Source organism: Rhizorhapis sp., from assembly GCF_035276005.1.
Classification (GTDB): domain Bacteria; phylum Pseudomonadota; class Alphaproteobacteria; order Sphingomonadales; family Sphingomonadaceae; genus Rhizorhapis.
The window spans coordinates 1-47,144 of the sequence record NZ_DATEMB010000030.1; the positions used below are offsets into that span (position 1 = coordinate 1).

46 protein-coding genes and 1 pseudogene are annotated in these 47,144 nt (G+C 61.2%); 21 read left to right on the plus strand and 26 right to left on the minus strand.

The window, feature by feature from the left end; all coding sequences use genetic code 11:
• On the minus strand, window positions 1-551 hold a 551-nt coding region (locus tag VJS46_RS07160), incomplete at its 3' end, for a CoA transferase (protein WP_324059020.1).
• 1 nt (window position 552) lies between these two features.
• On the minus strand, window positions 553-1,737 hold the full coding sequence (locus VJS46_RS07165; RefSeq protein ID WP_324059022.1) for an acyl-CoA dehydrogenase: 1,185 nt from the start codon (window positions 1,735-1,737) through the stop codon (window positions 553-555).
• 99 nt (window positions 1,738-1,836) lie between these two features.
• On the opposite strand from VJS46_RS07165, the gene VJS46_RS07170 reads away from it, so the two are divergent.
• Window positions 1,837-2,724, plus strand: coding sequence for a LysR family transcriptional regulator (locus tag VJS46_RS07170; protein WP_324059097.1), 888 nt, complete (start codon window positions 1,837-1,839; stop codon window positions 2,722-2,724).
• A 210-nt stretch (window positions 2,725-2,934) separates the two neighbouring features.
• On the opposite strand, the pseudogene VJS46_RS07175 reads toward VJS46_RS07170, so the two are convergent.
• Window positions 2,935-3,489 (minus strand): annotated as a pseudogene (locus VJS46_RS07175) (cytochrome b); the annotation flags it as partial.
• A 249-nt stretch (window positions 3,490-3,738) separates the two neighbouring features.
• Between VJS46_RS07175 and VJS46_RS07180 the strand changes: the two are divergent.
• A complete protein-coding gene (locus VJS46_RS07180; protein ID WP_324059023.1) occupies window positions 3,739-4,608 on the plus strand; it encodes a 3-hydroxyacyl-CoA dehydrogenase family protein in 870 nt (289 codons plus the stop codon).
• Between the two features lie 113 nt (window positions 4,609-4,721).
• On the opposite strand, the gene VJS46_RS07185 is transcribed toward VJS46_RS07180, so the two are convergent.
• From VJS46_RS07185 to VJS46_RS07205, 5 genes are all read right to left on the minus strand, one after another.
• Window positions 4,722-5,018: a hypothetical protein gene (locus VJS46_RS07185; protein ID WP_324059025.1), complete on the minus strand. Its 297-nt coding sequence runs from the start codon at window positions 5,016-5,018 to the stop codon at window positions 4,722-4,724.
• A 469-nt stretch (window positions 5,019-5,487) separates the two neighbouring features.
• The gene (locus tag VJS46_RS07190) at window positions 5,488-6,546 is read right to left on the minus strand and encodes a nucleotidyltransferase family protein (protein ID WP_324059027.1); all 1,059 of its coding nucleotides are present in this window, start codon (window positions 6,544-6,546) and stop codon (window positions 5,488-5,490) included.
• Complete coding sequence (locus VJS46_RS07195; protein WP_324059029.1) at window positions 6,543-7,406, minus strand: HprK-related kinase A; 864 nt, start codon at window positions 7,404-7,406, stop codon at window positions 6,543-6,545. Before VJS46_RS07195 ends, VJS46_RS07190 begins: the two co-directional genes overlap by 4 nt.
• Window positions 7,403-7,684, minus strand: coding sequence for an HPr-rel-A system PqqD family peptide chaperone (locus VJS46_RS07200; protein WP_324059030.1), 282 nt, complete (start codon window positions 7,682-7,684; stop codon window positions 7,403-7,405). The genes VJS46_RS07195 and VJS46_RS07200 overlap by 4 nt, the downstream gene beginning before the upstream one ends.
• Window positions 7,685-7,687: 3 nt before the next feature.
• Window positions 7,688-8,101, minus strand: coding sequence for a hypothetical protein (locus VJS46_RS07205; protein WP_324059032.1), 414 nt, complete (start codon window positions 8,099-8,101; stop codon window positions 7,688-7,690).
• Between the two features lie 97 nt (window positions 8,102-8,198).
• Here VJS46_RS07205 and VJS46_RS07210 point away from each other — a divergent pair, with 97 nt between their 5' ends.
• The 7 genes from VJS46_RS07210 to phoB all read left to right on the plus strand — a co-directional run bounded on the left by VJS46_RS07210 (window position 8,199) and on the right by phoB (window position 15,585).
• Complete coding sequence (locus VJS46_RS07210; RefSeq protein ID WP_324059034.1) at window positions 8,199-9,458, plus strand: sensor histidine kinase; 1,260 nt, start codon at window positions 8,199-8,201, stop codon at window positions 9,456-9,458.
• A gap of 85 nt (window positions 9,459-9,543) precedes the next feature.
• Window positions 9,544-10,593, plus strand: coding sequence for a substrate-binding domain-containing protein (locus VJS46_RS07215; protein ID WP_414707979.1), 1,050 nt, complete (start codon window positions 9,544-9,546; stop codon window positions 10,591-10,593).
• A gap of 85 nt (window positions 10,594-10,678) precedes the next feature.
• Window positions 10,679-12,058, plus strand: coding sequence for a phosphate ABC transporter permease subunit PstC (pstC, locus tag VJS46_RS07220; protein ID WP_324059037.1), 1,380 nt, complete (start codon window positions 10,679-10,681; stop codon window positions 12,056-12,058).
• On the plus strand, window positions 12,051-13,346 hold the full coding sequence (gene pstA, locus VJS46_RS07225; protein ID WP_324059038.1) for a phosphate ABC transporter permease PstA: 1,296 nt from the start codon (window positions 12,051-12,053) through the stop codon (window positions 13,344-13,346). The genes pstC and pstA overlap by 8 nt, the downstream gene beginning before the upstream one ends.
• 2 nt (window positions 13,347-13,348) lie before the next feature.
• Window positions 13,349-14,146, plus strand: a complete 798-nt coding sequence (pstB, locus tag VJS46_RS07230; protein ID WP_414707977.1) for a phosphate ABC transporter ATP-binding protein PstB — start codon at window positions 13,349-13,351, stop codon at window positions 14,144-14,146.
• 24 nt (window positions 14,147-14,170) lie between these two features.
• Window positions 14,171-14,881: a phosphate signaling complex protein PhoU gene (gene phoU, locus VJS46_RS07235; protein WP_324059040.1), complete on the plus strand. Its 711-nt coding sequence runs from the start codon at window positions 14,171-14,173 to the stop codon at window positions 14,879-14,881.
• 5 nt (window positions 14,882-14,886) lie between these two features.
• Window positions 14,887-15,585: a phosphate regulon transcriptional regulator PhoB gene (gene phoB / locus VJS46_RS07240; protein WP_324059042.1), complete on the plus strand. Its 699-nt coding sequence runs from the start codon at window positions 14,887-14,889 to the stop codon at window positions 15,583-15,585.
• A gap of 236 nt (window positions 15,586-15,821) precedes the next feature.
• On the opposite strand, the gene proC is transcribed toward phoB, so the two are convergent.
• The 6 genes from proC to VJS46_RS07270 form a co-directional block, all read right to left on the minus strand.
• Complete coding sequence (gene proC / locus VJS46_RS07245; protein ID WP_324059044.1) at window positions 15,822-16,643, minus strand: pyrroline-5-carboxylate reductase; 822 nt, start codon at window positions 16,641-16,643, stop codon at window positions 15,822-15,824.
• Window positions 16,644-16,652: 9 nt separating this feature from the next.
• Entirely contained in the window at window positions 16,653-17,156 is a 504-nt protein-coding gene (locus VJS46_RS07250) for a YbjN domain-containing protein (protein ID WP_324059046.1), read from the minus strand.
• Window positions 17,157-17,302: 146 nt separating this feature from the next.
• Window positions 17,303-17,575, minus strand: coding sequence for an accessory factor UbiK family protein (locus tag VJS46_RS07255; protein ID WP_324059048.1), 273 nt, complete (start codon window positions 17,573-17,575; stop codon window positions 17,303-17,305).
• A 33-nt stretch (window positions 17,576-17,608) separates the two neighbouring features.
• A complete protein-coding gene (locus VJS46_RS07260) occupies window positions 17,609-18,157 on the minus strand; it encodes a TspO/MBR family protein (RefSeq protein ID WP_324059050.1) in 549 nt (182 codons plus the stop codon).
• Between the two features lie 245 nt (window positions 18,158-18,402).
• Window positions 18,403-19,149, minus strand: a complete 747-nt coding sequence (locus VJS46_RS07265; protein ID WP_324059051.1) for a TlyA family RNA methyltransferase — start codon at window positions 19,147-19,149, stop codon at window positions 18,403-18,405.
• 3 nt (window positions 19,150-19,152) lie between these two features.
• Window positions 19,153-21,216, minus strand: a complete 2,064-nt coding sequence (locus VJS46_RS07270) for a protein-disulfide reductase DsbD family protein (protein ID WP_324059053.1) — start codon at window positions 21,214-21,216, stop codon at window positions 19,153-19,155.
• An 89-nt stretch (window positions 21,217-21,305) separates the two neighbouring features.
• Between VJS46_RS07270 and VJS46_RS07275 the strand changes: the two genes are divergently transcribed.
• Both VJS46_RS07275 and VJS46_RS07280 read left to right on the plus strand, forming a co-directional pair.
• Window positions 21,306-22,928 (plus strand): alkaline phosphatase family protein, encoded by a 1,623-nt coding sequence (locus VJS46_RS07275; RefSeq protein ID WP_324059101.1) that lies wholly within the window; start codon window positions 21,306-21,308, stop codon window positions 22,926-22,928.
• 106 nt (window positions 22,929-23,034) lie between these two features.
• Window positions 23,035-23,742: a response regulator transcription factor gene (locus tag VJS46_RS07280; protein WP_324059054.1), complete on the plus strand. Its 708-nt coding sequence runs from the start codon at window positions 23,035-23,037 to the stop codon at window positions 23,740-23,742.
• A gap of 177 nt (window positions 23,743-23,919) precedes the next feature.
• Here VJS46_RS07280 and VJS46_RS07285 read toward each other — a convergent pair whose 3' ends face one another.
• The 3 genes from VJS46_RS07285 to petA are packed head-to-tail and all read right to left on the minus strand — an operon-like array spanning window position 23,920 to window position 26,647.
• A complete protein-coding gene (locus tag VJS46_RS07285; RefSeq protein WP_324059056.1) occupies window positions 23,920-24,762 on the minus strand; it encodes a cytochrome c1 in 843 nt (280 codons plus the stop codon).
• Between the two features lie 14 nt (window positions 24,763-24,776).
• Entirely contained in the window at window positions 24,777-26,072 is a 1,296-nt protein-coding gene (locus VJS46_RS07290; protein ID WP_324059058.1) for a cytochrome b/b6, read from the minus strand.
• An 11-nt stretch (window positions 26,073-26,083) separates the two neighbouring features.
• Window positions 26,084-26,647: a ubiquinol-cytochrome c reductase iron-sulfur subunit gene (gene petA / locus VJS46_RS07295; RefSeq protein WP_324059059.1), complete on the minus strand. Its 564-nt coding sequence runs from the start codon at window positions 26,645-26,647 to the stop codon at window positions 26,084-26,086.
• Window positions 26,648-26,837: 190 nt separating this feature from the next.
• On the opposite strand from petA, the gene VJS46_RS07300 reads away from it, so the two are divergent.
• From VJS46_RS07300 to VJS46_RS07310, 3 genes are read left to right on the plus strand one after another with little or no spacing between them, the layout of a single operon-like run.
• The gene (locus VJS46_RS07300; RefSeq protein ID WP_324059061.1) at window positions 26,838-27,296 is read left to right on the plus strand and encodes a tRNA (cytidine(34)-2'-O)-methyltransferase; all 459 of its coding nucleotides are present in this window, start codon (window positions 26,838-26,840) and stop codon (window positions 27,294-27,296) included.
• Window positions 27,293-28,141 carry an oxygen-dependent coproporphyrinogen oxidase gene (hemF, locus tag VJS46_RS07305; protein WP_324059063.1) on the plus strand — a complete coding sequence of 283 codons (849 nt, stop codon included), beginning with the start codon at window positions 27,293-27,295 and terminating at the stop codon, window positions 28,139-28,141. The genes VJS46_RS07300 and hemF overlap by 4 nt, the downstream gene beginning before the upstream one ends.
• Window positions 28,142-28,144: 3 nt before the next feature.
• Window positions 28,145-28,732, plus strand: a complete 588-nt coding sequence (locus VJS46_RS07310; protein ID WP_324059065.1) for a GNAT family N-acetyltransferase — start codon at window positions 28,145-28,147, stop codon at window positions 28,730-28,732.
• A gap of 155 nt (window positions 28,733-28,887) precedes the next feature.
• On the opposite strand, the gene VJS46_RS07315 is transcribed toward VJS46_RS07310, so the two are convergent.
• On the minus strand, window positions 28,888-29,673 hold the full coding sequence (locus tag VJS46_RS07315; RefSeq protein ID WP_324059067.1) for a hypothetical protein: 786 nt from the start codon (window positions 29,671-29,673) through the stop codon (window positions 28,888-28,890).
• Between the two features lie 83 nt (window positions 29,674-29,756).
• Between VJS46_RS07315 and lipB the strand changes: the two genes are divergently transcribed.
• The 4 genes from lipB (at window position 29,757) to VJS46_RS07335 (ending at window position 32,779) form a co-directional block, all read left to right on the plus strand.
• On the plus strand, window positions 29,757-30,419 hold the full coding sequence (gene lipB / locus VJS46_RS07320) for a lipoyl(octanoyl) transferase LipB (RefSeq protein WP_324059069.1): 663 nt from the start codon (window positions 29,757-29,759) through the stop codon (window positions 30,417-30,419).
• 101 nt (window positions 30,420-30,520) lie between these two features.
• Window positions 30,521-30,811: a hypothetical protein gene (locus tag VJS46_RS07325; RefSeq protein ID WP_324059071.1), complete on the plus strand. Its 291-nt coding sequence runs from the start codon at window positions 30,521-30,523 to the stop codon at window positions 30,809-30,811.
• A 162-nt stretch (window positions 30,812-30,973) separates the two neighbouring features.
• The gene (locus VJS46_RS07330) at window positions 30,974-31,684 is read left to right on the plus strand and encodes a hypothetical protein (protein WP_324059073.1); all 711 of its coding nucleotides are present in this window, start codon (window positions 30,974-30,976) and stop codon (window positions 31,682-31,684) included.
• Window positions 31,685-31,951: 267 nt separating this feature from the next.
• Window positions 31,952-32,779, plus strand: a complete 828-nt coding sequence (locus VJS46_RS07335) for a methyltransferase domain-containing protein (RefSeq protein WP_324059074.1) — start codon at window positions 31,952-31,954, stop codon at window positions 32,777-32,779.
• A gap of 71 nt (window positions 32,780-32,850) precedes the next feature.
• On the opposite strand, the gene VJS46_RS07340 is transcribed toward VJS46_RS07335, so the two are convergent.
• Entirely contained in the window at window positions 32,851-33,741 is an 891-nt protein-coding gene (locus tag VJS46_RS07340; RefSeq protein WP_324059077.1) for a prephenate dehydratase, read from the minus strand.
• A gap of 140 nt (window positions 33,742-33,881) precedes the next feature.
• On the opposite strand from VJS46_RS07340, the gene VJS46_RS07345 reads away from it, so the two are divergent.
• On the plus strand, window positions 33,882-34,499 hold the full coding sequence (locus VJS46_RS07345) for a cytochrome c family protein (protein WP_324059079.1): 618 nt from the start codon (window positions 33,882-33,884) through the stop codon (window positions 34,497-34,499).
• 12 nt (window positions 34,500-34,511) lie between these two features.
• Window positions 34,512-35,111: a GNAT family N-acetyltransferase gene (locus VJS46_RS07350; protein ID WP_324059081.1), complete on the plus strand. Its 600-nt coding sequence runs from the start codon at window positions 34,512-34,514 to the stop codon at window positions 35,109-35,111.
• A gap of 175 nt (window positions 35,112-35,286) precedes the next feature.
• Here VJS46_RS07350 and VJS46_RS07355 read toward each other — a convergent pair whose 3' ends face one another.
• The 5 genes from VJS46_RS07355 to VJS46_RS07375 all read right to left on the minus strand — a co-directional run bounded on the left by VJS46_RS07355 (window position 35,287) and on the right by VJS46_RS07375 (window position 41,235).
• Complete coding sequence (locus VJS46_RS07355) at window positions 35,287-36,915, minus strand: ATP-binding protein (RefSeq protein ID WP_324059102.1); 1,629 nt, start codon at window positions 36,913-36,915, stop codon at window positions 35,287-35,289.
• Between the two features lie 146 nt (window positions 36,916-37,061).
• Window positions 37,062-37,793, minus strand: a complete 732-nt coding sequence (locus VJS46_RS07360; RefSeq protein WP_414707980.1) for a TIGR02186 family protein — start codon at window positions 37,791-37,793, stop codon at window positions 37,062-37,064.
• A 26-nt stretch (window positions 37,794-37,819) separates the two neighbouring features.
• Window positions 37,820-38,734: a sulfite exporter TauE/SafE family protein gene (locus VJS46_RS07365; RefSeq protein WP_324059085.1), complete on the minus strand. Its 915-nt coding sequence runs from the start codon at window positions 38,732-38,734 to the stop codon at window positions 37,820-37,822.
• 60 nt (window positions 38,735-38,794) lie between these two features.
• Window positions 38,795-39,844 (minus strand): hypothetical protein, encoded by a 1,050-nt coding sequence (locus tag VJS46_RS07370; protein WP_324059087.1) that lies wholly within the window; start codon window positions 39,842-39,844, stop codon window positions 38,795-38,797.
• Window positions 39,841-41,235 (minus strand): glycosyl transferase family protein, encoded by a 1,395-nt coding sequence (locus VJS46_RS07375; RefSeq protein ID WP_324059089.1) that lies wholly within the window; start codon window positions 41,233-41,235, stop codon window positions 39,841-39,843. Before VJS46_RS07375 ends, VJS46_RS07370 begins: the two co-directional genes overlap by 4 nt.
• A gap of 157 nt (window positions 41,236-41,392) precedes the next feature.
• Here VJS46_RS07375 and nhaA point away from each other — a divergent pair, with 157 nt between their 5' ends.
• The gene (gene nhaA, locus VJS46_RS07380) at window positions 41,393-42,667 is read left to right on the plus strand and encodes a Na+/H+ antiporter NhaA (RefSeq protein ID WP_324059091.1); all 1,275 of its coding nucleotides are present in this window, start codon (window positions 41,393-41,395) and stop codon (window positions 42,665-42,667) included.
• A 14-nt stretch (window positions 42,668-42,681) separates the two neighbouring features.
• On the opposite strand, the gene VJS46_RS07385 is transcribed toward nhaA, so the two are convergent.
• Together VJS46_RS07385 and VJS46_RS07390 are read right to left on the minus strand one after the other, a co-directional pair.
• Window positions 42,682-43,854 carry a DUF445 domain-containing protein gene (locus VJS46_RS07385; RefSeq protein ID WP_414707978.1) on the minus strand — a complete coding sequence of 391 codons (1,173 nt, stop codon included), beginning with the start codon at window positions 43,852-43,854 and terminating at the stop codon, window positions 42,682-42,684.
• 187 nt (window positions 43,855-44,041) lie between these two features.
• The gene (locus VJS46_RS07390; protein ID WP_324059095.1) at window positions 44,042-47,131 is read right to left on the minus strand and encodes an efflux RND transporter permease subunit; all 3,090 of its coding nucleotides are present in this window, start codon (window positions 47,129-47,131) and stop codon (window positions 44,042-44,044) included.
• Window positions 47,132-47,144: the final 13 nt, after the last annotated feature.

Sequence of the window (47,144 nt, forward strand, 5' to 3'; positions counted from 1 at the left end):
CCGATGACGGCATAGAGCCCGGTGAGGATGTCGGCATAGGCGACGCCGATCTTCTGCGGCGGACTGTCGGGTTCTCCCGTCAGGTCCATGATCCCGCTCATCCCCTGGACGATGAAATCATATCCTGCGCGATGGGCGTAAGGACCGTCCTGCCCGAACCCCGTGATCGAGCAATAGACGAGGCCGGGATTGAGCGCGCTCAGCGATGCATAATCCAAACCGAACTTCGCCAGCCCCCCGACCTTGAAATTCTCGATGACGACATCGGCGGACCGCGCCAGCTCCAGCGCCTGCGCCCGTCCGGCTTCGGTCGCGAAGTCGATCACCGCCGATCGCTTACCGCGATTTGCCGCATGGAAATAGGCCGCGTCGCGGCCGCCGTCGGCGTTCTCGACAAATGGCGGACCCCATTTGCGCGTGTCGTCTCCGGCCGGACTTTCGACCTTGACGACTTCGGCGCCGAGATCGGCAAGAATCTGGCCCGCCCATGGGCCCGCCAGAATCCGGGCGAACTCGACCACCCTGATGCCGGCGAGCGGCGGCGCGGCCATCCTAGAATGCCGCCAGACCGGTGATCGCGCGGCCGAGGATGAGCGCGTGAACGTCGTGCGTTCCCTCATAAGTGTTCACCGTTTCGAGATTGACCATGTGGCGGATGACCTGGAACTCTTCGGAGATGCCGTTGCCGCCGTGCATGTCGCGGGCGACGCGGGCGATATCGAGCGCTTTCCCGCAATTGTTGCGCTTGATGAGCGAGATCATCTCCGGGGCGAACGCGCCTTCGTCCATCAAGCGGCCGACGCGCAGGCTCGCCTGCAGGCCCAGGGCGATTTCGGTCGCCATGTCGGCAAGCTTCTTCTGGTAGAGCTGCGTCGCCGCCAGCGGCCGCGAGAACTGCCTGCGGTCGAGGCCATACTGCCGAGCAGCCGCATAGCAGAACTCGGCCGCCCCCATCGCGCCCCAGGATATCCCGTACCGGGCGCGATTGAGGCAACCAAAGGGTCCCTTGAGGCCCTCGACGTTGGGTAGGAGATTCTCCTCGGGCACGAACACGTCGTCCATGTCGATCATGCCGGTGATCGAAGCGCGCAGGCTGATCTTGCCCTCGATCTTGGGCGCCGAGAGTCCTTCCATTCCCTTTTCAAGGATAAATCCGCGAATGGCGCCCCCATGCGCGTCGGATTTGGCCCACACCACGAAAACATCGGCGATTGGCGCGTTCGTGATCCATGTCTTGTTGCCCGAAAGGACGTATCCGCCATCGACCTTGGCGGCTCGCGTTCGCATCCCGCCGGGGTCGGAACCGGCGTCGGGCTCCGTCAGACCGAAACATCCGATCCATTCGCCCCGCGCCAGTCTGGGCAGATATTTCATGCGCTGCTCTTCGGAGCCATAAGCATGGATGGGATACATCACGAGACTGGACTGGACCGACATCATCGAGCGATAGCCCGAGTCCACCCTCTCGACCTCGCGCGCAACGAGACCGTACGCCACATAGGATGCGTCTGCGCCGCCATAGGTCTCGGGAAGGGTAATGCCCAAGAGCCCTTGCTCCCCCATTTCGGCGAAGATCGCGAGATCGGTATGTTCTGTTGCGAATGCCTCGATCACGCGTGGCTGCAAGCGGTCCTGCGCGAAGCTCCGGGCCGCCGCGGCAATCATCCGTTCGTCTTCGGTCAGGAGACCGTCGAGGCCCAATGCGTCTTCCCAATCGTACCGTACCATCTCAGCCATCATGTTCTCCAGTGTCGTGACCGGCGAAGACTATTCCGGTTTTTGATCTCTTAAATGGCATTTATTTGCTGTTTTGATTGCAATATGAGATTAAAGAGGATGCTCGATCCTGATTCCTTGCGCGCCTTCGTCGCCGTTGCCGAACTTGAACATTTCGTGCGGGCGGCCGATCGACTTGGCATTGCCCAATCGGTCGTGAGCAAGCGGCTCAAACGTCTCGAAGACCAGATCGGAACGCGCCTCATAGAGCGCGGCAAGCGGAACAAGGTTGCCCTGACCCGCTCGGGTGAACTCTTCCTTCCCGAAGCACGCAACGGAATTGCGGCGCTTGATCGAACCGAGTGGCTTGGTCGCCAATTCGGCAGAGGAGCTGCCGGCCCGATCAGGATCGGCTATGTATTCTCCGCAATCATGTCGAGCGTGTTGCCGGACCTGATCCGCTTGCTTCGCCGGTGCCTCCCGGAAATTGAAGTGCAGCCGGTTTCGTTTGAAACGCCTGAGCAGATATCCGCCGTACATGAAGGCAAGATCGACATTGGCATCATCAGGCCGAGACCGACTTACCCGGAGGGAGTCTTCGCGCGAACCATCCATGAAGAGGGCGTCGTGGTCGCGCTGGCTCCAGATCATCCCCTGGCCCGACTTCCCGCGCTGCGCGCGCACGATATCGCCGCGCATCGGATAATCGTGCCCCAATTCCATGAGGAGGTTGGCCTGATCGACATCATCCGAGGCATTGCCAAGACTGCTGGATCGCCACTTCCGCCCATCCAGCGAACCTCCGATTTCATCACGGCCGCAGGCCTTGCGGCATCCGGGGTCGGGATAGCGATTGCCCCCAAGTCCCTTGCGAGGTTGGACCTCCAGAACCTTCTCTTTCGCGACATCGTAGACCACGAGGCGCGCTTGGCACTGGTCCTCATTGTGCGTACCGACATCCCGCCCGCGATCGGCGAGGCGCTGTCTTGGCTTCCAACGGCAGACTGACACGGAGGCTATTTCACCGCTGACCGTACTGGACCTGCAGTTGTAACTGGTGGCAGGGCTGGGTTTTGCGTCCCGCCAAGCGCTCCCAACACGACAAACAATCAAACCGGCGATCAGCCAAACCTTCGAGCTGGTCAGGCCGGACATGAACTGAGGGGAATCCGTTTCTGACCCGGATTGATGCCGCACGGCTGCCGGGATTACGTGCGAAAGCACATTGTCCTTGTTAACAAGATAGTGCTTGAAGGCGGCGGCGGCGGCGGCGGAGTGAAGGACGATCAGCGCGAAGAGTCCATAAGTCAGCCAAGCATGGGCGCCGCTCAGATGAAGCGACAGAGTTCGCCGGACTCCCGCCTCTGCTTCTGCGATTGCGCTCGCATAGGGTATTGCGAACTGTCCGAAAAGGAGTGTGGGCGCCTTGAATTCCTTGTCCAATGACTCCGCCCATTCGGTCGAAATATACAACCAGCCCGTCACCGGTATGATGACAAGAAGCAGGTAGAAGGTGGCCTGCGCAACGAAGGCGGTCAGTCGTTCCCAGCCGGGCATGCCGGCGAGCAAGCTGGGCGCCTTGCGTCGGAGTCTGAGCGCAATGCGTGCGAGCGTGATGGCAAAGACCAGCACGCCAAGCGAATTATGGAACTGGAATATCGGGAACGCGGATTTCATCCGCAGAGGGTCACGGATCAATTCCAACATCCACCAACCCGTCCCGATCAATACGATCACGATCAGCGCCGAGATCCAGTGAAAGGCGATGAGCCCGGACGAGTAGCGCTTCGGGGTACCGGAACTACTTCCGGCAACTCCGCATCGATCTGATCTCCGGACATAGCTGTCTCCTGCTTAACGGTGCGGCTATTTCCGCACTCACTATCGCCGTAGATTCGAGGTTGTTTACACGCTGCCTCTTGATGCTATCGTTAGCATAAAATCTGATTCGATCAAGCGCCAGTCGCGCCTAGCGCTCGAATCAGCGGTTCGAATGGGCCGCGCGTTGCATGGAGGGTTCTGGTGCAGGTAATCGGTGTGATTGGGGCCGGACAAATGGGTGCCGGGATTACTCAAGCAGCCGCGCAGCATGGCTATTGCGTGCTGCTGTCGGATCTCGATATCGAACGTGCTGAAGCTGCAAAGGCGACAATTTCCGCCGACTTGCGGCGTCTCGATGAACGCGGAAAGCTTGAGGATGTGTCCGTGCAGGATATCGAAGGCAGGATAACGCCTGTTGCTGGCTACGATGCGTTCCGCGAAGCTTCGCTTGTGATCGAAGCGGCAACGGAGCGCGAAGCCATCAAAGTCTCTATATTCAGGCAGGTGGCACCACTCCTGAGCGATCTGGCAATCCTGGCCTCCAATACGAGCTCAATCCCGATCACCCGTCTTGCCGCACATTCGAGCGATCCCAGTCGCTTCATCGGTCTGCATTTCTTCAACCCGGTCCCGGTCATGGGGCTGGTCGAGATCATTCCTGGAATGACGACAAGCGAGGGCACTGTGGAGAGCGTCGTTCGGTTTGCAAAAACACTGCGGAAACAGCCCATTCTTTCCCAGGACGAACCGGGCTTCATCGTAAACCGCATCCTCCTGCCAATGATCAACGAAGCCGCATTTGTGCTCGGTCAGGGGACCGCCAGTACACCGGATATCGACAAGGCCTGCGTTCTGGGACTCAATCACCCCATGGGCCCGCTGCGATTGGCCGACTTTATCGGGCTCGACACCTGCCTGGAGATCATGCGGGTATTGCAGGAGGCAACGGGTGATCCGAAATATCGCCCGGCGCCGATCTTGATCAAGTTTGTTGGGGCCGGTTGGCTGGGGCAGAAGGTGGGGCGGGGTTTTTATGACTACTCGGGAAGCGTCCCAACTCGCTCGATATAGCTTTCTGGCAATCAGATCTAGGTCGTGCATCGCACCTGAGGAATGCTAATATGGCATAAATTGCCGGCTGATGTTGAAGCGCTGGCTCGATCGACTGGCCTTCGCGCACTCGGTCACCACCGGACGGTGTTGCCATCCCGGTCGAGATATTCGAGGCCCGGCCTGCCGTGCTTCGAGATCAGGACATCGACCACCTTCGGTATGCTCTCCTCGACACTGAACGGCGCCTTCGGGCCGCCGAGATCCGTTCGTATCCAGCCAGGCGCCATTAGCAGCAATGCGCGGCCGTCATCGGCATGGCGGGCGGCATAACTGCGCATGAGTTGGTTCAGCGCGGATTTGCTCGAGCGATAGACCTCATGCCTGCCATTCATGTTGTCGCTGATGCTGCCCTGGGCCGACGATATCACGCCGATCAGGCCTCCCGGCCTGACCTCCCTATCCGTACTCCCGAGATCGTTGTGTCGGCGATGTGGCATCCCCGCATGGATGCCGATCCCGGCAACCGCTGGCTCCGGGATACCGTCATGGAGACCCTGCCGCACCATGGCGACGGATCGCAACGGTTGAAGGTGGTGCGATCGCACTACGTAGCCGTGGCCGCTGACCGTAATATCGGTTACTGTGGGGTCGAGTGTGGGGTTGGAGAACTGGAATTTATTTTATACAGTAATTTCAGTTCACTAATTCAATCTCACGATCCCCTCCCGCTCCGCCAGACCCTGAAAATACCCAGATCAGATCAACGCCGCCTGAGCCCGGTCATTGAGCAACTCATCCGACCTTGTCGATTCCTCCGAGCCGAGAGGCTCGGTTGCGGGGCGCGGCCGTTCGCCTGCCTTGGCGGGGGGCCGTAGATTTTCATTCTCGACCTCCAGATTATGGGGCCGTTCTTTCTTCGCGCGGCTGGAGTCCCGGTCGGCCATCATGCGATGTCCTCTGGCCGGTCAACGTGCGGGACCCTGACTTGATCCACAAATGACGCGCCAGCATGAGCGGCGGCATGCGCAACCAGTGGGAGCGGATGTAGAAAGCAAGCCTTGTAAAAGGCCGCGTTTCCCGCCCCCATTCATCGCGCGCCAGCAGCCGCGCGACATAGGGCCTGTCGGAAAGACGCACGGGCGCGCCGCCGCCGCCGAACAGAAAAGCCGCAAGCCTCTGTCCCCGCGCCAGATGCGGGGCGAGGCCGTGCATTCGGGCCCTTGCCCGCAGCCGCTGCTGGTCACCCTCATATTCCTCCAGCAGGCAGTGGAGGTCCCACAGGTTCCTTAATCCGCCCGCCAGATCGCCGTCCGCCAGCAGGTGCGCCACACAATGCAGCACCCGGTCTTCCGGCGACAATATGAAAAGACCATGCCCAAGAGCCACGCAGTCCCCAATCAGGGCGGCCGCATCGGGACGCTGCCGGGCAGTGAGCGGCAAGATGGTGTGATGCACGTCGATCATGCGATCGCGCTCACGGTGGATCAGCGGGGGCAGCTCATGCATCCAGCGGCGATAATATTGATCGTCATAAGGGTCCGGCTTCACCCATTCCCAGCCCGACGCCAGCAATGCCCGTTCCACGCCGGGAAGGGCCTGGCGCGGCACCAATATGTCGAGGTCGCCGATCGAGCGGCCCACTCCCGCCTTCAGCCCGGCCGCGGCATAGGCCGTGCCCTTGAGCAATATGACAGGGATACCCAATCCGTTGAGGGCCACGCGCGCCCGCTCGGCTTCCCACAAGGCTTGCCGCCGGACAAAGACGGCCTGCTCCCTGGCATCCTTGAGAAGCCGTTCCGCCGCCGAAGGCAGCGGCAGTCCGGCGAGCCGATGGGCCAGCGTTCCGATAAGCTGTTCCGCACGGGCCATGGCGATGAGGGCATTCCACTGCCCGCTGCCCAGCGAAAGCACGGAACCTGGATCGCGCAAGGCTTTGGCGAGGAGGAGAGCGTTCATGCCCCCTCCGCCCAAAGCCGTTCCACCAACTCCACGGCTTGCTTGCCCGATTCATAGTCGATGGCATGTGCGGGCACGCTATCGACAAAGCGGGAAAGCGCGACAAATGCAGCCTCTCCTAGCGCAACATAATTGGTGGAAGCCTGTGTCAGGCGAACGAAAGTTTCGCTCCTGGTCATGGGCCGGACAGCGGCCGCATGGCCGAAGCGGGGAAAGAGCAGCGTGGCGGGAGGGGCGCCCTCCGTCATCCGGCCGATGGCATCTTGGCGGGGCACGAGATGGCGGATGTCGCCCTTGGGCGTGCCGGCAAGCAAGGGTCCGAAGCGGTCCGTTCCCGCTTCACCCTCCAGCACTTTGATGGCGCCGTTTTTGAGCGATATGAGACGGGGAAAGGCAAAAATTTCCCCGCTTTCCAGATCGAGCAGGGCGAATTCGTCTCCCATCAGCCGCCAGCCGCGCTCCCCAAGCATGGCGGCAAGCGTGGACTTGCCTGAGCCCGAGGCTCCGGTCATCACCAGCGCCCGCCCGCCCCGCTCCACACAGGAAGCATGCAGCAACACATGCCGCCGCCAGCCAAGCGCCATTTGGAGGTTCATGCCCATTTCCGCCGCAAGAATTGCCTGCTCCAGCGGGAGCGGAGCCGCATCGGGCAGCATATAATCTCCGCCGATGCGAACGGACGGCCGCAGCCATTTCCGCCACGGCTTTTCGGGCTCAAGCCGGACGGTGAAATCGGCGATCCCGTCGCGGGGCGCGGGATAGGCGGCGTAAAGCCGCTGCAGCTCAAGGATTGGCTCCTTCCAGACCGAACCGATACGGAAGGAAGCAGGACCGATGGCGAGGGAAAGGCTGTACATCACAGCCGCTCCGCAAGGCCCAGCGCCGCCATCTCTTCAAGCCGCGCCTCTATGACCGCAAGCGCCTCCTCGGCTGACCCAAGGTCATAATGGGCCGACAGGCGCTCAAGAACCTCATCGGCGGTCAGGGCGTCACCATTCATCGCCTCAAGAATTTCCGGAACCGGTGAAAGTACAACATGGGTGGTCCCGGACCGCCGCTGATAGACAAGGCGAAGCTCATCCAGTGGCTTTATGATGAGATCGGCCGCCGCCTCCCCCCTATACTGGACCTGCGCCACGGCTCAGCGGGGCATCTGCAGCGATGCGTAGCAGGTAAAGCCGCTATTCCCCGCCTGCAGGCGGCGAATATAGTTCATATAGGCCTGGTTTTGCTCATAGCTGGTGCCGGGAAGCGTTCCGCCGCTCATGGCGGCCTTCACTTCCCCGCCCTTGAAGGGACGGCCGGCGGGTGGAACGGCGCCCGGCGTGTCAGGCGACACAAGCTGACCGTCAGGCGCGATATATTGGCCAGAGCGCGCCAGATCGGGGACTGGAATTTCGCAATTCATCACCGACGCCGCAGACTGAGCCAGTGCGGGACGAATCGATACGATCGCCGAGGTAGCGACCGCGCCAAGCGCAAGCACCTGCCGGCGCGACTGCGCGGCCCTGTCGAGCCCCTGGGGCTGAGGCTGATGTTCGTTCACCTCTTTCATGCCGCTCTTTTGCGCGATTTGCCTTACAGAAGCGTAAATTGGCCTGCGGATTTGCAATTTCATCGCAGCCGCAACGAAAATATTCTAGTTCGATAGTATGAATCGTACGTCCGCCCTTCAGTTCACGGCTGCCCTCTTCATCATATTGATCGGGGCGACGGGATCGCTCATCTTTGGTGGAAGCTGGCAGACCGCACTTATAGCGGTCGTGGCGGGCCTGTTCGCGCTGACGATCATGATCGACCGCCAGCCCTACCCCATGAGCTCGGCCCCACGCGAGCCGCAGCCGCAGCCGGACCTGTTCGATAACCCCGATTTCGATGCAGCGATGGAGGGGATCATTGAGCCGCTGCTGATCGTGGCGAATGAAAAGGTGGTGCGCGCGAACCGGACGGCGCTCCGGCTCCTGGGAAGGCACATTGTGGGGGAGGATGTGCGCATCGCCATCCGTCACCCTGCAGCGGCCGAGCGGCTGACCAATCCGGAGGCGGCCGCGACGGGCGGGTCGATCAGCCTGGTCGGCCTTGGCCAACGGGAACAGCGCTGGGAAATGCGCACCGCGCTGCTTTCCAAGCGGCGAATCATCGTACATCTGATCGACCGCACCGGAAGCCACGCCGCAGAGCGGATGCGCGTCGATTTTGTCGCCAATGCAAGTCATGAACTGCGCACGCCGCTTGCGGCCATATTGGGCTTCATCGAAACGCTCGGCGATCCCAATGCGGGCGGCGACCAGGAATTGCGGGACCGGTTCCTGAAGATCATGTTCGACGAGGCGCGGCGGATGCAGCGGCTGGTGGACGATCTCATGTCGTTGTCGCGCATTGAAGCCGAAAAATATGAGCTCCCCGACAGCCCGGTCGATCTTGGCGATCTGGTAAGGGAGGTCGAACAGATATTTCACGAACGCCATGGCAAGCGGGGCCAGGATGTGACGAGCCGTGTCGAACCCGGCTTGCCCTCCATCAATGGCGACAGCGCCCAGCTTTCCCAATTGCTCCACAATCTGGTCAGCAACTCCGCCAAATATGGACGCCCGGACACGCCGATCACGATCAGTCTGGCGCGGGGTTCGGGATCAATGGTCACCCTATCGGTCAGCGATGAAAGCGAAGGCATTCACCCTGACCATATTCCACGCCTGACCGAGCGCTTTTACCGCGTCGATTCCGGCCGCAGCCGGGCGATGGGAGGAACCGGACTTGGCCTTGCGATCGTCAAGCATATTGTCGAGCGCCATCGCGGCCGGATGGATATCAGCAGCACGCTCGGCAAGGGAACGACGATCTCGATCCACCTGCCGCCCGCCGATCCGAAGGGCGCGGCAGCCGAAACTGATGCATTGTCATCAAACTGAAACTGAACTGTCACATTGCGCCAATGAATCGCTGCTAGCGCGGCTCCGCATTCGAAGGGGCAATAAGCCGGTTTATGGAGGCATGATGATCAAGAATATCGCAATTCTGGCTGTTTCAGCGCTCGCGCTGGCGGCTTGTCAGGATCAGGCTGGGGGCGGCGACGCCGGAGGCGCACGTGACCAGATTCGCGCCGTTGGCTCGTCCACCGTGTTCCCATTCGCGACCGCTGTCGCCGAACAGTTCGTCAACAACAATCCCGGCATGAAGTCGCCGATCATCGAATCGACCGGCACGGGCGCTGGCATCAAGCTGTTTTGCGCGGGCGTGGGTGCTGGCCATCCCGATATTGAAAACGCTTCCCGCCGGATGAAGGCTTCCGAATTCGAAATGTGCCAGAAGAATGGCGTCAAGGATATCGTCGAGGTCCAGGTTGGCATTGACGGCCTTGCCTTTGCCGAATCCAATAAGAGCCCGAAGTTCAAGCTGACGCCCAAGCAGATTTATGAGGCGCTGGCCGCCACCCCCTATGGCAAGGAACAGAAGGCGGAGAAATGGTCCGACGTCGATCCGTCGCTCCCCGCCACGACGATTTCCGTTTTCGGTCCGCCGTCCACGTCCGGCACGCGCGACGCCTTTGCCGAGCTGATCCTCGAAAAGGGCTGCAAGAGCGATCCCGCCATGGAAAAGCTTAAGGACAGCAACGAGGACAAATATAAGGAAGTCTGCACGAAGGTGCGCGAGGACGGCAAATATGTCGATTCGGGCGAGAACGACAATCTGATCGTCCAGAAGCTTGGCGCCAATCCGGACGCAGTCGGCATCTTCGGCTACAGCTTCCTTGAGGAAAATCTGAACAGCCTTCACGGCATTCCGCTGAATGACGTCGAGCCCACCTATCAGAACATCGCTGATGGCAAATATCCGGGTGCGCGCCCTCTCTACATCTATGTGAAGAAGGCCCATGTGACCGCCATTCCGGGTCTCAAGGAATATATGGCCGAGTTCGCCAATGCCTGGGGTCCTGACGGCTATCTGGTAAAGCGCGGCCTGATTGCGGCTCCAGAAGCGGTGCGCAAGACCAATGCCGAGATCGCAAAGAATCTCACCCTTCTCAATGGGGCGGACCTGAAGTAACTGCCGCCCGCCGGTGCGCCTGCCCGCCCATAGGGGCGGGCGCGCCGGACAGAGAAGATCTTATTTGCCTTGGGGGTATTGAGCCGTGAACGGCGCTGCGATCTTGTTGCTGGTTATCGGCCTTGGCGTCATCGCCTGGGTCAGCGCACGTGCGAAGGCCGTCCGCCTCCGCTCCGGGGGAACCCGGCGTCTTCACAGCCTGCCCAACTATCATGGCTGGTATGTGGCGCTGTGGACCACGCTGCCTGCGCTGCTGTTTCTTACGGTCTGGAGCAACGTCTCGCCCGGCCTGGTAACGCAGGCGGTGCTCGACAATCCCGCCGCGACGGAATTGCCGGAAGATGCCTTTTCGCGCGGAGCCATTCTTTCTGAAGCGCGCAATATCGCTATGGGAGAACAGGCCAATGCCTTCAATCCGTTGGCCCAGAAATTCGTGCCGCTCTATGAGGAGGCGCAGTCCCGCTACAGTTCGGCCGGCGTTTTCCTGGCCTTGATGCTCGCTTTTGCGAGCGGCGCCTATGCCTTCACCAGGGTACGCCCGGACTTCCGCGCCCGGACGCGCGTGGAACGGCTTGTCATGCTGTCGCTTCTGCTGGCCTCGCTCATTGCCATTGTGACCACGGTGGGGATCGTTGCCTCCCTGCTGTTCGAATCCGCGCGCTTCTTCAGCATGGTGTCGCCCATCAATTTCCTTTTCGGGGCCAATTGGAGCCCGCAATCGGCGGCAATGGGCTTTGGCCATGAAAACGCTTTTGGCGCTATACCGCTTTTCTGGGGCACCATCTTCATCGGCGCCATCATCGCGATGATCGTTGCCATTCCACTCGGCCTGATGAGCGCCATTTATCTGACCCAATATGCAAGACCCCAGGTCCGCAAATGGATGAAGCCGATCCTGGAGACCCTCGCTGGTGTCCCGACGGTCGTTTACGGCTATTTCGCTGCGCTGACCATGGCTCCGGCGCTGCGCGACCTGGCGGTCGCGATCGGCATCAGCAACGCTTCATCGGAATCCGCTCTCGCGGCCGGTCTGGTGATGGGCGTGATGATCATCCCCTTCGTAAGCTCGATGGCGGACGACAGCATCGCCGCCGTGCCGCAATCGATGCGCGACGGCAGCCTCGCCATGGGGGCGACGACCAGCGAAACGATCAAGCGCGTGCTGATCCCCGCCGCCCTTCCTGGGGTGGTGGGCGGCGTGCTGCTGGCCGTCAGCCGGGCCATCGGCGAGACAATGATCGTGGTGATGGCGGCTGGTCTTGCCGCGAACCTCACCGCCAATCCTTTCGCCAGCGTCACCACCGTCACCACGCAGATCGTGCAGTTGCTGACGGGCGACCAGGAATTTGACAGCCCCAAGACGCTCGCTGCCTTTGCGCTCGGACTGGTGCTGTTCGCCGTGACATTGCTCCTCAACATCGTCGCCTTGCGCGTCGTCAAGAAATACCGGGAGGCCTATGACTGACATGGCATTGAAGAACGCCTCCCTCGGCCTCGTCAGCACCGCCCGCGCGCCGACCGACTGGAAGGCGCAGAGGATGCAGCAGCGCATCCGCAGGCGCTATGCAGCGGAGCGGCGCTTCAAGCTGCTGGGGCTGCTTGCTATTCTGCTTTCCGCTGGCTTTCTCGCCTTCCTGCTCATTACGATGATCGGAAACGGCGCCCGCGGTTTCACGCAGACGACGGTCAACCTGCCCATCGATTTCCGGTCGGCCCCCGTCATGGTGGACCCGGCGATGCTGAAGGACGGCAATGCCGACAGGGTGCTATCGAGCGCAAATCTCCCCGCCGTGGTCGCGCAGGCGGCGGAGGCCGCGCTTGGCCCGGACGCGGAAGATCTCATTTCGCCCAATAGCTGGCTCAGCCTGCGGGAGGCGATCAAGGCGGATCCAACCCTGCTGAACCAGAAGGCGATCATTGCCGTACCCGCCGCCACCGCGATCGATCGGGCCGCGAAGGGCGAGGCAAGTGCGGATGCCGAGGCGGCCTATGCCAGGATGAAGGCACAGGGCATTGTCTCCACCGGTTTCAATAGCGGTTTCCTTACGGAAAGCGATGCGACCGATCCAACCCAGGTCGGCATCTGGGGAGCGCTTAAGGGTTCGCTCCTCACCATGTTCGTGACGCTGGTGCTGAGCTTCCCGATCGGCGTGCTCGCCGCCCTTTATCTCGAGGAATATGCACCCCGGAACCGCTGGACCGACCTGATCGAGGTTTCGATCAACAATCTCGCAGCGGTCCCCTCCATCATCTTCGGACTGCTGGGCCTCGCCATCTTCCTCAACATCATGCACCTGCCCCGCTCTGCAGCTCTGGTGGGCGGCCTGACGCTGGCGCTGATGACCATGCCCGTCATCGTGATTGCAGGGCGCAACGCGATCAAGTCGGTGCCGCCCTCCATCCGCGACGCCGCCCTAGGCATCGGTGCTTCACCAGTGCAAGTCGTGTTCCATCATGTTCTGCCGCTGGCGCTGCCCGGCATCCTGACCGGTACCATCATCGGCATGGCCCGCGCGCTGGGCGAAACCGCGCCGTTGCTCATGATCGGCATGCGCGCCTTTATCGCGACGCCGCCAGGAGGGATCGCTGACCCCGCCACCGTTCTGCCCGTGCAGATCTTCCTCTGGTCCGATGAAGTCAGCAAGGGCTTCGTGGAAAAAACTTCTGCCGCCATCATCGTCCTGCTCATTTTCCTGCTCGCGATGAACGGCCTCGCCATCTATCTCCGCAACAAGTTCGAGAAGCGCTGGTAAACATGACCGCCATGATCCAACCCAAGGAAGCCGCCGTGCTCCAAAACCCGAAGATGACCGCCCGCAATGTGAACGTCTTCTATGGCGAGAAGCAGGCGATCAATAATGTCTCCATCGATGTCGATATGGAGAATGTGACCGCTTTCATCGGTCCTTCGGGCTGCGGGAAGTCGACCTTCCTTCGGACGCTCAATCGCATGAACGACACCGTTGCCAGCGCCCGGGTGGACGGCGAGATCACGCTGGACGGCGAAGACATCTACGCCTCGACCATGGACGTGGTGCAGTTGCGTGCGCGGGTCGGCATGGTATTCCAGAAGCCCAATCCTTTCCCGAAGTCGATCTATGAGAATATCGCTTACGGTCCCAGGATTCACGGCTTGGCCGGGTCAAAGGCAGAGATGGACAGCATCGTCGAACGGTCGCTGCGCCGCGCGGGGTTGTGGGAAGAGGTGAAGGACCGCTTGCACGACAGCGGCACCGCCCTTTCCGGCGGGCAGCAGCAGCGCCTGTGCATCGGCCGCGCAATTGCGGTGGAACCGGAAGTCATCCTGATGGACGAGCCCTGCTCGGCACTTGACCCGATCGCGACCGCCAAGATCGAAGAGCTTATCCATGAACTGCGCGGCAATTACGCGATCGTGATCGTCACCCATAATATGCAGCAGGCTGCACGTGTTTCCCAGCGGACGGCATTCTTCCATTTAGGAACTCTTGTCGAATATGGCGTAACATCCGACATCTTCACCAATCCTCGTCAGGAACGGACGAAGGACTATATCACCGGCCGCTACGGCTGAGGCGGAAGAGAAGGAGCAAAAGATATGGCCCTTGGCAGCGAACATACGCTCAAGGCGTTTGACGAGGATATCGACCGCCTTCGTGGACTGATTTCCGAAATGGGGGGCCGCGCCGAAGCGGCCATCAGCGAGGCGATGACTGCGCTCACCCGCAGGGATCTTGAGTTGGCAGCCCATGTCGTCGAAAATGATCACAAGATCGACGAGCTTGAGGCGGAGATCGAAAAGCTGGTGGTCCAGACCATCGCGCTTCGCGCACCCATGGCGGACGATCTGCGGGAGGTTGTGGCCGCACTGAAGATCGTCGGCGTGGTCGAACGGATCGGCGACTATGCCAAGAATATCGCAAAGCGCGTGCCGCTTGTTGCAGCCGAAGGCAACAGCATCAAGCCGACCACGCTGCTACCCGCCATGGGGCAGGTTGCTGGCGAAATGGTGCACGACGTCCTGAACGCCTTTGCGGCGCGCGATGCCGATCTCGCCACCGCGGTTTGCAGCCGCGACAAGGTGGTTGATGATTTCTACAACAGCATCTTCCGCACGCTCGTCACCTATATGATGGAAAATCCGCGGCATATTTCCGAATCCGCGCACCTGCTCTTCATCGCCAAGAATATCGAGCGCATCGGCGACCATGCGACCAATATCGCCGAAATGGTTTATTTCGCCGCGACGGGACGGCATCCGCCAGAACGCGAACGCGGCGAGCATCCGACCGAACCGCACGGAGAATAAGCGAAATGGCACGTGCCAAGATGCTGCTGGTGGAAGACGACGCCGCACTGGCGGAATTGCTGATCTGGCATTTCAAGAGGGAAGATTTCGAGGTTTCCCATACCGTTGACGGCGAGGAGGCCTTGCTCCTCGCGCAGGAAGACACGCCTGACATCGTGCTGCTCGACTGGATGGTGGAAAGCCTGTCCGGCATCGAGGTATGCCGCCGCCTGCGCCGGATGACGGCGACCGCGAATGTGCCCATCATCATGCTGACCGCGCGCGGCGAAGAGGAAGATCGCGTTCGGGGTCTGGAAACGGGCGCGGACGATTATGTGACGAAGCCCTTCTCGCCCCGCGAACTCGTCGCCCGCGTCGGCGCGGTGCTGCGCCGTGTGCGCCCGGCTCTTGCCGGCGAGACCCTGAGCTTTGCCGATATCGAAATGGACACGGTCGGCCACAAGGTCCGCCGGAGCGGCAGCATGGTTCCCCTGGGACCAACGGAGTTCCGGCTGCTGAAGCACTTCCTGGAGCATCCGGGCTGGGTCTTCTCCCGCGAGCGGCTGCTTGACAGCGTCTGGGGCCAGGATAGCGATATCGAGTTGCGCACCGTCGACGTGCACATCCGGCGGCTGCGCAAGGCGATCAATGTCAACGGCGCACGGGACATCATCCGCACAGTGCGTTCGGCGGGCTATGCGCTGGATACCGAGGGCGTTGCCTGACGCAATGCTGAAGATTGAAATTTGGAGCATTCTGCGCAAAAGTGGGAACCGGTTTTGCGCGAAAAATGATGCGACAACAAAGAATTAGAGCGCGCGCCCGCGTCAGATTAAACGCAGGGCGCTCTAACCCAAATGTCGGTCATCCCCGCGTAAGCGGGACCCAATTCACCTCAACTTGTGACCTTGCGTGCAAAGAGTAAATGGGTTCCCGCTTTCGCGGGAATGGCGAGATTTCTTTATTTCTCCGCTTCGCGCGCCATTTCCTCTCCGCGATCGCGCGCCGCACACAGCGTGTCCGTGAGCAATTCCAGCAGCCGGTCGCCCTCATCGAGCACATTCATGCCCTGCCGCGTCATACCGCCGGGGCTCGCGACCCGGTCCGCCAGCGCTGCCGGGGACTCGCCCGCCTCGACCGCCAGGGTTGCTGCACCCTGCACCGTCGCCAGTGCCAGTCTTTCAGCTTGTTCCGGAGGCAGCCCAAGCCGCGCCGCCGCTCCCGCCAGAGCATCGATGAAGCGGAACAGATAGGCCGGGCCGCAGCCGGACAGGGCCGTCACCAGATTGAACTGCGCTTCGTCGTCGATCCACTCGGCAAGCCCCAACGGCTGCATCAGCGCCTGGGCCTCCTGCCGTGCTTCAGTGCTTGTCGTCTCGTCGGCATAAAGCGCACAGACCCCCTGCCCCACCCCGACAGGCGTATTGGGCATGACGCGCACAATATCCGCAAGGGCCGGGAAATGGCCGCGAAGGCTCTGCAGCTTGACCCCGGCGAGGATGGAAATCAGCCGCAAATCCTTGCCCGCCATCGCAGCCACATGCGGAGCCACATCGGCGAGTTGATAGGGCTTCATGCCGAGCAGAATCACTGTGCCATCGGGCAAGCTGGACGGCCATTCAGACATCACCCTGACGCCACCAGCAACTTCCCGGCCACTCGGCCGGTAAACAGTCACGCGGTCAGGATCGAGGCCGCTCCCTAGCCAGCGGGCAAGCATCTGGCCCGCCATATTGCCGCAACCGGCAAGGAACAGGCTTTCGGGAAAGCTAAAGGCTGCCATGAGAGGAGGTCAGGCCTCGCCGCGCGTTTCGATGAGCGAGGCGGAGATTGCGTCGCGGGGCGTTTTGCCTCCCCAAAGGACGAACTGGAAAACCGGATAGAAACGCTCACATTCATCAAGCGCCGTTTCGACCAGCGTCTGCGCCTGCTCCAGGCTCAGCGTCTCACCCGAGCCCAGCAGGGCGCCATTGCGGAACAGCACCATGCCGCTGTTCGACCAAAGTTCGAAATGGCCGAGCCATAGCTGTTCGTTGATGAGCCCCAGCGTCTCATAAATGGCGGGCCGCTTCTCCTCCGGCACGCGAATGTCGGGAAGCGCCAGCAGTTGCAGCACCTGGTCCTGTTCCCGCCAGATCGCCCTAAGCTCATATTGCGCCCAGCTACCCTGCGTCGTGGCGACAATCTCTTCCTCGCTCACATGTTCGAAGGACCAGCCATGCGCCTCGAAAAAAGCGGCGAGCATATCGATCGGAGCGGCTTCATCCCGCCCGCTTTCAAATTCATCGCCTTCCATCGTAACTTTCTTCCCGCCTGCCGTGGCAGGACATTAGCAGTGTTGCAGCCGGATGCACAGATCAGGCCGGATTTCTGTGAATCAATCTGTGGACACATGGTGGATAAACTGTGGGCAACCGGCCACGGCGCCGCGATCCGGGCCGCTCAGGGAGCCTTGGCTTGCGGCGGCTTCTTTGCCGCTTTGGCCTCCAATGCGTCCAGCCGCGCTCTCAGGGCATCAGCCTCCTCGCGCGCTTTTGCGGCCATCTCCTTGACCGCCTCAAATTCGTCACGGCTGACAAAATCAAGCCCGCCGATCCATTCCTTGGCCCGCTCCCGAGCAGCGGTTTCCGCCTCTCGCGTCATCCCTGCCAGAGTGCCGGCGGCGCCATTGATCAGCTTGGCGAGATCGTCGAAAAATCGGTTTTCAGTTTGCATGTCCGGCCTCAGTGCACTGGAGAAGGGCTGCCCCTATATCTGGGTACGCACAGCCGGTGCAACAAGGCTTTCGGCATCAGGGTTGAGCCGCAGGATTTCATAGTTGAGATAGGCCGCAAAGGCGATCCACAGCAGGAAGGGCAGCATGAGAAGCGCCGCCGTTGGGCGGATTCGTGCGAGGAGCAGGATCGTGATGATGCTGAACCCGAAGATCGCGCCGATCAGATAAAGCGCCGCCGTGATTTGGTGCGCGGCAAAAAACAATACCGGCCAGACAAAGACCATGAGCAGCAGCACCAGAAACAGGCCAATCGCCCACCAGCGGAACCGTGCACCCCGTGCGTGCAGGATCAGCGCCAAGGCCAGACCCAGCAGCAGGTAAAGCAGGGGCCACACCAGACCGAAGACCCAGGATGCGGGCATCAGCTCCGGCTTTTCGAGCGCCGCGAACCAGCGATTGCCATAGCCGCTGCCCGCCATGCGGCCCGATCCGATACCAAGAAGAAGCACAAGGGGCACCGTAAACAACGCCCAGCGCAGATAGGATATGCGAAGCTGCGATCTGGATGCAATCTGATTCATCGGCCCCGTTCCCCCAAAAGGTTCCTGTTTTGTCAAATAAGCTGCGCATTGTGGTCCAGCACAATTCGACAATGACCTAGTCCGGCAAAGTTGGCAATTGCCCAAGGGACTGAAATATTCCGAACAATTAGGCCAGCGCGGGTACAGTCAGGACCGTTTGCCCTGAGCCTGTCGAAGGGCTCTTCTTTTGGAAGAAAAGGACTGGGCTTCGACAAGCTCAGCCCGAACGGGCGAGAAGTGGGTTTTCACGCTTGTCCGGCAGGAGCCGTGGCGGTGATCAGGAACTCGACATTGCCTTCAGGACCGGTGATGGGGCTTTCCAATATGCCGGCCACTTGCCAGCCCTGCTGGGTCAGCCAGTCGCTCACCTCGGCGCACACACGGGCATGGACCGCAGGATCACGGACCACGCCTCCCTTGCCCACTTCCGCCCGGCCAGCCTCGAATTGCGGCTTGATGAGCGCGACAAGCCGCGCCCCTGGGGCAGCAAAGCTCAAAGGCCGTTCAAGGACCTTGGCAAGTGAAATGAAGCTCGCATCGCAGACGATAAGGTCTACCGGTTCAGGAATATGGTCCTTCGTCAGAATGCGCGCACTGGTCTGTTCATGAACGATGACGCGCGGGTCCTGCCTCAGCTTCCAGGCGAGCTGGTTGGTACCACTGTCGACGGCGTAAACCCGCGCCGCGCCCTTGGTAAGCAGTACGTCCGTGAACCCGCCAGTCGAGCTGCCCACATCCATCGCAACTGCGCCCGTCACGTCCCATTGCAGCCGGTCCAGAGCATGGGCGAGCTTTATGCCGCCGCGTGACACCCAGGGATGATCCCGCCCCTTGAGTGCGAGCGGCGCGTCCTCCGGAAGTTGCTGCCCTGCCTTTTCAATCTTGCGGTCGCCGGAATAGACCAGGCCCGCAAGGATCATCGCCTGTGCCCGGGCGCGGCTTTCAACCAGCCCCCGGTCCACCAGCATCTGATCGGCGCGTTGCTTGGCCATCGCTCAGCGTGCGAGGTTCACGAGCAGCGAGGGCGTCAGTATCTGGGGCAGGACCTGCGGATCTTTTCCCGGCGCATACCAGAGGTAGAGCGGCACGCCCGACCGGCCGTGCCGTTCAAGGAAGCGGCCGATCCCGGCATCGCCATTGGTCCAGTCGCCGACCATGACCTGCACCCCCGCCTTCCGGAACGCATCCGCCACCTCCTGCCGGTGAATGGCGGCCGCCTCATTCGCCTTGCAGGTGATACACCAGTCGGCGGTGAAATAGAGAAAGACGGGCCGTCCTTCAGCGCGCAATTTGTTGAGCCTGGCCTCATCAAAGGCATTGGATGCTTGCGGGACAGGCGCCGCCGCGCTGCTCTGATGCCTGGGCAATGCAACGACGCCTATTGCAAGGACGATGAGGACGGCAGCCGCAAAAACGGGGCTCCGGCGGACCCCCCGCCGCTGGCGGGCGCCGAGCCACCAGAGCAGCAGGCCGGCCGCCAGGGTCATCCCCATGCCAGCCGTCATTCCGGCTGTTCCCGTCTGACGGCCTAGCAGCCAGAGAAGAGCGAGCGCCGTCGCGAACATCGGTACCGACAGGACGCGCCGGAGCGTCTCCATCCATGCCCCCGGCTTGGGCAAGCGGCTGCGAAGCGGCGGCAGGAAGGCGATCAACAGGAAAGGAAGCGCTAGGCCAATGCCCAGTCCGGCAAAAATCGCGAGCGCAGCCGCCACGGGCAGAACCAGCGCCGCGCCAAGCGCCGCCCCCATGAAGGGACCCGTGCAGGGCGTTGCCACGAAGGCGGCAAGCGCGCCGGTCCAGAAGGACCCCGCTGCGCCGCCCTGCGCCGCAAGCTCGCTGCCCGCGCCGATATTCCGCAGCTCGAACAGGCCCGCCAGATTGAGGGCAATGGCCGTCACGAGCAGCAGCAGCAGCAGGATGATACGCGGATCCTGAAGCTGGAACGCCCAACCTGCCGCCGAGCCGCCCGCCCTGAGCGCCACCAGCGCCCCCCCCAGCGCCAGGCACGTTGCGACCGCGCCTGCCGCATAGGCGAGGGAATCGCGGCGGACGACGCGTTCATCCCCCCCGGCTTTGGCCAGCTTGAGCGCCTTCAGGCTGAGGATTGGAAACACGCATGGCATGACATTCAGGAGGAGCCCGCCAAGCACCGCGCCTCCCAGGGCAAGAAGGATGCTGCCAATTCCCCCGCTTGCAAGACCGGCCCGAACGCCCTCCCCATCGAGCGGCGTGCCGGCGGAGGGCACTTGTCCCGGCTGCGCGGAAAGGAGCAATCCCTGATGCTCCCCGGTCTTCAAAATGCCGGAAATCGGCCCCTCCGGCGTCCCTGCGGCCTTTGTCTCGATAATCAGCCGGTCGCCATTGCGGCTGGCCTTTTGCGCCGCCGAATAGGTCAGCGCGCCATCGGTCAGCGGGAAGAAATAAGCGGCATCGACCTTGGCGTCCGCCGGAAAAGGGACGGCGAGCCTCAGAATTCCGTCCTTGACCGCATAATGCCCTTCGGCGCCCAGCGGCCGGGGCAGGCGCGCGCGGTAGCCGTCGAACGCGGCACGCCGTTCAGCAGTGACATTACCGCTGCCAGCGATGAGATCGAGCGCCATGTCGCCGCGCTCGGGCACGCATATTTCCCGCGTGCAGGACAGCCATTCGCCATGAACCTTGATCGGCAGCCTGGTGCCAGCCTTGATACCCGCTGGAATGGAAAGGTCGACCAGCGGGGCATAATCCCCCTCATAAACATAGTTCATGAGGCCCGATATCATCAGCGTCTCGGGCACCGGATAGCGAAGCGGCCCGGCCTTCACTCCTTCGGGAAGGCTCCATTTCAGCGTCATGCCGACGCCCGCATCGCCGGGATTTTCCCAATAGCCATGCCAGCCAGGCTTCGGGCTCATCAGCACGGCCAGCGTGACCTTTCCTCCGGGCGCGGGCGTATCGCTCTCCGCCGCAAGGCGCGCGGTGACATTGAGGCTGCCGTCGCGGGAAGGCAATTGCGCCTGGGCGCTGGCCACCCCCAGCAGCAGGGCGGCTGTCATGATGAGGAAATGTAAAAGCCGCATGTGCCCCAGGATTGCATTCTCGATTGACCAAGTCCGGCGCCGCTTATAGCCGCAAAAGGTCGATCGGCGCCAAGGAGTTATTCGTGGGAATATTTCGGAAACTGTCTCTCTCCTGCCTTCTCGCCGCCGCCTCTACCGCCGCTGCGGCTGCTCCCCCGCCGCCCAATCCGCCCAAGCTGGTGGTGGTCATTTCCGTCGACCAGTTCTCCGCTGATCTGTTTGCGCAATATCGTCCGCATTTCCGCGGCGGATTGAAACGGCTTTCCGAAGGCGCCGTGTTTCCAGCGGGCTACCAAGGCCATGCAGCGACTGAGACTTGCCCCGGCCATTCGACCATCCTGACCGGCAGCCGCCCGGCGCGCACCGGCATTATCGCCAACAACTGGTATGATCTTTCGGCAAAGCGGTCCGACAAGCTCATCTACTGCGCGGAGGATGAGAATGAGCAAGGCACCGATAGCGAGCATTATGTGGCTTCGTTCACCCATCTGAAGGTCCCTACGCTTGGCGATAGGATGAAGGCGGCCAACAGGGCGGCCAAAGTTGTTTCCGTCGCCGGCAAGGATCGCGCCGCCTTGATGATGGGCGGGCGGGACACGGACCAGATATGGTGGTGGGGCGGCAGCAGCTTCGTCACTTTGAAGGGCCGGCCCTCCGATCCGGTGGCCGGGCAAGTGAATGCCGCCGTAGCGAAAAGAATTGCAACACCGCAGCCAGCCATGGAACTTCCCGGGGAATGCAAGGCGCGGAATTATCCGGTTCAAGCCGGTAATATGACCGTCGGCACCGGCCATTTCGAAAGGGCAGCGGGCGACACAAAGGCGTTCCGCGCTTCGCCCGAATTGGACGCGTCCACCTTGGCGCTGGCGGCAGCCTTGCGGCAGGACATGAAGCTTGGGCAAGGACCGCAAACGGACCTGCTGATCATCGGCGCCTCGGCTACCGATTATGTCGGGCATAGCTATGGCACCGAGGGTGCGGAAACATGCCTGCAGCTCATGTCCCTTGATCGCGACCTGGGGGATTTCTTTGGGACCCTGGATGCCGCTGGAATCGACTATCTTGTGGTTCTGACGGCCGACCATGGCGGGCATGATCTTCCCGAACGCACCAAGCTGAATGCCGCGCCCATGGCGGCGCGGGTCGACCCCAGGCTGAATGCACAGGGAATCGGGGCGGCCGTCGGCACGAAATTGGGGTTACAGGGCCGCCTGCTTTACGCGGATAGCGCCAATGGCGACTATTATGTCTCGCGCGATCTGCCGGCCGCTCAGCGGGCCGCGGTTGCGCGAGAGGCGATGGCTCAGATCAGGGTGCATCCTCAAGTCGCCGCAATATTCAGCCGCAAGGAGTTTGCCGCCACGCCGATGCCGAAGGGGCCGCCCGATAGCTGGTCGCTGGCGGAACGGGCCCGTGCCTCCTTTACGGAAGATCGCTCGGGTGACTTTGTCGTGCTTCTGAAGCCCCGCATCACACCCATTGCGGAACCGAAAAATTATGTCGCAACCCATGGCAGCCCCTGGGACTATGACCGGCGCGTGCCGATTCTGTTCTGGCGCAAGTCTATGCAGGGCTTTGAGCAACCGCTGGCCGTGGAAACGGCGGACATCCTGCCGACGCTGGCCGCCCAGATCGGCCTGACAGTCCCTTCAGGAGAGATTGACGGCCGCTGCCTTGATCTTGACCAAGGGACGGAAGATAGCTGCCGCTGAACCCCGGCTTCGGCTTTGCCCACGCATTTTTCTGTCATTCCGAAGGGACAGGGAGTAACCTGACCACATCGATGTCCAGGCCGGGCACGAGCCCGAGAGAGAAGCAATGCGCGTCGCGATTGCGGACAGGGACCCAGAAACCGCACGCGGCCTTCAGGAGGCCGTGCAAGATATGGGATTTGGCGCCACCATCTTTTCCTCGGGCACATTGCTGATCACGCATTTGCAAAGGGATACGTTCGATCTGCTGATCCTGGACTGGCAGTTGCCCGACCGCTCGGGATCGGATGTTCTGCACTGGGTCGGCAATTTGCCGATGCCCCCGGCGATTATCGTCACCAATGACAGCGGCCGCAAGGAAGACATAACCGCGGCGCTGCGGTCAGGCGCCGACGATTATGTCACGCTGCCGGAAGATAGCGACGTCCTTCAGGCAAGGATCGCGGCGGTGCTGCGGCGGTCGGGCAGGCAAGCTCCGGCTGCGGACGAAATTTTGTGCTTTGGGCGGTATCGTTTTCGGCGGAAGACGCTGCGGGCGACCCTTGAGGAAAATGAGATACCGCTCACGGCCAAGGAGTTCGCCCTGGCCTTATTGCTCTTTCAAAATGAAGGACGGCCGCTCTCCAGAGCCTATATACTCGATACGGTCTGGAAAAGTGTCGCAGGGCTGCCGTCACGGACCTTGGACATGCATGTCTCGCGGGTCCGGTCGAAATTGCAATTGGGCCCCGGTCAAGGTTTCGAACTCGTCACCCTGTTCGGCCATGGCTATCGCCTGGATCGGACAGACGAGCGGCTGGAGCCAAGGGAATAGCGGGAGGCATACAGCCTCGCGTTCTGCTGGAATCGAAGACCAAACCCAAAGATCAGGCGTCCATGGCATCAGGCGTTTCAGGGCCGGGCATCCGCCTCAACACCGGCGTTCCACAAAGGAAAAGGCCGGAGGTTTCCCCCCGGCCTTCTGTTCTTCAAGCGAAACCTGAGCCAGACCTCAATGCTTCTTGTCCGCCCAGATATTGCGGTAGGACAAATAGGCGAGACCCGTTGCCACGATCAGGAAGAAGATCACTGCCACACCCGCGCGGTGACGGTTTTCCAGCTTGGGCTCGGCGGTCCAGGTAAGGAAGGCAGCAACGTCCTTGGCCATTTGGTCGACGGTCGCCTTCGTCCCATCCGCATAGGTCACCTGGCCGTCACCCGTCAGCGGCGGCGCCATGGCAAGGTTCAGGTTGGCGAAATAGGGATTGTAGTGCAGTCCCTCCGGCGTCTTCGCGTCCGGGAACTTCTTCAGAAGTTCGGCGGGCTGCTTCTGGTAGCCGGTGAGCAGCGAATAGACATAGGCGTTGCCGTGATGACGCGCCTTGGTCATCAGCGAAAGATCGGGCGGAATGGCGTTGTTGTTGGCCGCACGCGCCGCCACATCATTCGCAAAAGGCTTGGGGAAATAATCGGCCGGAACAGGCTTGCGGGTGGCAGGCTCACCGGTTTCCTCATTGATCGAAGGCGTCTCTGCTGACCAGTTGGCGGCGATCGCCTTGATCTCGGCTTCGTTATAACCAAGACCTTCAAGGTCGCGGAAAGCCACCAGACGCAGCGAGTGGCAGGCCGAGCAGACCTCCTTGTAAACCTGGAAGCCGCGCTGCAGCTGCTGCCGGTCATAATGGCCGAGCGGACCGTCAGAGGCGAACGCCACATGCTTCGGCTGCAGGTGGAATTCATGCTCGGCCGTCGGAGCGGGCGGTTCACTGACATAGTTCACCGCGCCAAAGACGAAGGAATAGAGCAGCATGCCCGAGAAGAAGATGCCAACAAGGGCAGCGAATACGCGAACCATCTTATCTATTCCCCTTATTCAGCCGGCACGGTGGCGGCTTTACCGCCTACGACCGCCTGGTCTTTCCCAAGCACTGCCTCAGTGATCGATCCCGGCAGCGGCAGCGGCCGCTCGATGCTGGAGATGATCGGCAGGATGATCAGGAAGTGCGCGAAATAATATGCCGATGCGAGCTGGCTGATCATCACGAATGGCTCTTCCGCAGGAGCGCCGCCGCAATAACCGAGGATCGCAACGTCCACGAGCAGCAGATAGAAGAACTGCTTGAACAGCGGACGGTAGCGGCCCGAACGAACCGGCGAACGGTCCAGCCAGGGCAGGAAGAACAGCAGCAGGATCGATGCGAACATCGCGAGCACGCCGAGCAGCTTCGCCGGGATGAAGAAGAAGTCGAAGGTGAAGGCGCGCAGGATGGCGTAGAAGGGCCAGAAATACCATTCAGGAACAATGTGCGCCGGCGTCGAAAGCGGGTTGGCCGGGATATAATTGTCCGGGTGGCCAAGCCAGTTCGGCGCGAAGAAGAGCAGGATCGCATAGCCGATCAGCGCGACGCCCAGTCCGAAACCGTCCTTCGCCGTGTAATAGGGGTGGAAGGGCACAGTGTCCTGCGGCCCCTTCACGTCCACGCCGGTCGGGTTGTTCGAGCCCGGAATGTGCAGCGCCCAGATGTGCAGGATGACAACCGCCGCAATCACGAAGGGCAGCAGATAGTGCAGCGAGAAGAAGCGGTTCAACGACGCATTGCCAGGCGCAAAGCCGCCGAGCAGCCAGGTCTGGATCGGCTCACCCACGACAGGAATGGCCCCGAACAGCCCGGTAATCACCTTGGCGCCCCAGAAGCTCATCTGCCCCCAGGGGAGCACATAACCCATGAAGGCGGTGGCCATCATGAGAAGGAAGATCACAAGACCAAGGAGCCACACCATCTCTCGCGGAGCCTTGTAGGAACCGAAGAAGAGGCCGCGGAAAATATGGATATAGACCACGATGAAGAAGAAGCTTGCGCCATTTGCGTGCGCATAACGCAGCAGCCAGCCCGAGTTCACGTCGCGCATGATGTGCTCGACACTGTCGAAGGCGACGCCCCCATTGGCTGCATAATGCATGGCAAGAATGATGCCGGTGACGAGTTGGAGAACCAGCGCGAAACCCGACAGCACACCGAAGTTCCACCAGTAATTGAGGTTCCGGGGAACCGGATAGCCTCCGCCGATGCTGTTATAGACCAGACGCGGCAGCGGCAGGCGGGAGTCGATCCACTGCATGAGCGGATGCTTGGGGGTGTAATGTTCAGCCCAGGGAAAGCTCATTTTCTGTTACCTCAGCCTACCGTGACGACCGTGTCGGACGTGAACTTATATTCGGGCACTTCCAGATTCTTGGGTGCCGGGCCTTTGCGGATGCGGGCCGCGGTGTCGTAGTGGGAACCATGGCAGGGGCAGAAATAACCACCGAACTCGCCGCGATTCTCACCCTCGCCCGCGCCCAGGGGAACGCAGCCCAGATGGGTGCAGACGCCCATGGTGATGAGCCATTCCTTCTTGCCGTCGACCGTGCGCTCTTCCAGCGTCTGCGGGTCGCGCAGCTCGTTCACCGGTACCGCATCGGCCTCCGAAATTTCTTTGGGGGTCAGGTGCCGGACAAAGAGCGGCTGGCTGCGGAAGGTCGTCTTGATGGCCTGTCCGGGCTCGATCGCGCTGATGTCGACCTCCGTCGATGCAAGCGCGAGCACGTCGGCGCTCGGATTCATCTGATTCACGAGCGGCGGAATGACGGCGACCGCGCCGACTCCGGCGAAACTCACTGCCGCTATATTAATGAAGTCGCGGCGGCGGACACCTTCGACCGGCACTTCCACCGATTCACCATGATCAAGCGTTGTCATTCAACTGCCCTTGTCCCTTAACCCAGTTCTTTTCAAATGCGCCGAATCGCTGGCAAAGTCAGTGACGCAGGCGCACGCCCGCCAAAGTCCCCCGGCGGTTCGCGCGCCTGATAGCCTCGTCTTGGCCCTTTTGCCAACAGCAATTTGACTGGGCTGTGACAAATCCGGCGGCAGCTTTTATGGGACGGGCATGCGCATTGCCCTTTATCAGCCCGACATTGCGGGCAACACCGGGACCATTATCCGCCTCGCCGCCTGCTTCGGGGTGGCCGTGGACATTATTGAGCCTTGCGGCTTTCCCTTTTCCGACAAGCAGTTGAAACGGTCGGCCATGGATTATGCGCAGGCGGTGCAAATAGAGCGCCGCCCCAATTTCCAGGCCTTCGCGGAAGCCATGCGTGAAAATGGCCAGCGGATCGTGCTATTGACGAGCAAGGGCGACGTGCGCCTGCCGGAGGCCGAATTCATGGCGGACGATGTGCTGCTGCTCGGATCTGAGGGCGCCGGCGTTCCGGACGCGATACATCAAAGTGCGGGGCTTCGGGTCAGGATCCCGATGCGGGCCGGACTTCGGTCCTTGAATATTGCCGTCGCAGCGGGCATCGCGCTGGGAGAGGCATTGCGGCAGAAAGGACTATATCCGCCATGATCGAACTGGACGGTGAGCAGCAGGCGGCACGAAGCTGGTTTGAAAGCCTGCGCGACCGTATCTGCGCTGAATTCGAATTGATCGAGCGGGAGGCGGGAAGCGACGCGCAGTTCGCCTATACCGCCTGGGACCGGGAAGCAGAGGGCCTTGCTCCAGGAGAGGGTGGCGGCGGCGTTCGCGGCCTCATGAAAGGGGAAGTGTTCGAAAAGGTCGGCGTCAATGTGTCGACAGTGGCCGGAGCCTTCTCGCCGGAATTTGCCAAGACCATTCACGGAGCGGGTGATAATCCCACCTTTTTCGCGACCGGCATCAGCCTTGTAGCGCATATGGCCAATCCGCATGTCCCGGCGGTACACATGAACACGCGCTTCCTGGTCACGACCAAGCGCTGGTTCGGCGGCGGCGCGGACCTTAATCCTCCCCTCGCCTATGAGGCGGACACCGCAGCCTTTCACGCATCCTTCAAACAGGCCTGCGACGCGCATGACCCAAGCTATTATCCGCGCTTCAAGCAATGGGCGGACGATTATTTCTTCATTCCGCACCGCGGGGTGCACCGGGGCGTCGGCGGCATCTTCTATGATCATCTGGAGGGGGATTTCGAAGCGAACTTCGCCTTCACCCGCGATGTAGGGGAGGCATTCCTTGCTATCTTCCCGGCGATCGTGCGGCGGCGCATGCATATGAGCTGGACCGGGGAGGAGCGGCAGAAGCAGCTTGAATGGCGCGGGCGCTATGCGGAGTTCAATCTGGTCCATGACCGCGGCACGCTGTTCGGCCTCAAGACCGGCGGCAATGTGGACGCAATTCTGATGAGCCTGCCACCCCTCGCCGCCTGGAGCTGAGCCATGTCCCTCCGGGAGGTCCCGCCGCACCAGATCGCCACGATCGTGACCTCGCTGGAGATGCCGAAGCGGCCCAAGCCTGCTCCCCTGCCCCCATCGCCCTTGCGGCTGGCGCGTTGGCAAAGGCCGTCCGCGGACAAATACCGGGCGCTGTTCCGCCGCGTCGGCGCACCCTGGCTATGGTTCTCGCGCCTGGCGATGGCGGACGATGACCTGCTCGCCATCATTCATGATGAAGCCGTGGAAGTTTACGCCGTGGCCGATCCCAAGGGCATTGAAGTGGGGATGATCGAGCTCGACTTCGGCAATGCCGGTCATTGCGAGCTTTCCTATTTCGGGCTGGTGCCGGAGCTTGCCGGGCAGCAGCATGGACGGTGGATGATGGCGCAGACGAACATGCTCGCCTGGCGCAAGGGAGTGCATCGTTTCTGGGTGCACACCTGCACGCTTGATCACCCCTCGGCCCTGGGCTTTTACCGCAAGTCGGGCTTTGTGCCATACCGCCGGCATGTGGAGATATTCGACGATCCGCGGCTTATAGGCCTGCTGCCGAGGGATGCGGCGCCGCAGATTCCCTTGTTGGGTGGTTGAAGCTGTTATTGGTGAGAGTGAAACGTTCCATCTGACCTTATATCCGTGGTCACCGCATATCCGTCGTCACTGCGCAGGGGCGACGGCTTTTTTTCAAGACAATCTCGGTCCCATAACCGCCTTTGGCCAAAAAAAGGCTCCAGGCAAATAATCCTTCATCCGGCCAATTGCCGGTAAATGCGGCAGGTCATCACCAGATAATAGACCTGGACCACGGCATTGACGATGGCGACCGCCAGCCCCGCAAGCAGCACAGCCAGCGTCGATCCTCCGATCAAGCTGCCCGCTATGCCAAAGACCGAGCGGGAGACAAGCTGCACCACGATCATCAGCATGATGAGCACGATGATGAAGCCGAACAGCCGCCAGAACTGCCCGATCGTCAGGCGCCAGCCCTGCCGGATCGCCTCTGCCGCGCCTACCGGATGCTCGATGATGACGGCATTCAACAGGATGAGCCGCACGGTAACGAATAGCAGCACAGGCGTGGCCAGCAACACGACCATCGACATGGCGGGTCCCATCCCCATGGCTGCGGCCAGTCCTCCGCCAATCAGCGACAGCACCAGCAGCACGCCCATAAAGCCCAAGATCAGCAGGAATGCCGCGCCGATCAGCACCGGCATCCGCCGGATCGCCAGTTGCAGAGCTTCGGCAACGCTGATCCCCGGGCGCAGGGCAAGGGCATTGATGGCCAATATGCCCAGCATGCTGACCAGCAGGACGACCAGCATCGCAAGCAGAAATCCCGGCGGCAGTTGTGGCGCATTGCTGGCCTCCTCCACCATTCCCGCGGTACGAAGCTCCTTGGGCGCCAGCAATTGCAGCACCACGGCGGGCAGAGCCAGGAAGACAAGGGCCACCGGGAACAGCAAAGTGCCCTCGCGCTTCACAAAGGCCAGTGTTTCTTCCCAGGCCGCGCCGATTGAAAGTTGTGCCATCCCATTCCCTGTTTGCCCCGGCAGAAAGGGGGCGAATGGCGATGGACCTTGATATGTCGCTCCGCCCAAGTCAAGGAAAGGCCATGATGATCAGCGAGGATATTGAATGGCGGGCGGAGGAAGGGCTGGTGCCCTATCCCGATGCGCTGGCGGACATGGAGGAGCGCGCTGCCGCCATTCATCAAGGAACGGCGCGGGAGCGGGTGTGGCTGCTGCAGCATCCGCCGCTCTACACCGCCGGAACCAGCGCCGATCCCGCAGAATTGCTGGAAAAACGCTTCCCCGTCTATGATGCGGGGAGGGGCGGCCGCTACACCTATCATGGCCCCGGCCAGCGCGTTGGCTATGTGCAGATGGATCTTGGAAGGCGCGGCAAGGATGTCCGCAACTTCGTTCATAATCTTGAGGGCTGGGTCATTGCCGCCCTGGCCGAGTTCGGTGTCACAGGGCGGCGGGCCGAAGGGCGGATCGGTATCTGGACCGATGCGCCTGACGGACGCGAAGCAAAGATCGGCGCCATCGGGGTTCGGGTGCGCCGCTGGGTGACGATCCACGGCTTTTCCGTCAACATCGATCCCGACCTGTCGCATTTTTCGGGCATCGTGCCGTGCGGCATCAGCGAATATCCGGTGACCAGCCTGGCCGAGCTTGGAAAGCAGGCCAGCATGGGGGATTTCGATGCCGCGCTGAAACGGCATTTTCCCCGCTTTCTTGCGGGTCTTGGCCGGTGCAAGGCCCCAACTTGAGCTAGGCGGTGCTCGGGGCTAAGGTGGTCAGCTCACACTATATGGCATTTATCGGCCGGTCCGGGGGGACTGGGCCACCAGCACCGGAGACAAAGATCAAAATGTCGGGTCAAACTACATATCTGCGTGGCATCGCCCTGGGGATGGCGGCGATGCTCCTGACGGCATGCGGGAGCGGAAAGGGCGAAGGCGACAAAACGGTTGCGATGCGCGACATGGAAGTCGTGGATGGCACCGCGACCGACGCGATGACCGACCTCGATGGCGTACAGACCGAAGGCATTGCGCTTCCGCCTGCCGCTACCGCCACAAAGCCCATTGCACCGGCCGCAGAGACGAGCAATAGCACCGAAGAAGACACGAGCGAACAGGAAGCGGTGGCGGATCAGTAATTTAGCAGCACCCTATTTTTCGTCATCCGCGCGAAGGCTGGGATCCAGCGCATCGACCAATCGCTGATCTGAACCCGGTAGATGGATTCCTGCCTTCGCGGGAATGACGAAAATGTGAGTATGCTGAATATGCATGGGGACCGCCATCAAGGAGCGACATCAATGAATTTCAGGTCAGCGGCGCGGCTTTGGGTGATCGGAGCGAGCACCTGTATCAGCATGGCCACGCCCGCCTCGGCGCAATTCTTTTGGAAGCCTGCTGACCTTGGCGGACCGGTGCTGGAAGGGAATGAACCGGACCTCGGCTATTCGCTGCCGGGCGCCACGCCAGCCGAGTATCGCGCGGCCCTTCTTTGGAATCTGCGCGCTGGCCTCAATGTCGCGGCGCTGCAGTGCCAGTTCGAACCGACCTTGCTGACGCTCAGCAACTATAACGCCATTCTCGCCCACCATAAGGAAGAGCTGGCCGGCGCCTTCAAGACCGTAGGAAATTATTTCAAGCGGGTGGAAGGCAAGAAGGGCCAGGCCGCCTTTGATCAATATGGCACGCGCATCTACCTCGGCTTTTCGACGGTGCGGGCGCAGCTCAATTTCTGCCAGACCGCAGGCTCAGTCGGGCGCGACGCCATCTTCGCGCCGCGCGGAGCATTGGTGGAAGTGGCACGCAAGCGGATGCGGGAACTGCGCAACAGCCTCGTTCCCCATGGCGAACAGGCCTTTGGCAATCTAGCCTATAATTATCGCGCCAATCTTCCCTCGCTCGACGAGAAATGCTGGAAAAAGACAAAGCTCAGGCCCAATTGCCAGAAGGAGTGGGATGAGCGGCTGAAGCTGGCGGCGCAGACCAGCGCGGCACCGCAACCGATCCGGTGATTTTCTGGACAGGGATAATTTCACGCCAATAGGCTCGTCCCAGCCGAAGCCGAGGAAGCTCCTTTGGCTATCCGGCATAGCGATTTCGCCCGATATGAACGGAAGTGGATCAATCTGAGCAGGACGGCTTCCAACTCATCCTGAAAAGTCGCCTCTACACCCAATGGGGTAATGCGGCCCGCATCTGCGAGCATGATAGCGTCGCCCCCGCGGGGAACAGAGGGACTCGTGATGCGACAAGCCACTCTTTATGCTGCCGGAATAGGAATGATGTTTCTCGCCTGGGGCAAGCACCGGGTAAACAGCTATTCAACCCCCACGCCTTTCAACGCGGGTGACGAGGATCGGTCCGCCTCTCACGCCAACCGCATAGTCGATGAATGGACCGACTTTCTCACCCGCTATGCAGGGCAAGCATGGGAGGGCCAGGATGTGCTGGAACTCGGCCCTGGCGGCACGCTGGGTACCGGCGCTCTTATCCTGACGAAGGGCGCAATATCCTATCAGGCAGTCGACGCCTTTCCCCTGGCGGAGCGGATCGACCTGGGCTTCTACGAAGCGCTGCTTAACGGCGTCAGCCAGAAGGAGCGGCTGCTCCAGGCGATCGGCGCGCGTGACAAGCCGCCCTTTATCTATAGCGTGGATCCGAGCTTCAGGGTCGATATTGCGGCGGGCGAGAACCGGTTCAGCCGCCTGGTAAGCTGCGCCGCCTTCGAGCATTTCGACGATGTGGCTGACACGATAGCGCGCATGTCACGCGTCGCGCAGCCGGGAGCGATTGCCTGCATCCGGGTGGATTTCAGCACCCATTCCCGCTGGCTGCGCGATAAGGACCCCAATAATATCTACCGCTACCCGGACTGGCTTTATTGGTCCCTGCCCTTCCCCGGAAAGCCGAATCGGGTGCGCCCCGACGCCCTGATGAAGATGTTTGAGGCGGAAGGTTGGGAGGACATCGAATTCCACCCGGTGCGCGTCGCATCCCCGGAATATTGCGCGACGGCGAACGGCAAGCTCGCAAAAAGCTTCCGCAGGCCCGAAGCGCGGATGGAGGTACTGAGCGGGATCATATTGGGGCGGCGGACTGCCGGGTAATTACGAGCGCCACCGCGAGTAAAACCGTCGCCCCTGCGAAGGCAAGGACGATGGCTGAGTTCCCCCAAATCCTACTCGCCCCGTCGGCGCGCCTGCGGATAGGTGCCGAGCACCCGCACCCATTTGCTGTGGAACTTCAGCTCCTCCAGCGCGCGATCGACGGAGGGATTGCCCGGCGCGCCTTCGATGTCGCAATAAAATTCAGTGGCCGCGAAGCTTGCCCCGCGCTGGTAGCTTTCGAGCTTCGTCATGTTCACGCCATTGGTCGCAAAGCCACCCATGGCCTTGTAGAGCGCGGCGGGCACATTCTTCACCTGGAACAGGAAGGTCGTCATCATCGGCCCTTCACCGGCAGGTTCGCGCGCTTCCTTGGACAGCACCACGAAGCGGGTCATGTTATCGTGGCTGTCCTCCACATTTTCCGCACGGAGCTTCAGACCGTAGATTTCGGCCGCAAGGCGCGGTGCGATGGCCGCTGCCCCTGCCTCCTGCCGCTCCGCCACCAGCGCCGCTGCGCCCGCGGTGTCGGCATAGGTGATCGGCTGAATGCCATGCTGGCGAAGATAATGACGGCATTGACCGAGCGCCTGTTCATGACTGATCGCGCTTTTGACCGGCCCTTCGTCGGCGCTCATCAAGCTGTGATGAATGGGCAGGAAATATTCATCGACAATGCTGAGCCCTGATTCGGGCAGCAGGAAATGCATGTCAGCAACGCGTCCATGCAGGGAATTTTCGATGGGGATGATCGCGCGGCCAGCCCGCCCCTCCTGCACGGCATCCAACGCATCCTGAAAGGAAAAGCAGGGAAGCGCGATGCAATCGGGCGAATAGCTGAGCGCCGCAAGATGCGAGTTGGCACCGGGCGCGCCCTGGTATGAAATGGCGTTGGCCGGATCAGCCTCTGCCTTCTTGATCATGTCCTCGACGAGCCGCCGGGCGGGAAGGGGATAGTTTTCCATGAATGGATAGTGCGATTAGGGGCAGATCGCTGCAATCGCAAGCACCGCTTGCACGTTCGCATTTGCTTCATTAAGGGAGCGCGCTAAATGCGGAGCGCTCTTGCCGGGGCGCGGGGAATTCATCGGAGGAATACAGGCGCATGGACGATCGTTCCAATACCATTGCTGGCTGGGTCTTGTTCGCGGGAATCATCGCGATGGGCGCAGGAATCGTCAGTGCCGAAGTTTTCCACAGCGGCCGTCCCGAAAAAATGGGCTATCCTATCGAGGGCGTCGAAACCGAAGGTGAAGGCGGCGAATCCGGCCCCTCCATCGCGACCCTGCTTGCCACAGCCGATCCCGCCAAGGGCGAGGCCGTGTTCAAGAAGTGCGTTGCCTGCCACACCATCAATCAGGGCGGCGCCAATGGCATTGGCCCCAATCTTTATGCTACGGTCGGCAAGCCGCATGGCCATGCGGCGGGCTTTGCCTATTCCGATGCGCTGAAGGGCGTTCCGGGCAACTGGACCTTTGAAGCCCTGAACGAATGGCTGACCAGCCCGCGCAAATATGCTCCGGGTACCAAGATGACCTTTGCTGGCCTTGGCAATCCTGAAGACCGTGCGAACGTCATTGCCTATATAAACTCGCAGGGTTCCAACCTGCCGCTTCCGGCTGCCGATGCCGCACCTGCTGCGGGCGAAACCGCAGCCGCGGGAGAAGCCAGTGAAAACGCCGCCGCTCCGGCCGAAGGTGAAGCGGCACCGGCCAAGCACTAAGCCTGGCGCGCGATGTTTTCCGCGCCGGACATCAGCATCCGCACTTTGACGGGCGAGGCGCTGACCGCCTCGCTCGATGCGCTTGCGGATTTGCGGATCACGGTATTCCGGGCCTTTCCTTATCTGTACGATGGCGACAGGGCTTATGAGCAGGATTATTTGCGGGCCTATGCTGCTAGCTCAAATGCCATCATTGCGGGCGCTTTTGACGGCGACCGCCTGATCGGCGCTGCCACGGCCGCACCCATGGCCGACCATGCCGCCGAATTTGCGGAGCCCTTCAAGAAGAAGGGCTATGACATCTCCCGGATTTACTATTTTGGTGAATCAGTCCTTCTGCCGGAATATCGGGGCCATGGCATCGGCCATGCTTTTTTCGACAAGCGTGAGCAGCGGGCACGGGAGTTTGGTTTCCGTCAGGCCAGCTTCTGTGCCGTGATCCGCCCGTCCGATCATCCGGCCCGGCCCGCTGACTACAACCCGCTCGACACCTTCTGGCACAAGCGCGGCTTTGCTCCGGTTGAAGGGCTCATCGGCCAATTTTCCTGGAAGGACCTAGGGGACTCAAAGGAAAGCCAGCATGACATACAGTTCTGGCTGAAGGCGCTGTAAGACAATTTGGGTAAAATTGGACGCTATTTCCGTCGTCCCTGCGCAGGCAGAGACCCCGCTCCTCTTCGACAGGGTTGAGAAACAGCGGGGACGTGCCTGCGTGTTCAGGGGCGGCGTTTTTCGATGGCTATTTCATTCCAACGGCCAACTGCCCACATGCGAGCAACCCCAGGCCTTATCGCCCCTGGCTGCGCCAGCGGCTGACGGTGCGTTCCAAAATCTCCGCCTCGCCTCCCGTCTCCTGCCACAATTGCGTAAAGATGGGATCGCTGGACGCAGGCCGCTTTTCTTCAGCGAGATTGTCCAGCGCAACCCGGATCGGAATGGCGACGCCTTCACCGCAGATGATGCATTCGCGATTACGCAGCGCCGGAATGCTGTCCAGGAATCCCCGCGCGCCTTCCGGCATGGCGGCCTTTACGAACTGCTGGTCGCGGTCATTGTTGAGGCGCATGGCGATGATAGTGCCGCATTGCGACAACACACCTTCGGCAAGGTCGGAAGGACGTTGAGTGATAAGGCCAAGTGACACGCCATATTTACGGCCTTCCTTGGCGATCCGTTCCAATATCTTCCTGACCGCCTGTCCGCCGCCGATATTGCCGCTGGGGATGTAGCGATGCGCTTCCTCGCAAACCAGCAGGATGGGGCGCTGCGGTTCATTGCGTGACCAAATCGCGTAATCAAAGACCATGCGCGAAAGCACCGCTACCACTACCGAGGTGATGTCCGACGGCATGGCCGAAACGTCGATGATCGAGATCGGCTTGCCATCGCTCGGCAGGCGGAAGATTTTGGCCAGGAAGCTGGTCATGGTGTCGCCCACCAGCATGCCGGAGAACATGAAAGCATAGCGGGGGTCGGCCTTCAGTTCCTCGATCTTGCTCTTGAGCCGCATATAGGGCGTGGAGGTCGTGCCCTTGTCGAGCTTACCCATTTCATTCTGCAGGATGTTGGTCAGGTCCGACAACAGATAGGGGATGGGAGAATCGACGGTGATCCGGCCCATACCCTCTGCCAGGCGGTTCTTCGACCGCGCCATCAGCAAGCACTTGGCAAGGATGTCGCAGTCCATGGTGCGCTCGGCACCCTCGGAGGTGACGAGCACCTCGCAATGCTCCTCGAAATTCATCAGCCAATAGGGCATGGCAAGGTTGTTGGCGTCGTAAAGCGCGCCATTGCCCTTGAAAGCGGCGCTATATTCGCCATGCGGATCGATCATGACGATGTGGCCCTGGGGAGCGAGATCGCAGATCTTGTGCAGGATAAGCGCGGCTGAGGTCGATTTACCAGTACCGGTCGAACCCAGCAGCGCGAAGTGCTTGCCAAGCATCGCATCGACATAGAGGGCACCGCGGGTGTCACGGGTCGGATAGACAGTGCCGATCTCGATATTGGCGCGGTCGTCAGCGGCATAGATCTGCCGCATGTCGGCGCTGGAGACGGGAAAAATTTCGGTGCCCGGCGTTGGATAACGGGTGACGCCGCGCCGGAACCGGTAGATTTTGCCGGTCAGCCGTTCCTCATCCCCTTCGCCGAGGAAATCGATATCGGCGACGATCAGCCCATCTGTCTTGCGATCGAGCGCGAGAGAACGGACATTTGCGACCAGCCAGGTAGTGCCGACGCGCATCTTGACCTGGCTGCCGACCTGTCCCGCCATCGCTATGCAGGGATCGGGATCGCTGCTGAATTGCTGGAGCGTCGCGGCATCGATCAGCACTTGCGAGCTGGAGCCCGCGATCTGGAACACCGCGCCCATGGCGACCCCATTGAGCGGCGAACAGAGATTGGACGGAGTCATCGAGGCGGGGGCCGGCTGGGCTTCCCTGAACTGCCCTGCGCTGCTCATATCATTCATGCACGACCTCACTACGGAACCTCTGGAATGGAGAGGCAGGCTATCGGCAATGCGTAAAGATTGAATTGACCAGATCCTCTTTGGAGAGCTTATTTCCGGCGGAATGCGTAACCTGCGATCCAGCCAAGGCTCAAAGCGAAACCGGTGGCGGTGAGCCCATAGAGAAATGACCAATCCTCGGCCGCAGTGGCGACGAACCGCTCAAAGCCTGATTTCCGGATCTCGACCTCCCGAACTGCGGCGGCAAGCACTCTTCCGTCCTGGATCAGGAAGGTCTCGGCCGTATAGGTGCCGACAATGACCCGCGCGGGCAGCGGCAGGCGAGCGCGATAGAGAACCCCATCTGTGATCTCGACGGTGCCCGGCTCTTCCACATAAAGACCTGTACGCCGCCGCAGATCGACCAGGCCCGTCTGAAACCGCTCGATCTCGTCGGTGACATTGAGCGAGGAAGGCGAAAGCTGGATGTTGCGAACGCCGAGTTCATAGATGGCGGCGGTCCGCTCATCCACAATGTCCTTGATCGGGCGGGAGGAAGCCATGGCATAATAGGATGGCGCGGAGCGGAAATGTGCGCTCGCTGCATTGACCCAGACGCCCGCGACCTTCTGCTTTTCCCGCATTGTGATGGATTGGATCGGGCCCTTCAGCACCACCACGATGTCAGCGGAATCCCTGAGCGGCCGCCCGTCAGGATAGACAATGGCGCCGAACAGCAACAGTTCGGCTCCTGTGAAGCTGTACTGGATTTCCACCGACCGCTGCGACACGTCGGGCACCAGCATGGGCTTTGACGCGCCGCCCAGCATCAAGAGCAGCATCGGCAGCAGCAATGCGCGCCGGCCCCTCACCGGACCTCCACCGTGTAGATCTCGTCGGGCCGCCAGCCGAGCCCCAACGCCATGCGGATCGCGACGATGAGAACGATGAAGGCCAGGAAGACGCGCAGATATTCCGGCCGGACCTTCATCGACATGCGGGCGCCGACCTGAGCGCCTGTGACGCTGCCGATGAGCAACAGCAGGGCAAGCACCAGATCAACCGCCTTAGTGGTAAGGCTGTGCACCATGGTGGCCGTGACCGTGACGAAAAGAATCTGGAAAAGCGACGTGCCGACAACGACCTGTGTCGTCATGCCCAACAGATAGAGCATCGCCGGGACCATGATGAAGCCTCCGCCCACGCCCAGCAGCATCGTCAGCGCGCCGGTCATCATGCCAAGGAGAAAGGGAGCGATCGGCGAGATGTAAAGGCCGGAGCGATAAAAGCGCCAGCGCATCGGCAAAGCCGCAACTAGCGGATGATGCCGCCGCTTGCTGGCGCGGGGGCGCTGTCCCCGGCGCAGAGCGATCACCGACTGGATCGACTCCTTGGCCATCAGGAGGCCGATGCCGCCCAGCATCAGCACGTAAAGGATGCCGATCGCGGTATCGATCTGGCCGATATTCTGGAGCAGGCGGAACAGCGCCGCGCCCACCAAGGTGCCCGCCACGCCGCCCGCCACCATGACCATCCCCATGCGCACATCGACCGCGTTGCGATGCAGATGGGCGAACACGCCGGACACGCTTGCGCCGGTCACCTGCGTGGCGGCAGATGCAGCGGCGACGGTGGGCGGTATGCCGTAGAAGATAAGAAGCGGCGTGGTGAGAAATCCGCCCCCTACGCCGAACATTCCCGACAGCAAACCGACCAGCCCACCAAGGCCAATGATCACAATGGCGTTGACGGACAAATTGGCTATGGGGAGGTAAAGATCCATTTATTCCCTTGGCTAGACCCAAAGCGTGCCGATTTGAAGACGGTGCATGGCCGGAATGAGTCAAAAATCCGCTGCAAGGATCAAGGCGGGCCCGGAGCCTGGAAGGGCATGCCCCGCCACCCGCTCCCGCCATTCCAGCACCGCTCGCGCATGGCCGATCCGGCCTGAAATATGCGGACCGGCATCGAGTCGGGACAGTCCCGGCTGTGCGCCGCCGGAAAGCGACAGTCCGGCCTTCAGCGTGCCAGGCCGGATATCGGCCAGGGACGTTGAAAGGGCGATCCGCCCGTCGGCAAAGGCATCGGTCCGCGCCGCGCCGACGACACCGGCTTGGGCATAGCCCTCCACGTCAAGTCTCGAGCCAAACGGCGTGGGGCCAATGCCACCGGCTGCATAGATTGCGAAGGCATTTCGCGCGCCATCGGTTAGTGCAATGCGCCGTTCGGCGGCGATGGAAATTGGCAGGCTCTGGCTTGGACGATAAGAGAGCCCCAATGCGGCCTCCACCGCCTCAGGCGACTGCAACGCGCTGCTGATCCTGCCATGGATGGCGAGGCTGCCGGACGCAACCGGGATAAGGTCATAGGCCAGACGGGCACCAACCTGGCTGCCGCCCAATTGTCCGGCCGAGGCCAGCCCTGCCCTGTGATTGTCCGGCCTGACAAGCATCCAGGCGGACAAGCTCCAGCGATTCATCGGCGCTGCGGCACCTCCATCGGGTTGTGAAACGGGACCGGCGGGAACGCCGGGAGGTTGGTGCAATATGCCTGCGCCGGTCCGCGGCTGGGCAAGGGCTGAGGCGATGAGCAGAGGGCGGGCGGGCGAAATTGTAGGGCCCCCCGATACCGGCGGAAGGGCTGCACTGAAACTGGCGCGGCGTTGCAGAACATGAGCGGTCGCGGCCTTGAAGGCTTGGGCAGGACTCCCCCGCACGAGCGCCTTGGCGCCTTGGCTGCTGTTTGCCGTTCCATCTGCCCCCTGTAGTTGCGGGGAGGGCCGGGCCTTCTCTTGCTCCATTACCAATGTCGCGGCTCGTCCTGCCACCCAGAAGCTGAGCACGAGATAAAGAAACCGCGTCGCGCGGCCCTGAACAGGGGTGCCGTCCGTCACAGACGGGAAGCCGCAAGCTCGTCAGGGAATTGGTGCGCCGTCTTCTCCCATATGGCGCCGGACCCGCGTCTCATCCTTGTATATTGGGCGACTGCACGGCGAGCAGCCATGATGGCGATGAAGTTCGCCACAAAGTTCCGGGGCACTGAGCGAACAGCTTCCCGCCATCCGTAGAAGCGCATCACGAAGCCACAGCGCATCGCCATCCGCCAGACCAGAAGCAGGCCGTTCACGATCAGGATCAGAGTAAGATAATAAGGAAAGGCCAAAGGCTCCTTGCCAGTCAGAATGCGGGCGACGCCGGTGATGGCATAAAGCAAAAGCGCAACATAGGCGCAGGTCAACACAACCGCCGCCAGCAAGGCGCGGCGGTCCCTGAGGCGCATCCAGCGTTCCGCAAGGGTGCCCTGCCAGCCGAGCCGGTCCCAACCGGCCAGCGCTATCCCGGTCATCCAGCGAGCCTTCTGCCGCACGGCAGCGTCCAGCCGGTCGGGAAAATATTCCCGCGTGCAAACAATTCCACCCTCGCCATCGGGCAGCCGCACCAGCACGCCGCGCCCACCCAGTTCGCCAATGCGGAGGCCCAGTTCATAATCTTCGGTAAGGCAATCCGCATCGAAGGGACCGCCGCCCTGCCGCTCGGCTATCAAGCTCATGAAATGCCGTGAGAATGCGCAACCGACGCCCGCCGAGGGCATGGCTGCGCCAAGCAATTCCCGGACAATCAGCGACTTGCCATGCGCCTCGGCAAATTCATCGCAATAATGCCCGGACACCCAGCGCGAACGGCGATCGACGAGTGGCAATACCGGAATCTGCACCAGATCAAACCTGTCGAGCATCCCATCGAACAGGGCGATTTCGGCACGATGCACGACATCCTCGGCATCGTGCAATATTATCCCCTTGAACCGGAAGCCTTGAGCATGTTCCTGCCGTTCCATGGCGGCCCAGAGGCCATTCAGGCAATCTCCCTTGGTGGTCGGCCCATCGCGGCTGCCCAGGACCAGTGTGATCCGGGCGTCAAGCGCTGCAACCTCGGCTACCGCGCCGATACTGGCCGGATCATTGGGATAGCAGCCCACGAATATCCGGACATCCTCCTGCGGCCAGCATTTGAGGCAATAGCGGAGCATTGGACCAATGACCGCCGCCTCATCCCAGGCCGGAACGAATACAGCGAGATGACCGTGATCGGAGGATCGTGGCAGGGACAAGGCCGTCATCGCTTCATGGCGGGAATAAATGAACAGGCGCTTCCAGAAATGCCTGCCCGCCCAGATGACGTCTATGACAAGATCATCAATCGCCCCAAGCATGAAACCGAATGCAGCGAACAACATCAATTCATGCTGAATCCATTCCAATAAGGTGAATATATCATCAACCACAAGAATAGATTCCCGCGCGATTCGAATATACTTATGATGAAGTAGTGCAGATTTAATTTCGTATCGGCAACAAAAATCCGTACGGTCTCCTTGCAAGGTTTTGAATTTTATCCATACAATGGCTAGGGTCCCCCCGCTTGAATGAAGGGGCCCGGGAATGAAGAGAAGTGGTGGAACCTCTGCGCTGAGAAGTTTTCTCGGCAGCGAAGCCGCCGGGGGCATCCTGCTCATGCTTGCTGCTGCCGCAGCCATGCTCATGGCCAATGCAGGCGAGGCGAGCCATGCCCTCTATCAGAGCCTGCTCCACATCTCGACCGGCCCGGTGCTGACCAGCAAACTTGGCCCAATGTCGGTCCATTTATGGATCAACGATGGCCTCATGGCCATTTTCTTTCTGCTGGTAGGACTTGAGATCAAGCGGGAGTTTGTCGACGGACGGCTTTCCAGTTGGGAGCGCCGGCGCCTCCCCGTCATCGCAGCAGCCGCTGGCATGGCCGCTCCGGCGACTTTGTTCATGCTCATATCGAGAGGGGATCCAGCGCTGGAGAATGGCTGGGCCATTCCAGCAGCCACCGATATCGCCTTTGCCATTGGCGTTCTTGCGCTGCTCGGCAAGAGAGCGCCCACCTCACTCAAGCTGTTCTTGACGACGGTTGCCATAGTTGACGACATGGGCGCAGTCGCCATCATCGCGATCGCCTATTCCAGTGGCCTTAAATCTTTCGCCCTGTTCGTCGCGGCCCTGATCCTGGGCCTCATGTATGTGCTCAACAAGAGCGGCGTCCAGCGGATATCCGTCTATATGCTTTGCTTTGCGGCCCTCTGGTACGCAATGTTGCTGTCCGGCGTTCACGCCACGATTTCGGGGGTATTGGCAGCCATGATGATCCCTCTTCGGGTCACCCCAGGAGCGCCCGACGCGGCCGACAGCCCGCTCCATATTCTGGAGCACAGGATTGCTCCCTGGAGTGCATATCTGATCGTGCCATTGTTCGGTTTTGCCAATGCCGGGCTTCCACTTGGCAGCATCGGCCTCGCCGATCTGATGGCGCCGTTACCGCTCGGGATTACCGCTGGCCTGTTCCTCGGCAAGCAGATCGGCATTTTCGGAAGCATCTGGCTTTGCGTGAAGCTTGGCTTTGCAACAAAGCTCAAGGGAGCCACCTGGCCCCAAATCTATGGCGTGTCGCTGCTCTGCGGAATTGGTTTCACCATGAGCCTCTTCATCGGAGCGCTCGCGTTTCCCGATCATCCCGAGCTTGTGGAGGAGGCGAAGCTGGGTATCCTCACAGGCTCCGGCCTTTCGGCCATTGCCGGGCTGATCGTGCTGCGCTTCGCCCGCCTGCATCCGCGCCATGAGCAGATTGGGCGGGAGGAACGGAACAGGCACCGGCCGGAAATCCTGCCCGAAAATGCTATACCACCACGCTGATCTTCCGGCTCATTCTATAGGAACATGGCGGCGGCGTGGAGGATGACGCCCACCAGCCCGCCTACCAGCGTACCATTGATGCGGATATATTGAAGATCGCGGCCGACAGCGTTTTCAAGCCTGCCTGTCACTGTGTCGGCATCCCATCCTCGCACCGTTTCGCTGACGAGTCTGACGATACCGTCTCCGTAGCTCGCCGCGGTTCCGACAGCCGTGCGGCGGGCAAAGCGATTGATCATGACGCGAAGGCGCGCATCACCCTGAAGCGTCGCTCCCAGTTGACGCAGAGCTTCGCCGAAGCGGCCCGCCATCGCTGCGTCCGGATCCCGCGCGGCGCGGAGCAAACCTGCGCGGGCCTGCTCCCAAAGACCATCGATCCAGCGCTGCATGGCGGGATTGTCGAGCAGCTCGTCCCGGACCCGAGCGACGCGATCCTGCATCCGGCGGCTGGATTGCAGGTCAGCCGCAAGTTTCGCCAGCCCCTCCTCTGCCGTCGCGCGTAACGGATGAGCAGGGTCGCTGGCCATTTCTCCAATGAGCTTGTCGAGCCCGCTGATGATCGCATTTGCGAGATTTTCATCAAGGCCCGTCCAGCGCATGATCCGGCCTGCCCTTTGGTGGACCATGTCGCGGATCAAATGCTCATTGGCGTCAAGCGTCTTGGCCGCCCATTTGACGACTCCGTCGATGAGCGGCCGATGGCGCCCATCCTTCATCGCGGCCTCCAGCGCCTGCCCAAGCAGTGGCGCAATATTGAGCGCCCGGATGCGCTGCCGAAGGCCCGCCTTCACCATGCCGCCCAGACGCTCCTGGTCCAAGGCCTCCAATATGTCCGCAACAAGCCGGGAAGCGCCCTGCCGCAGCCGTCCGTCCCCAATCGCGGGAGAGGCAAGGAACCTCCCGGCGGCAGAGGCCACGTCCAGCTTGTGCATGCGCCGTGCCACGACTGCGGGCGTCAGGAAATTGTCGCGCAGGAACAAAGCCAGCGTGTCGCCGATCCGGTCCTTGTTGCGCGGGATAATGGCCGTATGGGGAATCGACAACCCGAGCGGATGGCGAAAAAGGGCAGTGACCGCGAACCAGTCAGCAAGCCCGCCCACCATTGCCGCCTCTGCAAAGGCTCTGACAAATCCTATGAGCGGGTGCAGGTGCTCTGTCGAGCGTGCCAGGACAAATAATGCCGCCATGAAAAGCAGCAGTCCAGTCGCTACCAGACGTATGTTCCTCGGACCGTTCACAGGCAAGGAAACGCGGCCCGCCTGCCGTAAATAGCCAACTTTCATGGCAGCGTAACGATCCGGGCGGCTGATTGGTCCACGGCAAGAGCCTTAACAGAGAAGGAGACGTCATGGCCAGAGCGCCAGCCCCCCGGCCTCATTCCGCCGGTTGCGGCGCGTCGCTGGATGGACGGTCGTCGCCCGGCTTGAATGTGAGCAGGCGCTTGCGCAGGTGGGGACCGATCCATTCCTCGATATCGATCGCCAGGCTGAAACTCGCCGGCACGATCAGCAATGTGAGAAGCGTCGACAGCAGCAAACCTCCGATCACCGTTATGCCCATGGGCGCCCGCCACGCGGCGTCGCCCGAGAGCGAAAGCGCCGTCGGGATCATACCGGCCACCATGGCGACCGTGGTCATGACAATAGGCTGCGCCCGCTTGTGCCCGGCATCGACGATGGCGTTGAACTTCGACACGCCCTTGCCCATTTCCTCAAGTGCGAAATCCACGAGCAGGATCGAGTTTTTCTGCACGATGCCAAGCAGCATCAGCAAACCGATGAGCACCGGCATCGAAATCGGCTGGCCCGTCAGATGCAAGGCCAAGGCGCCGCCCAATGGCGCCATGGTCAGCGAGGCCATGTTCACAAATGGCGGCAAGACCCGCTTGTAGAGAAGCACCAGAACGGCAAACACCAGGAACACACCGGAAATGACCGCCGTGACAAAATTCTGGATCATTTCCCTCTGCCACTTGGCATCGCCTACCTCGATCCGGCGAATGCCCTGGGGGAGATTGGCCAGAGCGGGCAGCGCATTGATCTTTTCCATTGCCTCGCTGTTGACCACGCCGGGCGCCAGATCCACGCCAACGACGACGCGCCGGACCTGATTGTAGCGGCGGAGCTCTGTAGGGCCGGATCCAAATTCAACATCAGCCACGGCCTTTAACGGAACGGATCCGCCCGAGGCAGTGGGCACGGGCAGATTCTGGATGTTCGCCAGATTCTTGCGGCTTTCCTCGTCAATGGACACGCGGATGGGAATCTGCCGGTCGGACAGCGAGAATTTGGCGCTGTTCTGGTCAAGATCGCCAATGGTCGCAATTCTGATGGTTTCGCTGAGAGCCGCAGTGGTCACGCCAAGATCGGCCGCCAGATTGAGATGCGGCTTAATGAGGATTTCCGGCCGCTGCATGTCGCCATGCAATCTGGGAGCGCGGATTTCCTTCACGCCTTGCATTTCCTTGACGAGATTTTGCGCCGTCTGCTCAAGGAGCTTGGGGTCATCGCCTCCCAGCATGATGGTGATATCGCGGCCGGTGAAACCGCCCCCAGACTGAGATTGGAAGTTGACCCGTGCGTCGGCAATGTTCAGCAATTGAGGCGCCATCTTGCGTTCCCACTCGACGCTCGAAAGCTCCCTGTCCTTCTTGAGGGTGAGAAAGATCGAGGCTTCGGTAGGTTCGATGTCGGCGAAGGCCGACTGCAGCATCGAGGGATCATCCAGGCGCGCGATCACCTCTTCCGTAATCCTTTCGGTCTGCGCTAGCGTGCTGCCGGGGACCGTTTCGACCTTCACCTGGCTATAGTCGGTGTCGGTCAATGGCTGGAACTGGAATGGAAGGGTATAGAAAGCCAGCACAGTCGCCACAAAAGCGCCGCCGCCGCCGATAAGCACGGTCTTCCACCGGTGCCGCAGTGTCCAGCGCAGAACCTCTATAAAACGGTCCATCACCGGCCCTTCGCCATGGCTTGCATGGCCCTTGGCCTTCAGGAAATAGGCCGCGATCATCGGGGTAATCATCCGCGCAACCGCAAGGCTCATCAGAACGGCCACCACCACGGTCATCCCGAACTGAATGAAGAACTGCCCCGATATGCCGGGCATGAGCGCGACCGGCAGGAACACCGCAACAATCGCCATGGTGGTCGCAAGCACGGCAAGGCCGATCTCGTCCGCCGCGTCGATGGCCGCCTGATAGGCGGTTTTCCCCATGCGCATGTGCCGGACGATATTTTCGATCTCCACAATGGCATCATCCACCAGCACGCCAGCGACCAGGCTGAGCGCGAGAAGGCTGATGCCATTCAGCGTGAAGTTCATCATGTCCATGAACCAGAAGGCGGGAATTGCCGATAACGGTATGGCCAGCGCAGCGATCAGCGTCGCGCGCCAGTCCCGAAGGAACAGAAAGACGACGACGACGGCCAGGATGGCGCCTTCGATCATCGCCGCCATTGCCGAATGATATTGGCTCTTGGTGTAGCCTACACTGGTGTAGAGCTCCCGGAACCGGACCTTCGGATTTTCCTTTTCGAGCTTTTGAAGCTCCTCCATCGCCTGGTCATAGACCGACACATCCGAAGAGCCCTTCGCCTTTTCAAGGGCGAAGCTGGTCACCTGCCTTCCGTTCATGAGCCCGATGGAGCGCTGCTCGGCATATATATCGCGCACGTCCGCAATGTCACCGAGGCGCACCGTGCGGCCATTACCGAGCGCAATCTGGGTCTCGCCAAGCACATGGGCGTCGCGGGCGTTGCCGAGCACACGCACCGCCTGCTCCGACCCGGCAATTTCAGCGCGGCCGCCGGTCGCATTGAGATTGACCCTTCGCAACTGGTCGTTGACTTCAGCGGCCGTGATACCCTGCGCCTGCAATTTTGCGGGGTTCAGGATCACGCGAATTTCCCGGGTGACGCCCCCGCCGCGGCGAACGGCGGCCATTCCCTCGATGCCCAGCAACCGCTTGGCAACGCTATTGTCGACATACCAGCTCAGTTCTTCCAGCGTCATGTCGGTCGCTTCGGCGCTGAAGTAGGCGATCGGCCCGCCTTCTATATCCATGCGCGTGACCTGAGGCTCCAATATGCCTTCAGGCAGATCGCTTCGAATTTGGGCCACCGCATTGCGGACATCATTCAATGCGCGGTCGACAGGCGTGCCAATGTCGAACTGGATGAAGGAACGGCTGAGCCCCTCGCTGGCGTAGGAGGAAATCTCATCGACGCCGTTTACTCCGCGTACCGCCGCCTCGATCCGCTGCGTCACCTGCGTTTCAAGTTCGGAGGGAGCGGCGCCAGGCTGGCTGACATTCACTTCAACGGCAGGAAAGCTAACGTCCGGATTGTTGTTGACATCCATGCGCATGAAGCTGACGACGCCCGCCATCAGCAGGGCAAGAAAGACGACGATCGGCACCAGCGGATTGCGGATCGACCAGGCAGAGATATTGCGAAAGTTCACCTTGCTGCCCTTC

Excerpts from the sequence above, each read along its gene's own strand:
- phoB (WP_324059042.1), top strand. The coding sequence starts at position 14,887 with ATGGCACGTGCCAAGATGCTGCTGGTGGAAGACGACGCCGCACTGGCG.
- VJS46_RS07285 (WP_324059056.1), bottom strand. The coding sequence starts at position 24,762 with ATGGTTCGCGTATTCGCTGCCCTTGTTGGCATCTTCTTCTCGGGCATG.
- VJS46_RS07265 (WP_324059051.1), bottom strand. The coding sequence starts at position 19,149 with ATGGCCAAGCAACGCGCCGATCAGATGCTGGTGGACCGGGGGCTGGTT.
- VJS46_RS07210 (WP_324059034.1), top strand. The coding sequence starts at position 8,199 with ATGAATCGTACGTCCGCCCTTCAGTTCACGGCTGCCCTCTTCATCATA.
- VJS46_RS07170 (WP_324059097.1), top strand. The coding sequence starts at position 1,837 with ATGCTCGATCCTGATTCCTTGCGCGCCTTCGTCGCCGTTGCCGAACTT.
- VJS46_RS07325 (WP_324059071.1), top strand. The coding sequence starts at position 30,521 with ATGTCGGGTCAAACTACATATCTGCGTGGCATCGCCCTGGGGATGGCG.
- VJS46_RS07365 (WP_324059085.1), bottom strand. The coding sequence starts at position 38,734 with ATGGATCTTTACCTCCCCATAGCCAATTTGTCCGTCAACGCCATTGTG.
- VJS46_RS07385 (WP_414707978.1), bottom strand. The coding sequence starts at position 43,854 with ATGGCGGCATTATTTGTCCTGGCACGCTCGACAGAGCACCTGCACCCG.
- VJS46_RS07270 (WP_324059053.1), bottom strand. The coding sequence starts at position 21,216 with ATGCGGCTTTTACATTTCCTCATCATGACAGCCGCCCTGCTGCTGGGG.
- hemF (WP_324059063.1), top strand. The coding sequence starts at position 27,293 with ATGATCGAACTGGACGGTGAGCAGCAGGCGGCACGAAGCTGGTTTGAA.
- pstB (WP_414707977.1), top strand. The coding sequence starts at position 13,349 with ATGACCGCCATGATCCAACCCAAGGAAGCCGCCGTGCTCCAAAACCCG.
- VJS46_RS07215 (WP_414707979.1), top strand. The coding sequence starts at position 9,544 with ATGATCAAGAATATCGCAATTCTGGCTGTTTCAGCGCTCGCGCTGGCG.
- VJS46_RS07355 (WP_324059102.1), bottom strand. The coding sequence starts at position 36,915 with ATGACTCCGTCCAATCTCTGTTCGCCGCTCAATGGGGTCGCCATGGGC.
- VJS46_RS07255 (WP_324059048.1), bottom strand. The coding sequence starts at position 17,575 with ATGCAAACTGAAAACCGATTTTTCGACGATCTCGCCAAGCTGATCAAT.
- VJS46_RS07300 (WP_324059061.1), top strand. The coding sequence starts at position 26,838 with ATGCGCATTGCCCTTTATCAGCCCGACATTGCGGGCAACACCGGGACC.
- VJS46_RS07330 (WP_324059073.1), top strand. The coding sequence starts at position 30,974 with ATGAATTTCAGGTCAGCGGCGCGGCTTTGGGTGATCGGAGCGAGCACC.
- VJS46_RS07340 (WP_324059077.1), bottom strand. The coding sequence starts at position 33,741 with ATGGAAAACTATCCCCTTCCCGCCCGGCGGCTCGTCGAGGACATGATC.
- VJS46_RS07190 (WP_324059027.1), bottom strand. The coding sequence starts at position 6,546 with ATGAACGCTCTCCTCCTCGCCAAAGCCTTGCGCGATCCAGGTTCCGTG.
- petA (WP_324059059.1), bottom strand. The coding sequence starts at position 26,647 with ATGACAACGCTTGATCATGGTGAATCGGTGGAAGTGCCGGTCGAAGGT.
- VJS46_RS07345 (WP_324059079.1), top strand. The coding sequence starts at position 33,882 with ATGGACGATCGTTCCAATACCATTGCTGGCTGGGTCTTGTTCGCGGGA.
- VJS46_RS07280 (WP_324059054.1), top strand. The coding sequence starts at position 23,035 with ATGCGCGTCGCGATTGCGGACAGGGACCCAGAAACCGCACGCGGCCTT.
- VJS46_RS07165 (WP_324059022.1), bottom strand. The coding sequence starts at position 1,737 with ATGGCTGAGATGGTACGGTACGATTGGGAAGACGCATTGGGCCTCGAC.
- VJS46_RS07315 (WP_324059067.1), bottom strand. The coding sequence starts at position 29,673 with ATGGCACAACTTTCAATCGGCGCGGCCTGGGAAGAAACACTGGCCTTT.
- proC (WP_324059044.1), bottom strand. The coding sequence starts at position 16,643 with ATGGCAGCCTTTAGCTTTCCCGAAAGCCTGTTCCTTGCCGGTTGCGGC.
- VJS46_RS07335 (WP_324059074.1), top strand. The coding sequence starts at position 31,952 with ATGATGTTTCTCGCCTGGGGCAAGCACCGGGTAAACAGCTATTCAACC.
- VJS46_RS07290 (WP_324059058.1), bottom strand. The coding sequence starts at position 26,072 with ATGAGCTTTCCCTGGGCTGAACATTACACCCCCAAGCATCCGCTCATG.
- VJS46_RS07260 (WP_324059050.1), bottom strand. The coding sequence starts at position 18,157 with ATGAATCAGATTGCATCCAGATCGCAGCTTCGCATATCCTATCTGCGC.
- VJS46_RS07310 (WP_324059065.1), top strand. The coding sequence starts at position 28,145 with ATGTCCCTCCGGGAGGTCCCGCCGCACCAGATCGCCACGATCGTGACC.
- VJS46_RS07350 (WP_324059081.1), top strand. The coding sequence starts at position 34,512 with ATGTTTTCCGCGCCGGACATCAGCATCCGCACTTTGACGGGCGAGGCG.
- VJS46_RS07250 (WP_324059046.1), bottom strand. The coding sequence starts at position 17,156 with ATGGAAGGCGATGAATTTGAAAGCGGGCGGGATGAAGCCGCTCCGATC.
- VJS46_RS07360 (WP_414707980.1), bottom strand. The coding sequence starts at position 37,793 with ATGCTGCTCTTGATGCTGGGCGGCGCGTCAAAGCCCATGCTGGTGCCC.
- VJS46_RS07205 (WP_324059032.1), bottom strand. The coding sequence starts at position 8,101 with ATGAAAGAGGTGAACGAACATCAGCCTCAGCCCCAGGGGCTCGACAGG.
- nhaA (WP_324059091.1), top strand. The coding sequence starts at position 41,393 with ATGAAGAGAAGTGGTGGAACCTCTGCGCTGAGAAGTTTTCTCGGCAGC.
- pstA (WP_324059038.1), top strand. The coding sequence starts at position 12,051 with ATGACTGACATGGCATTGAAGAACGCCTCCCTCGGCCTCGTCAGCACC.
- lipB (WP_324059069.1), top strand. The coding sequence starts at position 29,757 with ATGATGATCAGCGAGGATATTGAATGGCGGGCGGAGGAAGGGCTGGTG.
- phoU (WP_324059040.1), top strand. The coding sequence starts at position 14,171 with ATGGCCCTTGGCAGCGAACATACGCTCAAGGCGTTTGACGAGGATATC.